The 51478-nt window shown below is 74.8% G+C and carries 51 protein-coding genes; 21 read left to right on the top strand and 30 right to left on the bottom strand.

The window, feature by feature from the left end; all coding sequences use genetic code 11:
* The 3 genes from ACW0Q9_RS04855 to ACW0Q9_RS04845 all read left to right on the top strand — a co-directional run.
* Positions 1–601 (top strand): DUF3152 domain-containing protein (locus ACW0Q9_RS04855; protein WP_456178700.1); only part of this gene is annotated, 601 nt, incomplete at its 5' end.
* A gap of 58 nt (positions 602–659) precedes the next feature.
* Positions 660–2318, top strand: a complete 1659-nt coding sequence (locus ACW0Q9_RS04850; protein WP_456178698.1) for an FAD-dependent oxidoreductase — start codon at positions 660–662, stop codon at positions 2316–2318.
* 114 nt (positions 2319–2432) lie between these two features.
* Positions 2433–3857 (top strand): ATP-binding protein, encoded by a 1425-nt coding sequence (locus ACW0Q9_RS04845; RefSeq protein WP_456178697.1) that lies wholly within the window; start codon positions 2433–2435, stop codon positions 3855–3857.
* Between the two features lie 16 nt (positions 3858–3873).
* On the opposite strand, the gene ACW0Q9_RS04840 is transcribed toward ACW0Q9_RS04845, so the two are convergent.
* Positions 3874–4701, bottom strand: coding sequence for a DUF72 domain-containing protein (locus tag ACW0Q9_RS04840; protein WP_456178705.1), 828 nt, complete (start codon positions 4699–4701; stop codon positions 3874–3876).
* Positions 4702–4837: 136 nt separating this feature from the next.
* Between ACW0Q9_RS04840 and ACW0Q9_RS04835 the strand changes: the two genes are divergently transcribed.
* Positions 4838–5275 carry a VOC family protein gene (locus ACW0Q9_RS04835; RefSeq protein WP_456178695.1) on the top strand — a complete coding sequence of 146 codons (438 nt, stop codon included), beginning with the start codon at positions 4838–4840 and terminating at the stop codon, positions 5273–5275.
* A gap of 42 nt (positions 5276–5317) precedes the next feature.
* Here ACW0Q9_RS04835 and ACW0Q9_RS04830 read toward each other — a convergent pair whose 3' ends face one another.
* The 6 genes from ACW0Q9_RS04830 to ACW0Q9_RS04805 all read right to left on the bottom strand — a co-directional run bounded on the left by ACW0Q9_RS04830 (position 5318) and on the right by ACW0Q9_RS04805 (position 11462).
* On the bottom strand, positions 5318–6310 hold the full coding sequence (locus tag ACW0Q9_RS04830) for a GGDEF domain-containing protein (RefSeq protein ID WP_456178693.1): 993 nt from the start codon (positions 6308–6310) through the stop codon (positions 5318–5320).
* Between the two features lie 246 nt (positions 6311–6556).
* Positions 6557–7060: a DUF421 domain-containing protein gene (locus ACW0Q9_RS04825; RefSeq protein ID WP_456178691.1), complete on the bottom strand. Its 504-nt coding sequence runs from the start codon at positions 7058–7060 to the stop codon at positions 6557–6559.
* 28 nt (positions 7061–7088) lie between these two features.
* On the bottom strand, positions 7089–8105 hold the full coding sequence (locus ACW0Q9_RS04820) for an ATP-dependent DNA ligase (protein ID WP_456178690.1): 1017 nt from the start codon (positions 8103–8105) through the stop codon (positions 7089–7091).
* Between the two features lie 160 nt (positions 8106–8265).
* A complete protein-coding gene (locus ACW0Q9_RS04815) occupies positions 8266–9549 on the bottom strand; it encodes an erythromycin esterase family protein (RefSeq protein WP_456178689.1) in 1284 nt (427 codons plus the stop codon).
* Positions 9550–9606: 57 nt separating this feature from the next.
* Entirely contained in the window at positions 9607–10278 is a 672-nt protein-coding gene (prfH, locus tag ACW0Q9_RS04810; protein ID WP_456178688.1) for a peptide chain release factor H, read from the bottom strand.
* Positions 10275–11462 (bottom strand): RNA ligase RtcB family protein, encoded by a 1188-nt coding sequence (locus tag ACW0Q9_RS04805; RefSeq protein ID WP_456178687.1) that lies wholly within the window; start codon positions 11460–11462, stop codon positions 10275–10277. Before ACW0Q9_RS04805 ends, prfH begins: the two co-directional genes overlap by 4 nt.
* A gap of 220 nt (positions 11463–11682) precedes the next feature.
* On the opposite strand from ACW0Q9_RS04805, the gene ACW0Q9_RS04800 reads away from it, so the two are divergent.
* Positions 11683–13242: a PP2C family protein-serine/threonine phosphatase gene (locus ACW0Q9_RS04800; protein ID WP_456178686.1), complete on the top strand. Its 1560-nt coding sequence runs from the start codon at positions 11683–11685 to the stop codon at positions 13240–13242.
* 7 nt (positions 13243–13249) lie between these two features.
* Here ACW0Q9_RS04800 and ACW0Q9_RS04795 read toward each other — a convergent pair whose 3' ends face one another.
* Positions 13250–13639 carry an ATP-binding protein gene (locus ACW0Q9_RS04795; RefSeq protein WP_456178685.1) on the bottom strand — a complete coding sequence of 130 codons (390 nt, stop codon included), beginning with the start codon at positions 13637–13639 and terminating at the stop codon, positions 13250–13252.
* 39 nt (positions 13640–13678) lie between these two features.
* Positions 13679–14005 carry an STAS domain-containing protein gene (locus tag ACW0Q9_RS04790; protein WP_456178683.1) on the bottom strand — a complete coding sequence of 109 codons (327 nt, stop codon included), beginning with the start codon at positions 14003–14005 and terminating at the stop codon, positions 13679–13681.
* 151 nt (positions 14006–14156) lie between these two features.
* Between ACW0Q9_RS04790 and ACW0Q9_RS04785 the strand changes: the two genes are divergently transcribed.
* On the top strand, positions 14157–14915 hold the full coding sequence (locus ACW0Q9_RS04785; RefSeq protein ID WP_456178682.1) for a peptidylprolyl isomerase: 759 nt from the start codon (positions 14157–14159) through the stop codon (positions 14913–14915).
* Positions 14916–14978: 63 nt separating this feature from the next.
* On the opposite strand, the gene ACW0Q9_RS04780 is transcribed toward ACW0Q9_RS04785, so the two are convergent.
* Complete coding sequence (locus ACW0Q9_RS04780) at positions 14979–15545, bottom strand: snapalysin family zinc-dependent metalloprotease (RefSeq protein WP_456178680.1); 567 nt, start codon at positions 15543–15545, stop codon at positions 14979–14981.
* A 164-nt stretch (positions 15546–15709) separates the two neighbouring features.
* Between ACW0Q9_RS04780 and ACW0Q9_RS04775 the strand changes: the two genes are divergently transcribed.
* Positions 15710–16123 carry a hypothetical protein gene (locus ACW0Q9_RS04775; RefSeq protein ID WP_456178678.1) on the top strand — a complete coding sequence of 138 codons (414 nt, stop codon included), beginning with the start codon at positions 15710–15712 and terminating at the stop codon, positions 16121–16123.
* A gap of 39 nt (positions 16124–16162) precedes the next feature.
* On the top strand, positions 16163–17140 hold the full coding sequence (locus tag ACW0Q9_RS04770; protein WP_456178676.1) for a DUF2804 domain-containing protein: 978 nt from the start codon (positions 16163–16165) through the stop codon (positions 17138–17140).
* A gap of 51 nt (positions 17141–17191) precedes the next feature.
* On the opposite strand, the gene ACW0Q9_RS04765 is transcribed toward ACW0Q9_RS04770, so the two are convergent.
* The 6 genes from ACW0Q9_RS04765 to ACW0Q9_RS04740 all read right to left on the bottom strand — a co-directional run bounded on the left by ACW0Q9_RS04765 (position 17192) and on the right by ACW0Q9_RS04740 (position 26293).
* Complete coding sequence (locus ACW0Q9_RS04765) at positions 17192–18568, bottom strand: glycosyl hydrolase family 18 protein (RefSeq protein ID WP_456178674.1); 1377 nt, start codon at positions 18566–18568, stop codon at positions 17192–17194.
* A gap of 161 nt (positions 18569–18729) precedes the next feature.
* Positions 18730–21108 carry a discoidin domain-containing protein gene (locus tag ACW0Q9_RS04760; protein WP_456178672.1) on the bottom strand — a complete coding sequence of 793 codons (2379 nt, stop codon included), beginning with the start codon at positions 21106–21108 and terminating at the stop codon, positions 18730–18732.
* A 91-nt stretch (positions 21109–21199) separates the two neighbouring features.
* On the bottom strand, positions 21200–22300 hold the full coding sequence (locus tag ACW0Q9_RS04755) for an L-dopachrome tautomerase-related protein (RefSeq protein WP_456178670.1): 1101 nt from the start codon (positions 22298–22300) through the stop codon (positions 21200–21202).
* A gap of 112 nt (positions 22301–22412) precedes the next feature.
* On the bottom strand, positions 22413–24674 hold the full coding sequence (locus tag ACW0Q9_RS04750) for a catalase (protein ID WP_456178668.1): 2262 nt from the start codon (positions 24672–24674) through the stop codon (positions 22413–22415).
* 123 nt (positions 24675–24797) lie between these two features.
* On the bottom strand, positions 24798–25463 hold the full coding sequence (locus ACW0Q9_RS04745; protein ID WP_456178667.1) for a 4'-phosphopantetheinyl transferase family protein: 666 nt from the start codon (positions 25461–25463) through the stop codon (positions 24798–24800).
* Positions 25460–26293: a metallophosphoesterase family protein gene (locus tag ACW0Q9_RS04740; RefSeq protein ID WP_456178666.1), complete on the bottom strand. Its 834-nt coding sequence runs from the start codon at positions 26291–26293 to the stop codon at positions 25460–25462. Before ACW0Q9_RS04740 ends, ACW0Q9_RS04745 begins: the two co-directional genes overlap by 4 nt.
* Before the next feature lie 157 nt (positions 26294–26450).
* Here ACW0Q9_RS04740 and ACW0Q9_RS04735 point away from each other — a divergent pair, with 157 nt between their 5' ends.
* On the top strand, positions 26451–27209 hold the full coding sequence (locus ACW0Q9_RS04735; RefSeq protein WP_456178664.1) for a hypothetical protein: 759 nt from the start codon (positions 26451–26453) through the stop codon (positions 27207–27209).
* A 6-nt stretch (positions 27210–27215) separates the two neighbouring features.
* Here ACW0Q9_RS04735 and pip read toward each other — a convergent pair whose 3' ends face one another.
* The 4 genes from pip to ACW0Q9_RS04715 form a co-directional block, all read right to left on the bottom strand.
* The gene (gene pip / locus ACW0Q9_RS04730) at positions 27216–28172 is read right to left on the bottom strand and encodes a prolyl aminopeptidase (RefSeq protein ID WP_456178663.1); all 957 of its coding nucleotides are present in this window, start codon (positions 28170–28172) and stop codon (positions 27216–27218) included.
* A gap of 43 nt (positions 28173–28215) precedes the next feature.
* Positions 28216–28590 carry a hypothetical protein gene (locus ACW0Q9_RS04725; RefSeq protein WP_456178662.1) on the bottom strand — a complete coding sequence of 125 codons (375 nt, stop codon included), beginning with the start codon at positions 28588–28590 and terminating at the stop codon, positions 28216–28218.
* Between the two features lie 78 nt (positions 28591–28668).
* Complete coding sequence (locus ACW0Q9_RS04720; RefSeq protein ID WP_456178660.1) at positions 28669–29538, bottom strand: alpha/beta fold hydrolase; 870 nt, start codon at positions 29536–29538, stop codon at positions 28669–28671.
* A 52-nt stretch (positions 29539–29590) separates the two neighbouring features.
* On the bottom strand, positions 29591–30802 hold the full coding sequence (locus ACW0Q9_RS04715; protein ID WP_456178658.1) for an MFS transporter: 1212 nt from the start codon (positions 30800–30802) through the stop codon (positions 29591–29593).
* 177 nt (positions 30803–30979) lie between these two features.
* On the opposite strand from ACW0Q9_RS04715, the gene ACW0Q9_RS04710 reads away from it, so the two are divergent.
* A complete protein-coding gene (locus tag ACW0Q9_RS04710) occupies positions 30980–31189 on the top strand; it encodes a hypothetical protein (protein WP_091263536.1) in 210 nt (69 codons plus the stop codon).
* Here ACW0Q9_RS04710 and ACW0Q9_RS04705 read toward each other — a convergent pair whose 3' ends face one another.
* Positions 31190–31636: a hypothetical protein gene (locus ACW0Q9_RS04705; protein WP_456178657.1), complete on the bottom strand. Its 447-nt coding sequence runs from the start codon at positions 31634–31636 to the stop codon at positions 31190–31192.
* A gap of 164 nt (positions 31637–31800) precedes the next feature.
* Between ACW0Q9_RS04705 and ACW0Q9_RS04700 the strand changes: the two genes are divergently transcribed.
* Entirely contained in the window at positions 31801–32163 is a 363-nt protein-coding gene (locus tag ACW0Q9_RS04700) for a DUF6401 family natural product biosynthesis protein (protein WP_456178655.1), read from the top strand.
* A gap of 57 nt (positions 32164–32220) precedes the next feature.
* On the opposite strand, the gene ACW0Q9_RS04695 is transcribed toward ACW0Q9_RS04700, so the two are convergent.
* Positions 32221–33081, bottom strand: a complete 861-nt coding sequence (locus ACW0Q9_RS04695; RefSeq protein WP_456178653.1) for a membrane protein — start codon at positions 33079–33081, stop codon at positions 32221–32223.
* 200 nt (positions 33082–33281) lie between these two features.
* Here ACW0Q9_RS04695 and ACW0Q9_RS04690 point away from each other — a divergent pair, with 200 nt between their 5' ends.
* From ACW0Q9_RS04690 to ACW0Q9_RS04680, 3 genes are all read left to right on the top strand, one after another.
* The gene (locus ACW0Q9_RS04690; RefSeq protein ID WP_456178652.1) at positions 33282–35420 is read left to right on the top strand and encodes a SpoIIE family protein phosphatase; all 2139 of its coding nucleotides are present in this window, start codon (positions 33282–33284) and stop codon (positions 35418–35420) included.
* A gap of 41 nt (positions 35421–35461) precedes the next feature.
* Positions 35462–36223, top strand: coding sequence for an HAD family hydrolase (locus ACW0Q9_RS04685; protein WP_456178651.1), 762 nt, complete (start codon positions 35462–35464; stop codon positions 36221–36223).
* 64 nt (positions 36224–36287) lie between these two features.
* Positions 36288–37583 carry a cation:proton antiporter gene (locus ACW0Q9_RS04680; RefSeq protein ID WP_456178650.1) on the top strand — a complete coding sequence of 432 codons (1296 nt, stop codon included), beginning with the start codon at positions 36288–36290 and terminating at the stop codon, positions 37581–37583.
* Here ACW0Q9_RS04680 and ACW0Q9_RS04675 read toward each other — a convergent pair.
* Both ACW0Q9_RS04675 and ACW0Q9_RS04670 read right to left on the bottom strand, forming a co-directional pair.
* Positions 37533–38552 carry an anti-sigma factor RsbA family regulatory protein gene (locus ACW0Q9_RS04675; protein WP_456178648.1) on the bottom strand — a complete coding sequence of 340 codons (1020 nt, stop codon included), beginning with the start codon at positions 38550–38552 and terminating at the stop codon, positions 37533–37535. The genes ACW0Q9_RS04680 and ACW0Q9_RS04675 overlap by 51 nt on opposite strands.
* 99 nt (positions 38553–38651) lie before the next feature.
* Positions 38652–39599 (bottom strand): NAD(P)/FAD-dependent oxidoreductase, encoded by a 948-nt coding sequence (locus ACW0Q9_RS04670; RefSeq protein ID WP_456178703.1) that lies wholly within the window; start codon positions 39597–39599, stop codon positions 38652–38654.
* Positions 39600–39701: 102 nt separating this feature from the next.
* Here ACW0Q9_RS04670 and ACW0Q9_RS04665 point away from each other — a divergent pair, with 102 nt between their 5' ends.
* Positions 39702–39926, top strand: coding sequence for a DUF3072 domain-containing protein (locus tag ACW0Q9_RS04665; protein ID WP_189196313.1), 225 nt, complete (start codon positions 39702–39704; stop codon positions 39924–39926).
* Between the two features lies 1 nt (position 39927).
* On the opposite strand, the gene ACW0Q9_RS04660 is transcribed toward ACW0Q9_RS04665, so the two are convergent.
* Both ACW0Q9_RS04660 and ACW0Q9_RS04655 read right to left on the bottom strand, forming a co-directional pair.
* Positions 39928–40428 (bottom strand): metallophosphoesterase family protein, encoded by a 501-nt coding sequence (locus ACW0Q9_RS04660; protein WP_456178647.1) that lies wholly within the window; start codon positions 40426–40428, stop codon positions 39928–39930.
* A 62-nt stretch (positions 40429–40490) separates the two neighbouring features.
* Complete coding sequence (locus ACW0Q9_RS04655; protein WP_456178646.1) at positions 40491–42317, bottom strand: glycoside hydrolase family 15 protein; 1827 nt, start codon at positions 42315–42317, stop codon at positions 40491–40493.
* Positions 42318–42426: 109 nt separating this feature from the next.
* Between ACW0Q9_RS04655 and ACW0Q9_RS04650 the strand changes: the two genes are divergently transcribed.
* Positions 42427–43014: a general stress protein gene (locus tag ACW0Q9_RS04650; protein ID WP_456178645.1), complete on the top strand. Its 588-nt coding sequence runs from the start codon at positions 42427–42429 to the stop codon at positions 43012–43014.
* Between the two features lie 52 nt (positions 43015–43066).
* On the opposite strand, the gene ACW0Q9_RS04645 is transcribed toward ACW0Q9_RS04650, so the two are convergent.
* The gene (locus tag ACW0Q9_RS04645; protein WP_456178643.1) at positions 43067–43651 is read right to left on the bottom strand and encodes a DUF1684 domain-containing protein; all 585 of its coding nucleotides are present in this window, start codon (positions 43649–43651) and stop codon (positions 43067–43069) included.
* Between the two features lie 126 nt (positions 43652–43777).
* On the opposite strand from ACW0Q9_RS04645, the gene ACW0Q9_RS04640 reads away from it, so the two are divergent.
* Together ACW0Q9_RS04640 and ACW0Q9_RS04635 are read left to right on the top strand one after the other, a co-directional pair.
* On the top strand, positions 43778–44260 hold the full coding sequence (locus ACW0Q9_RS04640) for a MarR family winged helix-turn-helix transcriptional regulator (protein ID WP_456178642.1): 483 nt from the start codon (positions 43778–43780) through the stop codon (positions 44258–44260).
* Between the two features lie 13 nt (positions 44261–44273).
* On the top strand, positions 44274–45260 hold the full coding sequence (locus ACW0Q9_RS04635) for a pirin family protein (protein ID WP_456178640.1): 987 nt from the start codon (positions 44274–44276) through the stop codon (positions 45258–45260).
* A 68-nt stretch (positions 45261–45328) separates the two neighbouring features.
* On the opposite strand, the gene ACW0Q9_RS04630 is transcribed toward ACW0Q9_RS04635, so the two are convergent.
* A complete protein-coding gene (locus tag ACW0Q9_RS04630; protein WP_255509960.1) occupies positions 45329–45457 on the bottom strand; it encodes a hypothetical protein in 129 nt (42 codons plus the stop codon).
* A gap of 139 nt (positions 45458–45596) precedes the next feature.
* Here ACW0Q9_RS04630 and ACW0Q9_RS04625 point away from each other — a divergent pair, with 139 nt between their 5' ends.
* Positions 45597–47186: a phospholipase D family protein gene (locus tag ACW0Q9_RS04625; protein ID WP_456178702.1), complete on the top strand. Its 1590-nt coding sequence runs from the start codon at positions 45597–45599 to the stop codon at positions 47184–47186.
* Here ACW0Q9_RS04625 and ACW0Q9_RS04620 read toward each other — a convergent pair.
* Complete coding sequence (locus ACW0Q9_RS04620) at positions 47135–47890, bottom strand: hypothetical protein (RefSeq protein WP_456178638.1); 756 nt, start codon at positions 47888–47890, stop codon at positions 47135–47137. The two genes, ACW0Q9_RS04625 and ACW0Q9_RS04620, sit on opposite strands and share 52 nt — an antisense overlap.
* Before the next feature lie 354 nt (positions 47891–48244).
* On the opposite strand from ACW0Q9_RS04620, the gene ACW0Q9_RS04615 reads away from it, so the two are divergent.
* The gene (locus ACW0Q9_RS04615; RefSeq protein WP_456178636.1) at positions 48245–49069 is read left to right on the top strand and encodes a SigB/SigF/SigG family RNA polymerase sigma factor; all 825 of its coding nucleotides are present in this window, start codon (positions 48245–48247) and stop codon (positions 49067–49069) included.
* A 92-nt stretch (positions 49070–49161) separates the two neighbouring features.
* Here ACW0Q9_RS04615 and ACW0Q9_RS04610 read toward each other — a convergent pair whose 3' ends face one another.
* Positions 49162–49893 carry a class I SAM-dependent methyltransferase gene (locus ACW0Q9_RS04610; protein ID WP_456178634.1) on the bottom strand — a complete coding sequence of 244 codons (732 nt, stop codon included), beginning with the start codon at positions 49891–49893 and terminating at the stop codon, positions 49162–49164.
* Positions 49894–49989: 96 nt separating this feature from the next.
* Here ACW0Q9_RS04610 and ACW0Q9_RS04605 point away from each other — a divergent pair.
* Positions 49990–51478: helicase-related protein (locus tag ACW0Q9_RS04605; RefSeq protein ID WP_456178633.1), on the top strand; the 1489-nt coding region annotated here is incomplete at its 3' end.

Below are 51478 nucleotides of genomic sequence, written 5' to 3'. Positions count from 1 at the left end.
CGCGGACGGCGGCGACCGGTGGCTGTTCGCCGCCGCCGGGCCGGCCACCCCGAGGGGTACGGGCCGACTGCTGCGCTACCGGGTCGCGGTGGAGCGCGACATCCGCGGGGTGCCCGCGGCCGACTTCGCCGCGGAGGTCACCCGGACGCTGGCCGACCCGCAGGGCTGGACCGCGGACGGGACGCTCGCCCTGCGCCGGGTCGGGCGGGACGAGTCGGCCGACTTCACCGTCTACCTCGCCACCCCCGGCACCCGTGACGACCTGTGCCGGGACGCGCCGGACGGCTACACCTCGTGCCGGTCCGGTGACCGCGTGGTGCTCAACGTCGCCCGCTGGGTCGAGGGCGTGCCGGGCTACGGGGCGACCCTGGCCACCTACCGTCGGTACATGGTCAACCACGAGGTCGGCCACCGGCTCGGCCACGGGCACGAACGGTGCCCGGGGCGGGGCCGGCCGGCGCCGGTGATGCAGCAGCAGACCCTGGGCCTGCACGGCTGCACACCGAACGCGCTGCCCTACCCGCACGGCCGCCGGTACGCGGGACCGCCCGGGGCGTACGCCGACCCGGTGCCGCCCCGGGAGGGCGGCCGGCGCGGCTGAGCCGGGCGGGGACGGCGCGTGGTGGGGGCCGGCGGGCGATGGTGCTTTAGTAGACGCCATGCCCAACCCCGCGATCCTCACCGTCGACGACGACCCGGCCGTCTCCCGGGCGGTCGCCCGCGACATCCGGCGCCGCTACGGCGACCGCTACCGGGTGGTGCGGGCCGACTCCGCCGAGGCGGCGCTGGAGGCGCTCCGCGAGCTGAAGCTCCGCGGCGAGCAGGTGGCGGTGCTGATCGCCGACTACCGCATGCCGCAGATGAACGGCATCGAGTTCCTCGAGGCCGCCATGGACCTCTTCCCCGCCGCGCGCCGGGTCCTGCTCACCGCCTACGCCGACACCGACGCCGCGATCAACGCGATCAACGTGGTCGACCTCGACCACTACCTGCTCAAGCCCTGGCACCCGCCGGAGGAGAAGCTCTACCCGGTGCTGGACCAGCTGCTGGAGGCGTGGGCGGCCGGCGGGGCCACCGCCACCGCCGAGCTGCGCGTGGTCGGGCACCGCTGGTCGGCGCCGTCGTTCAAGGCGCGCGACTTCCTGGCCCGCAACCTGGTGCCGTTCCGCTGGGTGCTCGCCGACGAGCCGGAGGGCGCCGAACTGCTGGCGGCGGCGGGGGTGACCGCGAACGACGTACCCCTGGTCGTGACGGCCGACGGCAAGTCGCTGGTGCAGCCGACGACGGCCGACCTGGCCGCGCAGGTCGGGCTCGCCACGACGCCGGCCGCGGACTTCTACGACCTGGTGGTGGTCGGGGCCGGTCCGGCCGGGCTCGGCGCCGCCGTCTACGGCGCCTCGGAGGGGCTGCGGACGGTGCTGATCGAGCGGCGGGCCACCGGCGGGCAGGCCGGGCAGAGCAGCCGGATCGAGAACTACCTCGGCTTCCCGGACGGGGTCTCCGGCGCCCAGCTGACCGACCGGGCCCGCCGGCAGGCGCTGCGGTTCGGCGCCGAGCTGCTCAGCGCCCGCGAGGTGGTGTCCCTGGAGGACGCCGGTGGGGCGCGGGTGCTGCGGTTCGCCGACGGCAGCAGCGTCGCCGCGCACACGGTGGTGCTCGCGACGGGCGTCTCCTACCGGATGCTGCCCGCGCCGGGGCTGGCCGAGCTGACCGGCCGGGGCTGCTTCTACGGCTCGGTGGCGAGCGAGGCGCCGAGCTGCTCGGGGCAGGACGTCTACATCGTCGGCGGGGCGAACTCCGCAGGCCAGGCCGCCGTGCACTTCTCCCGGTACGCCCGCCGGGTGCACCTGCTGATCCGCGGGGACGACCTGACCCGCTCGATGTCCAGCTACCTGATCGAGCAGATCGCCCGGATCGACACCATCGAGGTGCACCCGCACACCGAGGTGATGGGCGGCGCCGGCCAGGAGCACCTGGAGGAGGTGACCCTGCGCGACACCCGCACCGGCGAGACCCGGTGCGTGAACACCTCGTGGCTCTTCGTGTTCATCGGCGCGGAGCCGCACACCGACTGGCTCGACGGCGCGGTCGCCCGGGACGGCCGGGGTTTCGTCCTCACCGGGCCGGACCTGACCCGCGGCGGCCGCCGGCCGGCCGGCTGGTCCCTGCCGCGCGACCCGTACCACCTGGAGTCCAGCATGCCCGGCGTCTTCGCCGCCGGTGACGTGCGGGCCGAGTCGGTGAAGCGGGTGGCCTCGGCCGTGGGCGAGGGCGCGATGGCGGTCTCGCTCGTGCACCGCTACCTGGAGGCACAGTGAGCGCGAGGAGTGAGCCGGTTTTGCGAGCCCCGCAGTCGCGAACCAGGGAGGCACAGTGAGCGCGAGGAGTGAGCCGGTTTTGCGAGCCCCGCAGTCGCGAACCAGGGAGGCACAGTGACCACCGATTCCGACCGGCTCACCCCGGACGACCTGCGCCGCCTCTTCCTCTTCGAGTCGCTCAGCCCGGAGCAGCTCGCGCACCTGGCCGAGCACGGCCGGGTGGAGCAGCGCCGCGCCGGCGAGGCGGTCTACGTCGAGGGTGAGCAGGCGAGCTGCTTCTACGTGCTGCTGCACGGCACCGTGACCCTGCACCGCCGGGTCCAGGCCGACGACGTGGAGATCAGCCGGACCAGCCAGCCCGGCGTCTACGGCGGCGCCATGCAGGCCTACGTGGGCGACCTCGCCGAGCAGCGTTACCTGAACAGCCTCTTCGCGGTGACCGACTGCGCGGTCTTCGCCCTGCCCGCCCAGATCATCGCCGACGCGATGCGCAGCTGGTTCCCGATGGCCACCCACCTGCTGGAGGGGCTGTTCATCGGGATGCGCAACACGCAGACCATCGTGGGCGAGCGGGAACGGCTGCTGGCCCTCGGCGCCCTGTCGGCCGGGCTCACCCACGAGCTCAACAATCCGGCGGCCGCCGCCGTGCGGGCCACCTCGGCGCTGCGCGGCCGGGTCGCCAAGATGCGGCACAAGCTCGCCATGATCGCCGACGGCCGGCTCGACGGCCGGCGGCTGCACGATCTCGTCGCGTTGCAGGAGGAGGCCGTGAAGCGGGCCGCCGCCGCGCCCCCGCTCACGCCGCTGGCGGCCAGCGACGCCGAGGACGAGCTGGCCGACTGGCTCGACGACCACGGTGTCCGAGGCGCCTGGGAGCTGGCCCCGACGCTGGTCGCCGGGGGCATCGACAGCGGCTGGCTCGGCCAGGTCGACGCGGCGGTCGGTGCCGACGACCTGGAGTCGGCGATCCACTGGATCACCTACACCATCGACACCGAACTGCTGATGGGCGAGATCGACGACGCGGTCACCCGGGTCTCCGGGCTGGTCGGCGCGGCGAAGCAGTACTCCCAGCTGGACCGGGCGCCCTACCAGACGGTGGACGTGCACGACCTGCTCGACGCCACCCTGGTCATGCTCCAGGCCAAGATCCCGTCGGGGGTTCGGGTGGTGAAGGAGTACGACCAGGCCCTGCCGCCGGTCCCCGCGTACGCGGCCGAGCTGAACCAGGTCTGGACCAACCTCATCGACAACGCGCTGGGCGCGATGGCCGGCAGCGGCACGCTGACCATCCGGACCGGCCGCAAGGAGGACCGGCTGGTCGTGGAGGTCCGCGACACCGGCACCGGGATCCCGCCGGAGATCCGGCCGCGCATCTTCGAGCCGTTCTTCACCACGAAGCCCGTCGGTGAGGGCACCGGCCTCGGGCTGGACATCTCCTACCGGATCGTGGTCAACAAGCACCACGGCGACATCCGGGTCCAGTCCGAGCCGGGCGACACCCGGTTCGTCGTGCTGCTGCCGCTGGCGCCGGCCTGACCGCGGCGCGGTCGCGTCAGAACAGCGTCGTGGGCGCGACCGGCGCCGGCTCGGGCAGCGGCGCGACCTCGGGCAGGCGCGCCCGGACCTGGTCGTGGAAGCGGCGGGCCAGGTCGGGCGCGTCGGCGTTGTCCGGGGTGTGCACGAACACGGTCGGCGAGCGGCCCTCGCGGAGCCAACCGGTCACCACGTCGAGCCATGGCTGCCAGCCCTCGACGGTCCGCGCCGGGTCGTCCCGGCCGAGGTAGCGGACGATCGGCCGGTCGGTGAGCGCGCGGGTCCGCAGCGGGGTGCGCGGCTTCTTCAGCCACGCCTCCCGTTCCGCGTCGCTGGTCGGCGGGGTGCGGAAGAACGCGGTGGTGTCGAAGGGGATCCACTCCGCGCCGACCCGGGCGAGCGTGTCCTCCAGGGCGCGTACCGCGCCGGGGTCGGTGAAGAAGGCGGGGTGGCGGACCTCGACGGCGTACCGGTGGGTGGTGGGCAGCCCGCGCAGGAAGCGGGCCAGCACGGGCACGTCGCCGGGGCCGAACGAGCCCGGCAGCTGGACCCAGAGGGCGTGCGCCCGCGGGCCGAGGGGCTCGACGGCGTCCAGGAAGGCCCGCAGCTCCGGGTCGGCGCCGGTGAGCCGGCGCTCGTGCGTGACGGCCTTCGGCAGCTTGGGCAGGAAGCGGAAGTCGGGGTCGGTCTGGCGGGCCCAGGACGCCACCGTCTCCGGGGTGGGGGTCGCGTAGAAGGTGGTGTTCCCCTCGACCGCGGTGCACCACCCGGCGTAGGCGCGCAGCCGCTCCTGGGCCGGCAGCGGATGCGCCAGGAAGCGCCCCTGCCAGGCGCGGTGCGTCCACATGGCGCAGCCCACGTGCAGCCGCATCGGCCCTCCCCAGCGCTCGACGGCCCGGCGCGGCCACCCGCGCCGCGGCAACCGTATCCGGGCCCGGCCGTCGGGTTCGACCGGGCCGCGACCGGGCAGGAGGGGACCGGAGGTGATCGACGTGGTCGACGGCGGAGGCGTGCCGAGGTTGTGCCAGGTGGTGCTCGACACCACCGACGTGCGGGCGTCGGCGGAGTTCTACCGGTCGCTGCTGGGTCTGGTCTACCGGCCGGGTGACGAGCCGCCGGCAGCGGGCGGGGCGGACGAGCGGGGTCGGGACTGGCTCGTCCTGAGGACTCCGGAGGGTGTCCCGCAACTGGCCTTCCAGCAGGTCGAGCGGCTGCCCGCGGCGACGTGGCCGGCGGGGGAGGTGCCGCAGCAACTGCACCTGGACCTCACCGTGTCGTCGGTCGAGGAGTTGCTGGTGCAGCACGAACGCGTCCTGCGGCTCGGCGGTCGCCTGCTGCGTGACCGGATCGACGACCCCGACGAGCCGCTGCGGGTGTACGCCGACCCGTCCGGCCACCCGTTCTGCGTCTTCGTCGCCTGAGCCGGTCGCCGCGGACCGGCGGCCGCCCCGGCCCCGGTCCGGTCAGCCGCGACCGCTGCCGTCGGCGAGCAGCCGGCCGACCGTCCGGCGGCGTTGCTGCTTCACCAGATAGAGCCGCTGGTCGGCGACGTGCAGCAGCTTGTCCAGGGTGTCGCCGTCGTACGGCGCGGTGGCCGAGCCGACGCTGACGCCGGCCAGCCCGCGCACCGCCGCCTCGATCCGGGCCGCCGCGGCCCGCGCCGACTCCCGGTCCGCGTCGCTCAGCACCACCACGAACTCGTCGCCACCGACCCGGGCGACGGCGTCCTCGGCCCGCAGCACGTCCCGGGTCACCGCCACCACCCGGCGGAGCAGGTCGTCACCGGCGGCGTGCCCGAGGCGGTCGTTCACCAGCTTGAAGTCGTCCAGGTCGAGGCAGAGCAGGGACGGGCCGGGGCGGCAGCCGGCGTGGAACAGGAACGTCGCCAGCTCGGCCAGGCCGCGCCGGTTCAGCGCGCCGGTGAGCGGATCCAGCGACGCCAGGGCGCGCAGCTGGGACCGCTGCCGGGCGAGGGTCCGGGTCTGTGTGGAGCAGACCGAGACCAGGACCAGCATGCCGGCCAGGTAGATGAACACGTGACCGGCGGGGGCCGGTGGCCCGGCGACGGCGACCGCCACGTACGACCCGAGGGTGAGCACCTCCAGCCCCACCATCAGCCGCAGGTGCGGGGTGTAGCCGGCGACGAACACGGCCGTGGTCACGAAGCCCAGCGCCGCGGGCGAGGTGACGCCCCCGTCCCAGTACGCGCCGAGCGCCGCGAACACCAGCGTCACCATGAGGAGGGTGAACGAGACCCGGTAGCCGGAGGCCTTGGTGGTCACCCGGGTCGCGGCCCAGGTGCCCACGACGCCGGCGGCCAGGCCGCAGCCGTACCCCGTGAGCATCAGCGCCCGGTTCGGCGCGGCGAGCGTCAGGAGGCAGTAGCCGACGGCGACCGCGTGGGAGACGGCGTGCAGGGCCGCGCTGATCAGCGTGCGGCGGCGGCGCTCTCTCATCCCGCCGTCCACCGTGCCCCCGACCCTCGGCGGCGCGCGCCGGTGCGGGCACGACGCCGCCCGGCCGGCGCGACCGCGCCGGTCGCCGGTGTGAACGCCACTCGGATGAGGCAGCTCACCACGTCGAAATTCAATGGCGTGCGTCAGCCGGCAGTCAAGAGACGAGTCGTTAACCAGCCGTTCATATTACCGACGGGTACGTCCAGGTCACGCTGGGCTGAGATCGATCTTCCCGGACCGCCCGGCTCAGCGCCGGCCGCGCCGGCCGCCGTCCCGGGGGATGACGCTGAACTGACCCTGGGACTCCATCCGGACCTCTTTGACGTCGGTCAGGTCCTCGACGCCCTGCTGGCGGAGCTGGGCGTACAGCTCCTCGTCGGTGACCAGCTCGCGGCGCATGTTCCGGCGCAGGATGCGGCCGTCGCGGACCAGCAGCAGGGAGCCCGGCTGGATGATCCGGGCGGCGACCGGCCAGCGGTACGCGAGCAGGTCGAGCAGGTACGCCCACCCGATGATCACCGCGACCAGCAGCACCCCGTCCGTGAGCGAGGTGTAGTCGCTCGACATGCCGTTCTGCGCGGCGTCGGCGATCAGCACGATGACCAGCAGGTCGGTGACGCCGGTGCTGCCGCTCTCCCGCTTCAGCAGCACCCGGAGGAGGAAGAACAGCACCAGGTAGATGACGCTGCCCCGCACGGCGATCTCCCACAGCGGCGTGTCGGGAACGAGCAGCTTCTGCCAGTCGCTCACCGGGTGCGCCTACCCGGCCCGTCCGCCGCTACACCGCGCCGCCGGGCGGGTCGCGGCCCAGCGCCGCCGGGCCGTCGGTCAGCACGGGCAGGTCGCCGGCGGCCAGGTCGAGCCGGGGCCGCAGGTGCCGGACGCGGTGCCGCCAGCGCCCGTGCTCGTACGCCGTGTCGGCCGCCACCTCGACGACGAGGTCGTGACGCACCGGCGTGTACGGCAGCGGCGGCGCCGGGTTCAGCTGGCCGGTCCACCCGCCGGGCAGCGGCTCGGGCCAGGGGTGCCCGGACGCGCCGGCCGGCCGGAGCAGCCCGGCCAGTTCGCGGCGCTGCCGCCGGTGCAGTGGGTGGGTACGTCCCAGGTAGCGCAGCCGGCCCCGGTCGTCGCACCGGCCGACGAGGAGCGTGTCCGGGTCGGTGACCGGCCCGGTGACCCCGCCGACGAGCGTCTCCACGGTGCGCTGGGCGCGAAGCTTCTGCCAGCCCCGCCGCCCCGGCTCGTACCGGCCGTCGCACCGCTTGACGACGATCCCCTCGACGCCGGCGTCGGTCCAGGTCCGGAGCCACTCCCGCGCCTCGGCCAGGTCACCGGTCTGCGGGCACAGGACGAGCCCCGCCGGCGCGTCCCGGAGCAGCACCGCCAACCGGTCCCGCCGCTCGGCCAGCGGAAGGTCCAGCAGCGGCTCCCCGTCCGGGCCGCTGAGCAGGTCGAAGGCCACGAAGTGCGCGGGACGGTGGTCCGCCAGCGCGGCCAGCCCCCGCCCGGCCGTCACCCGCCGCTGGAGCAGCGCGAAGTCGGTGCGGCCCTCGGCCCAGACGATCAGCTCGCCGTCGAGCACCGTGCCGGCGGGCAGGAACCGCAGCGTCCCGGTGACGTCGGGGAAGTAGCCGGTGAGGTCCCGGCCGGCACGCGATTGCAGGTGCACCCCGCCCGCGTCGCGGAACGCCAGGGTCCGCCAGCCGTCCCACTTCGGCTCGTACGCCAGGTGCGGCCCGGTGGGCAGCTCCGCCACCGGTGCGGCGAGCATCGGGCTGAGCGGTGGACGCAGCATGCGGTCTCCGTGGCGCGGATCCGGGGCCGGCCGTCGGCCCGGGCGAGGGGCTCGTGAAGCCCTGCGCGGTTACCCGGGCAGCGGCCCGGCGAACGTCCGGCGGGACTACCGCGACGGCACGGCCCGGGACGGTCCGGCCGAAACCATCCGGCGCGGCCGATCAGACACCGGACGGCCAGGCCTCGGGCTCGGCGGGCACCGGCCGGGTGGGCAGCGGCCGGACCGCCCGGGAGGTGTCGAACCAGCAGAAGGCGTCGTAGCGCTCCCCGAGCACGGTGGGCACGTAGTTGCCCGGGCTCTCCCGCGGCGGACGGTAGACCACCCCGATGGCCCGGTGGTCGATCTCGTGGGTGAGCAGGTCGGGCCGCCCGTCACGGGGGAAGACCAGCAGCGCGCGGTCCGGTGCGGCCGCGTGCAGGGCCTCCTCCAGCGAGTGCCGGCGCGCCGGCGGGACCGTCATCGTCTCCATCGGCGCGCCCCAGGCGGCGCCGGCCGTCACCGTGCCGGCATGGGTGCCGAACCCCACCAGCACCACCCGCTCCGGCCCGTACCGCTCCCGGGCCAGCTGGCCCAGGTTGACCTCGCCGGCGTCGGTCATGTCGGTGGCCCGGGCGTCGCCGACGTGCGTGTTGTGCGCCCAGACCACCGCCCGGGCGCCGGGGCCGTAGTGGTCCAGGAGCCGGTCGAGGGTGGCGTCCATGTGCCGGTCGCGGACGTTCCACGACTCCCGGCCGCCCCGCACCATCGCCCGGTAGTAGCGCTCGGCGCCGGCCACCACCTCGGCGTTCTGCCAGGTGCCGAAGCGGCCCGGCCCGTCGGTGGCGGCCCGCTCCCGGAGCCCGGCCAGCAGCGCGACCACCTCGTCCTCGCAGCGGTGCGGGACCAGCCGGGTGGCGCGCGCGTACTCCTGCGGGTCCTCGTCGTACGGCTCGAAGCAGCGGTACGCGGCCAGCGCGGCGGGCACCTGCTCCGGGTCGTGCTCCCGCAGCCAGGTGAGGATCTCGCGGAGCGATTCCCAGAGCGAGTAGACGTCCAGGCCGTGGAAGCCGACCCGCTCGGCCTCGTCCACCCGCGCGTTGCGGTCGCGCAGCCAGCGGGTGAAGTCGGCGACCTCCTCGTTCGCCCACATCCAGGTCGGCCACCGCTCGAACGCGGCGAGGGCCGCGCGCGGGTCGGCGGGGGCGTCGGGGCGGCAGCGGACGCTCCGGTCCACCCGGTCGCAGTCGGGCCAGTCGCCCTCCACGGCGACGAACGAGAAGCCCCGCTCCTCGACGAGCCGGCGGGTGATGGCGGCCCGCCAGGTGTAGAACTCGTGCGTGCCGTGGCTGGCCTCGCCGAGCATCACCACCCGCGCGTCGCCGACCCGTTCCAGCAGCGCGTCCAGGCTGCCGGGGCCGGTCAGCGGCGTCGCCAGGGCGGTCACCTCGTCGTCGTAGCGTCCCATCCCGGCGCGGTACCCGCTGCCGCGCCCGCCATGCGGCGGCGGGGCCGGCGCCGGGCCCTACCGCGCGGCCCGGGGCCGGGTGGCCCGCCCCCGCCGCCGGGGCGTGGCCGCGCCGGACGGCTCCGGGCGTTCGACCCGGGTCGGGTCGCCGCGGACCAGCTCGTCGTGGACCCGCCACCGGTCGGTGGTGAGGGCGCGCCGGGCCGCCTCGTCGGCCTGCTCGATCCGCCGCCGCAGCAGCTCGACGGCGATCCGGCGGTTCAGGCTGAACTGCCGCTCGGTGTCGACCACGACCACGATGCCCGAGGGCCGGTGGGTGGCCCGCACCGCCGTGCTGGCCTTGTTGCGGTGCTGGCCGCCCGGGCCGCCGGTGCGTACGCCCACCACCTCGACGTCCGCCTCCGCGAACGTCGAGGCCGGGACGTCCACCCGGCACGGCCGGGCGGTGACGTACCAGTTCCTGCGCCCGTTGCCGGGCCGGTACGGGCTGGGCGCCTGCCAGCACAGCGTGCCGGTCCAGCTCGCCGCGAACTCCGCGGCGTCGGGGCCGGCGATCCGTACCAGCACCGACCGGTAGGTGTCGGGCCGGTCACCGGGCACGCTCTCGACCCGACGGGTGGTCAGGCCCCGCCCGGCGGCGTCGGCCTCCAGGCGGGGCAGCAGCCGGCCCAGCGCCCAGGCGCACTCCCGCGGGCCCCGCCCGGCGGAGACGAGCAGGTGGACGCTCACGGCCGGCCCCGCCCGCGGCGGTCGTCCCGGCGCCCCGCCCGGGGCGAGGCGCCGAGGTCGGGCGTCTTGTAGGTGACCAGCGGGACGGTGGTGGCCACCGGGGTGGCCAGGTCGTGCGAGACCAGGTCCCCGACCACCTGTTCGATGCGCTTGTAGGCGGTGGGCGCCTCCTCGAAGAGCAACTGGCGGTCGCCACAGACCACGAACGAGCCCAGCGGGGTGCGGCGCAGCTCCTCGACGGTGTGCTTGGTCCGGCCGCGGCGCAGCGCGTCGGCGCGGGACATCTTCCGGCCCGCGCCGTGCGCCACCGAGTGGTTGGCCGCCGGCCCGGCGTGCGCGGCCACCAGGTAGGAGGGGGTGCCCCGGGTGCCGGCGACGAGCACGTCCCGGCCGTCACCGGGGGCCGCGCCCTTGCGGTGCAGGTAGCGCCCGTCGCGGACCTCGACCAGGTTGTGGCACTGGTCGACGATCGGCGCGGTGGGCTCCGCCCCCAGGGCGTGCGCGACCCGGGCGGCCAGCAGCCGCCGGTTGAGCGAGCCCCAGCGCACGGCGGCGTCGTGCGCGGCCAGGTAGGCGGCCGGGTCGGCGGCGGGGCCCGCGCCGTGCGCCTCGGTGTGCGCCCGCAGGATCCGCTCGCCCAGCCCGCGCGAGCCGCTGTGCACGACGAGGACCAGGTCGCCGGCGTCGAGCCCGAGCCGGCTCGCGTGCTCCGGCGCCAGGACGGCGCCGATCCTGGCCAGCTCGACGAAGTGGTTGCCCCGGCCGACCGTCCCGAGGCCGTCGAGGTGCCCGGCGGGGACGTCGCCGGTCACGACGGCCCAGGCCGGGTCGGCGGCGTCCCGCTCGGGGTCCAGCGCCCGGTCCAGGTCCGGGAACCGGGCGGCGAGCCGCTCGGGTACGGCGCGCCGGAGCGCGATGGGGAACACGGCGATGCCGCAGCCGATGTCGGAGCCGACCAGGAACGGGTAGAGCACGGTCGACGCCATGGCGGCGCCGATCGGGGCGCCCTTTCCCGGGTGCAGGTCGGGCATGCCGGCGACGTGCACCATGCCGGGCAGGGCGGCGACCCGGCGGCACTGGTCGAGGGCGTCGGACTCGATCCAGCTGCCGGCGGAGGCGAAGACGGCGACGGTGGCCGGAGTGGACGGCGGCAGGGACTCCCGCCGGGAGGGGTGCGTGGACAAGGACGCTCGTTTCTCGCGAAGGAGGCAAGGGCGGACGGCAGGGCGGCGCGGTCGGTGCGGCGCGGGCCCGGGGAGCTGCTGGTGCGGTCCGTCAGAACGTCATGGGCACCACCCTCCCGGAGTCCACGGTGGGCGGCAACCGACTTTCCGCCGGCCCGCCCCGAGGAGCCGGCCACCGGCGGATCCGCCGTGGCGTACCGGAGGTGGCTAGGCTGCCGGCATGGCAGACGAGGCCGTGCCGCCCACGCCCACCGAGGTGGCGTCCCCGTCGACCGCCGACCCGGTGGTGGCGGCGGTCCGGCAGGTGCTGGCGGCGATCCCGGCGGGCTGCACCTGGCTGCTGCCGGTGCGGGCGCCGGACGGCGCGGTCGTCGACTTCCTGGTGGCCGCCGCCAGCGCGGAGGGGCGGGACGTCCACGGCCGGGGCGCCGGGCGCGTCGGGCACCGGCTCAGCACGTTGTATCCCGGCATGGTCGAAGGCCCGCTGTGGCAGGCGTACCACGAGGTGCTGGCCAGCGGGGAACCCGCCCACCTGCCCGACTTCCGGTACGCCGGCCACGGCGCGGGCGTCGTCGCCGACTCCGTCTTCGACGTGAGCGTGTACCGGGTGCTGGGCGGCCTGCTGGTCTGGTGGCAGCGACTGGACGAGCACCGGCGCCGGCTGGCGCGTACCGAACTGCTGGGCAGCCTCGGCTGGGCGGAGTACGACCTGGTCACCGGCGGCAGCGACTGGTCCCCGGGGATGTACCGCATCTTCGAGCGGGATCCGGTGCTGGGGCCGATGTCCCGGGCCGAGCAGTCCGCCGCGCTCCTCCCCGACGACCAGGGCCTGCGCGAGGCCGCCTGGCAGACGCTGGACAGCGGCGCGGCGTCGGACGTCACGGTGCGGTTCCGCGCGGGCGGGACGGTCAAGTACCTGCGGATCCTGTCGGACGTGGCCCGGGACGAGAGCGGCGCGCCGGTGAAGGTCTACGCGGTGGTCCAGGACGTGACCGCCCGGGAGGACTCCCGCAGCGCCATCCAGCAGCTCAGCGACCAGCTGCGGACCCGGGAGACGACCGCGCTGGCCGAGCACCGCCTGGCCGCCCAGCTCCAGAACCTGATCCAACCGGTGCCGCGCGAGCCGGTGTCCCTGGCCGGCTTGGAGGTGCTGGTGGGCTACCAGCCGGCGGAGAGCGCGCTGCGGGTCGGCGGCGACTGGTACCACGCCGAGACGCTGCCGGACGGGTCGGTGGCCCTGGCGGTCGGCGACGTCGCCGGGCACGGGCTGGAGGCGGCCAGCGGGATGGCCCACCTGCGCTTCGGGCTGGTCGCGTGGCTCTCGATCGGGCTCCGCGATCCGGCGGCGCTGCTCGGGCACATGAACCGGCTCTGCGGCCAGTTGGCCATCACCGGCACCGCCGTGATCGCGACCTTCGACCCGGCGACCCGGCACCTGACCTGGGCGCGGGCCGGGCACCCGGTGCCGTTGCTGTCCCGGGCGGGGGTGACCACCGACCTCGGCCGGCCCGCCGGGATGCTGCTGGGCGCCGATCCCGCCACCCGCTACCCGGTGGTCACCACCGAGCTGGCCGGCGACGACGTGCTGCTGTTCTACACCGACGGGCTGGTGGAGCGCCGCTCCGGGCACCCGGAGGACCAGTTGGCGGCGGTGCGGTCGGCCCTGTCGGGGCTGTCCGGCCAGCCGGGGGCGCGACCCCTGGCCCGGCTGCGTGAGGCGCTGCACCGGCCCAGCCCGGACGACGACACCTGCACGCTGGCCGTCCGCGTGCTGCCCTGAGCCGTCCTCAGAGGTCGAACCGGACCCGCACCACCGTCCCGGCCGGGCCCGGCCGGACGTCGACCTCGTCGCAGAACGCCGTCACGATGGCCAGCCCGCGGCCCCGGACGGCCTCGGCCGCCGGCATCCGGCCGACCGCCGGGCGCGGCCCGCCCTGGTCCGCGACGTCGCAGCACAGCTGCCCGGCCTCGACCCACACCCGGACCGAGCCGCCCCTCTCGGTGTGCTGGAGCGTGTTGGTGGTCAGCTCGCTGACCACCAGCGCGAGCAGTTCCACCCGGGCGGCGGCCAGCCCGCCGGCCAGGGCGCGGGCCGAGACGAACGCCCGAACCGCGGCCAGGTCCGCCGCGCGCAGGTACGGCATGGTGTCGGCCGGATCGCCGGAATGGTCAGTCACGGGTCCGCTCCCGGGCGGCAGGCGGGTCCGGCACCGCGGTCATGAGCCGGCTCCGTCCCCGGGGTGCCGCAGCAGGTCGCCGACACCGGTCAGCTCCAGCAGGGCGGCCACCGCCCCGGTGGCGTTGACCACGTAGAGCCGGCCGTCCGCCGCGCGCGCCCGGTGGTGCGCCGCCACCAGCGCGTGGATGCCGGTGGAGTCGAGGAACTCGACCGCCGCCAGGTCGACCACCACCACCGGAGCGCCGTCCACCGCGGCCGACAGGGCACCGGTCAGCCGCTCCCGGGCGGCGAGATCGCACTCGCCGGCCAGCCGGACCACCGTCCGCCCCGGCTCGCACGAGGTTCTCGCCTGAAAGGACGCCATGGGCAGCCCACGCTTTCTCACCTGGAGCACCGGCCTGGTCGCGCCATCATGTCACCTGCCCGGGCGCCGGCGGGACATCGGCCATCGACATCCGGTTACCGCATCCATAGACTCCGGTCTTTCTGGTACCACGAGTCCAGGGAGGACCCACGTGTCGAGCGAAACCCGACCGCACGTCGCACCGCCGCTGCTGGCCCGCCTCGCCGGGGTGGCGATGGTCTCCGCCGTGCTGGTCGCCGCCGGGGGCGCCGCCGCCACCGCGGCGCCCGCCGCCGATCCGGCGCCCACGAAGGGGCCGTGCGCGTACACGCCGACGCCGGACGAGCCGGCGGCCCGGCCGGTGCCGCTGCCGCCCGACCCCCGCCACACGCCCGACCGGGGCACGGTCCGGGTCACGCTGCGGACCAACCAGGGACCGATCGGGCTGACCCTCGACCGCGAGCAGGCCCCGTGCACCGTGCAGAGCTTCCTGCACCTGGCCCGGCACAGGTTCTACGACCGGACCCACTGCCACCGGCTCACCGCGTACCCGACGCTGAAGGTGCTCCAGTGCGGTGACCCGTCCGGCACCGGCGCGGGCGGGCCGGGCTACCGCTACGCCGACGAGCTTCCCACCGACCTGCCCCCGGCGCCGACCGACCCGACCGGGGTCCGCCGCCTCTACGCGCGGGGCACGCTGGCCATGGCCAACGCCGGCCCGGACACCAACGGCAGCCAGTTCTTCCTGGTCCAGTCCGACTCGGCGCTGCGTCCCAACTACACGGTCTTCGGCACGATCGACGAGGCCGGGCTGGCCACGCTCGACCGGATCGCGGCCGGCGGGATCGCCGCCACGCCGGAGGACCCGGCGCCGGTCGACGGGGCGCCGGCCCTGCCGGTGGAGATCTGCAAGGCCACCCGCGGCCGCTGACGCGCGCCCCGACCGGGCCGGCGTCTCCGCCGGCCCGGCCGGGGGCCTCGTCGTTCCCGCCGGTCAGCGCTGGGCGCCCGCCGCGACGGGGGCCGGCCAGCTGCCGGTGAAGACCTGCGGCGTCGTCGCGCCGCGGGCGGCGAAGCCGAACAGCGAGTCGACCCGGGCGGCCTCGGTGGTGCTCGGGTACGGGTTGGTGCAACTGGTGCCGGCGCTGCCGCCGGACATCAGGATGGCGCAGTTGCCGTTGTAGTTGTCGGGCAGGCCGAGGATGTGCCCGATCTCGTGGGTCATGATGCGCAGCGGCGAGTACTGCTGCGCCTGGTAGTAGTCGATGACGACGCGGCCGTTGCCGAGGCTCGTGCGCTGGGCGTACGAGCCGCCGCCGTAGGTGTAGTAGATCATCAGGTTCGAGCCGCACTGGGCCATGTTGATGTTGTTCGTGCGGTTGTTCCAGATCGAGGCGGCCTGGACGGCGTAGCTGGCGAACGGCCCGGCCTGGCTGGTGTTGTAGCAGACGTTGCGGACGGCGGCGGCGGCCGGGGCCGCGTCGACGGTGACGGCGCCCAGCGCCGCCAGCGCCGCGGTGGCGACGGTGGCGAGGAACCGGGTGACCTTGGGCAGACGCATCGCTCACTCTCCTTGTGGGACGGGGTCGAGCGGGGACCGGCCAAACTTATGTATTTAGATATGTCGATATCAAGCGCTGACGCGGTTCATCCTGCTCGGCATATCCGACGGCGACCCGGGGTAGAAGAACATCTCTGCACACCGACCGCAGGAAGGAGGCGGTCATGCCGTTCCCCAACGGACCGGACGGTCGACGGACGGCCACCCACGCGCCGACCGGCGTCCCGCCCACGTACGTGCGTTACCTGCGCGAGCGGCTGCTGGAGGCCGAGGCCGGCCTGACCGCGATGACCGAGAGGTACGAACGGACCAAGGCCGGGTTCGACCGCTGCTACGCCCGCCGGGGCATCACGCCCGACACCGACATCGTCGGCTACATCAACGCCAAGGCCATGAACCCGCAGCTCAAGTTCTGGTACGCCAAGGTGGAGCACTTCCAGCGCGAGCTGGCCGCCTACGGCGCCGCGCTGACCGGGCTGGCGGCGGCCGACCGGCTGCTGGCCGCGGACGGCCCGCGGGTGCCCGCGGACCGGCAGCGGGCCCGCACCGGCCGGCCGAACATGAGCCGGGCCGGCTGACGGGGGCACGGGTCCGGCCGGAGCCGGTAGCCTGCCTCGATGACGCACGAGCGGGAGATCACCGAGCCGGTCGACCTGTGCCGGCCGGACGGGCGGTTGAACCCGGCGGCGGTGGGCTGGAGCCGCCGGCCGCTGCACCGGGCGAACCTGCGCGGCTGGGGCCGGGCCAAGCGCTGGGAGCACTGGGGCATCGTCACCCCGACGCACATCGTCGGCCTGGTCGCGTCGTCGCTGGACTACGCGGGTGTGCACAGCCTCTACCTGCTCGACCGCCGTACCGGTGTCGACCGGACCACCGAGGCGGTGGTCCCGTTCGCCCGCGGCGCGGTGCTCCCGCCGGTCAGCGGCGCGGGCGCGGTGCGGGCCCGCGGCGGCGGTCTGGTCGTCGAGGTCGACCAGCGCACCGACGGCAGCACCATCCGGGCCACCGCGCCGGGCGTCGAGGTCGACCTGGTGGCGCCGCTGCGGCCGGGGCACGAGTCGCTGGGCGTGGTGGTGCCGTGGAGCACCCGCCGGTTCCAGTACACGGTCAAGGACGTCGGCCGGCCGGTGCGGGGCACGCTGCGGGTCGACGGCACCACGTACCCGGTGGACACGGAGTCGTTCGCCGTGCTGGACCACGGTCGCGGCAAGTGGCGGTACGCGGTGCGCTGGAACTGGGCGGCCGGCAGCGGGCCGGGCCGGGCCATCCAGCTCGGTGGACAGTGGACCGACGGCACGGGTTCGACCGAGAACGCGGTCTTCGTCGACGGGCGGCTGCACAAGATCGGCGCCGACCTGGCCTGGAGCTACGACCGGGCCGACTGGCTACGGCCGTGGCGGATCACCGGCGACCGGGTGGACGTGACGTTCCACCCGTTCCACGAGCGCGTGGCGCGCACCAACCTCGGCGTGCTGGCCGGCGAGACCCACCAGTGCTTCGGGCGCTTCTCCGGGTGGGCCGCCACCGACGACGGCGAGCGGGTGGACCTCGACGGCCTGGTCGGCTGGGCGGAGGAGGCCCGCAACCGCTGGTGACGGCGAGTCCCCGCCGCGCCGGGCCGGCGCGGCGGGGAGCACGGCCGGCGGTCAGGCCGGCAGCCGCCAGACCTGGTTGGCGCCGCCGAAGCAGTCCCAGATCTGCAGCCGGGTGCCGTTGGCGGAGCTGTTGTCGGTGGCGTCCAGGCACTTGTTCGACTGCGGGTTGCGCAGCGTGCCGTTGGACTGGGCCTGCCAGACCTGGGCGCCGGTGCCGTTGCAGTCCCAGAGCTGCACCTTGGCCCCGTTGGCGGTGGAGCCACTCGTGATGTCGGCGCACTTGCCGAGCGCCCGGAGGGTGCCGTCGCCGGCCACCGTCCAGCTCTGCGCGGCGGTGCCGTTGCAGGTGTACAGCTGGACCGCGGTGCCGTTGGCGGTGCTGGCCGCGGCGACGTCGACGCACTTGCCGCCGATGCCGGTGATCGGGCCGGTCCGGCCGCTCGGCGGCGGCGTGCCCCCGCCCATGACGGTGTCGTAGATCGCGGTGACCAGCGAGGTCGAGCCGGTGGTGTCCTGCGACAGCTCCCAGTTCATCATCCCGCCGGCGTTGGCCAGCGCCCACTGGGTCTTCCGCTTCACCGTCGGTACGCCGTTGTAGCACTGCTGCGTGCCGTTGACCGTGGTGCAGTCGCGGTTGGCGTTGGCCGGGTCCATGCCGACCAGGGCGGAATAGGTGTAGTAGCCGGGCCGGCTGTAGAACGGCACGCCGAGCACCGCCTTGGCGGCGGGCAGGCCGCGCGACTTCCACAGGTTGACGCTGTTGATCGACCAGTCGTAGTTGGCGTGCGGGCTGCCGCCGTCGTACGCCATGATGTTGAGCCAGTCGACGTAGCCGAACACCGCCGGCGGGACGCCGTCGACGTTCCAGCCCTCGGAGACCACGGCGGCGGTGAGCAGCTTGCCCCGGCTGTGCAGGGCACTGCTGAGCTGCTGCATCAGCAGCGAGTAGTTGTTGGCCGAGGCGCCCGGGTCGGGATACTCCCAGTCGATGTCGACGCCGTCGAGGTTGTACTGGTTGACGAAGTTGACCACGTTGGTGACGAACGCGCCGCGGGCGCCGGAGTTGGCGGCGAGCGCCTCGAACGCGGAGTCGTTGCCGTCGTTCCAGCCGCCGATCGCGATCGACACCTTGACGTTGTTGGCGTGCCCGAGCGACACCAGCGAGGAGAGCTTGCTCGGGTTCTCCACCGGACGCAGGCTGCCGTCGCTGTTGGGCAGCACGAACGCGTAGTTGATGTGGGTGAGCTTGCCGTACTGGACGGAGTTGACGCTGCCGCTCCAGGACGGCAGGTAGCCGACGCTCTTGAAGTTGTTCGGCAGGACGACGGCCTCGGCGGCGGCCGGGGTGAGGGCGAGCGTCGCGGTGGCCGTGGCCAGCGCGAGCAGGCCGGCGGCCACGGAGGAACGGCGGTGGCGTGGTGCGGACATCGAGGGCCTTCCCGTTGACGGTCGGGGTGCCGGACTGCCCGGCCGGCGCCGGTGAGGTCGGCAGCCGGCCGGGCGTACGGGTGGTGCGGGGACGGTCTTCCTCGAGGTAGGCCAAATATTAAAGAGCATTAACTAAGCCGTCAACGATGTCTTTCGATGAGTCATCCGGAGTGGACCGACAGCTGGGCGAGCTGGCCGGCCGGCCAACCGGTGTTGCCAGTGAAGCGGACCTGCACGTACCGGGCCGGGGTGGCCGGAAACGTCAGCGTCACCTGGTTGCCGGTCGCCGGGTCGAACACCCGGCCGGCGGCGGCGACCAGGGTGCTCCAGCTTCCGCCGTCGGTGCTGCCCAGCACCGAGAGGGTCTGGGTCCGCGCCGGCCAGGCCGCTGACGGTGGGAGCCGGAGCACGACCCGTCCGACCGGCGTGGCCGCGCCGAGGTCCACCTGGACCCACTGCGGGAAGGCGTTGTTGGCGCTCTCCCAGTAGGTGTCGGGGTTGCCGTCGACCACGTTCCCGCTGCCGTAGCTCTGGGTGTGGCTGCTCTCGCTCGTCGGCCGGCCCCGCGCCAGGTCGGTCTGCGCCGCCGGGTCGGTGGTCACCGTGACCGCGTTCGAGGGCGCCGAGACGGCGCCGGTGGTGTCCCGGGCCACGACCGTGAAGGTGTACGTGGTGGCGGGGCTGAGCCCGGTGACCGTGGCCGAGGTGCCGGTGACCGAGGCGACCGTGCCGCCACCCTGGCGGACCTGGTAACCGGCCACCCCGTCGGCGTCCGTGGCCGGGCTCCAGGCCAGCGAGACGCTGGTGGCGGTCCGCCCGGTCACCGCCAGGCCGCCCGGCGCGGTCGGCGGGGTGGTCGTGCCGGTGGCCGCGTACACCTCGACCTGCGCCAGTTGGGCGGCGGGCCAGGCGTTGTTGCCGGCGACGGTGACCCGGACGTGGCGGGCCGTGGTGGTCGGCACGGCGACGGTGGCGGTGTTGCCGGACGCCGGGTCGAACCGCACGCCGCCCGGAGCGGCCAGGGTGGTGAAGGTGGCGCCGTCGGCACTGGCCTGCACCGACAGCGTCTGGGTCCGCGCCTCCCAGCCCGCCGGCACGGCGAGGACCAGGCGGGCCACCGGGTGGGCGGCGCCGAGGTCCACCTGCCACCACTGGGGAAAGGCGTTGTTGCCGGACTCCCAGTAGCTGCCCCGGTCGGCGTCGACGGCGTTGGCGGCGACGAACGGCCCGTTCTGGCTGCTCGCCGACGCGGGCCGGCCGGCGGCCAGGTTGCCGCCCGGCGGCTGCCCGCCCCCGGCGACCGGCGGGGTCGGCCGCACCGCGGTCAGCGCCAGTTGGCCCTTGAGCATCCGGCCCCCGTCGGCGGTGATCCGCAGGTAGTAGTCGGCCGAACAGAACGTGCCGTCCTCGTCGAGCGCCCGGATGCCGGCGCCGGCCGGGGTGGTCGCCGCCGTCTCGCTGGTCTTGGCGATCTGGTTGCCCTCGTTGAACTCGTCGAACATCGACACGTAGAGGCCCTGCGCGCCGAGCCGCACCATGTTGTAGAGGTGCCGCCAGTAGAAGTCGCCGTGCCGGCGGTGACCGGCGGACAGGTCGCCGGGCATCACGCAGGGCTGGTAGTCGATGCCGTGCGCCACGCAGTCGGCCAGGTCCGGGACGTTGACGTTGGTGTGGAACCAGTCCAGCCCGTCGAGGGTGCCGGTGCGCCCGACCATCCACGGCGAGAGCATGTGGAAGGCGTGGTAGACGTCGGCGAAGCCGGGCCGGGAGTCGTTGACGCCCTGCCGCCAGTAGGTGGGCACCCCGCCGATGACGTAGCAGCCCTGCGCCCGCAGCCACTGCACGACGTCCAGGCAGGCGGCCGGGGTGAACGGGCGGCCGTCGTCGTTGAACCCGAACCCCCAGACGCAGACGACGGGCTTCCCGTTCTGCCGGGCGTACGCCGGTGAGGCGGTGTGCGCCGACATCCGGGTGGTCCAGTCCTCCTTGAGCTGCGACTGCATCGCGGTCCAGCCGGTGACGTCGTACATGACGTAGAACTTGCGGCCGAACCGCTCGGCGGCCGAGCGGACCTTCGCCGCCATGGCGTCGCGGGTCGGGCCCTCGTCGCCGAACGGGTTGAACCGTTGCAGCGCGGCGGTGTCGCAGCCGTACTCCTGCATCCAGCGGAAGTGGGTGTCCACGGTCTGCTGGTCGTAGGACGAGAAGAGCGTGGCGGGCTGGCCGTTGCCCAGGTTCGGGTAGGCGGTGGGGTAGCCGCGGGCGTACTCCCGCATGTCGGGCCAGGACACGATCGTGGTGTTGGCCGGCGAGGGCGACTGGAACCGGTCCCGGCTCCAGTGCCACCAGCCGCCGATCGGCGCGCCGTCACCCGGGCAGCTGAACCAGCCCTGGTAGCCGACGGAGACCCTGCCGACCACGTCGCCGGGGGGACTGGCCGCGGCGGCGGCCCGGGTGAGGGTGGGCACCAGGTCGGGGAGCGCGGCGAGCGCGGACCCCGCCGCCACGGACCGGATGAGGGTACGGCGGGTGAGCGCCATGAGGACCGCTCCTTCGGGGAAGGAAGAAATTGACGGTCATCATGGCAGCGCTGGACGCTCGATCGCAATACTTAAACAAGTCGATGAAATATCAGCGCAGTCGCACCGGGCCGGCGTCGATGCGGGTGCGGAACAGGGCGTACGGCCGGCGTCGCAGATCCCTGCCGCCCTGGTACTTCGCCTGCCGGTGCAGCTGGTTGGCGGTGACGTAGAGGTAGCCGTCGGCGGCGACGGACATCGTGTCGGGCCAGAGCAGCCGCGGATCGTGCACCACGGTCTCGAACCCGCCGTCCGCCCGGCGGCGCAACACGGCGTTGTGCTCGTACGAGGTCAGGTAGAACGCGCCGGAGTCGTCCGTCTCCAGGCCGTCGGAGCCGCCGCCCTTGTCGCCCTCGTCCACCACCGTGGCCGCGACCTGCTCCTCGCGGAGCGTCCGGTCGGCGAGGGCGTCGGTCGCCACGCTGTACCAGCGGCGGGACGCGAGCGGGCAGTAGTGCAGCCGCGTGCCGTCGGCGGAGATGGCGATGCCGTCCGAGCCCATCCCGACCGGCTTCGGCGGCCCGTCGGCCGGGCGCTCCAGCAACGGCCGCCCCTCCACCACCGGCCGGAAGGAGCCCGGCGGCTCCGCCTTCGTGGACGGGTGGTCGTGCAGCCGCCGCCACGACGCGCCGGTGGCCAGGTCCACCACGATGATGCCGTTCGGCCCGGAGTCGGAGGAGTCGGTGATGTAGGCGATGCCGCCGTCACCGCGGCGCAGGTCGAAGCGGACGTCGTTCAGGTACGTCGTGGGCAGCGCCACGTCGGCCGGGAAGGTGATCACCTGACCGACCGTGTCGGTGTCCAGGTCGACCCGGACCAGCTTCGGCCCGCCCGGCTGCGTCGGCCGGAACATCGGGCTGCCGGTGTCCAGCACCCAGAGGCGGTCGGCCGGGTCGACCACGATGCTCTGCACCGAGACGAAGGCGTCCGGGTCGTCGTCGCCGGACGGGCTGTTCCGGGCCTCGTCGGGGAAGGGCACCTCCCGGCCGTCGCGCAACTCGACGACGGTGGCCGGCACCTCGTCCCCCCAGTGCGGGAAGTTCACGAAGACCCGGCCGGTGTGCGACACGCTGACCCCGGTCGGCATCGGGCCGGTGAAGGTGTGCACGAGTTCGAGGTCGCCGACCGGCTCGTCGCCCATGGGCCCGTTCATCCGCCGCTCCTGACTGTGAGGCCCCCGTCCTTCCCGCCGCGACCGGGCGCAAACGTCGCGGCGACACGCCGAAGGGGCGGCCCCGGACCGGGGCCGCCCCTTCGGCACGGGCTCAGGCGACCGAGGCGGGGAACCGCTCCCACACCCGGTGCGCCGCCATCAGCTGCTGCACCGCGGCGAAGACCTCGGCACCGGAGTCGCCGGTGACCACGCCCGGCGTGCCGGCCACCCCGGCCTGGCGCAGCACCTCGGCCCCGGCGCCCCAGGCGCCGATCGCCTTGGCGTGCCGCCAGGCCTCCTCGACCAGCAGCAGCACCCGGGGGTCCACGGTGGCGGAGCCGGCCGCGCCGGCCTTGGCGTCCCGGGCGGGCAGCGCGTCCGGCGCCGGTGCGGGGGCCCCGGCCAGCAGGACCGCGTCGAACTCCACCGACCGGCCGGTGGCGAAGGTGCGCTGCACCGGCAGGCCGCCGACCGTGCCGCCGTGCGCGGCGACCAGCAGCGGCACCATGCCCGCGGCGAACACCGCGCGGCGGACCTGGCCGACCCCGTCCGGGTCGCTGTCCGCGTCGACCACGATGCCGACCATCCGGCCGTCGCCCGGCCACTCCCGGCCGACCTGCGACAGCGCCGGGCTGGGCTGCACCTCGGCCAGCGGCACCGTGGGCTTCGGCGCCGGCAGGCCCAGGCCGGTGGCGACCTGCTCGCAGAGCACCGGGTCGATGTTGGCCAGGCACTGGAGCTGGCGCTCCTTGATCGCCTGGTGGTAGCACTTGCCCAGCTCGAAGGTGTACGCCCGGATGATGTGCTCCTTCTCGACCGGCGACATGCTCAGCCAGAACAGCCGGACCTGGCTGAAGTGGTCGTCGAACGAGGCCGGGGCCGCCCGTACCTTCGGGGCCTCCGCGACCGTGACCGGCGTGTCGACGAACGCGTTCTCGGCGTCGCCCGCCGGGAAGGGGTTGCCGCCGTCCAGCGAGTTCGGCCGGTAGGGCGCCACGCCCGCGTGCACCGCGTGCTGGTGGAAGCCGTCCCGCAGCATGTCGTTGACCTCGGCGTGCGGCCGGTTGATCGGGATCTGGGTGAAGTTCGGCCCACCCAGCCGGGTGAGCTGCGTGTCGACGTACGAGAAGAGCCGGCCCTGCAGCAGCGGGTCGTTGGTGACGTCGATGCCCGGCGGCAGGTGCCCGAGGTGGAAGGCGACCTGCTCGGTCTCGGCGAAGAAGTTCCTCGGCGTCCGGTTGAGGGTGAGCCGGCCGACCGGCTGCACCGGGGCCAGCTCCTCCGGCACGATCTTCGTCGGGTCGAGCAGGTCGATCCCGGCGAAGGTCTCCTCGGGGGTGTCCGGGAAGACCTGGATGCCCAGCTCCCACTCCGGGAACGCGCCGGCCTCGATGGCGTCGTAGAGGTCCCGGCGGTGGAAGTCCGGGTCGATGCCGCCGATCAGCTGCGCCTCCTCCCAGGTCAGGGAGTGCACGCCCAGCTTCGGCTTCCAGTGGAACTTGACCAGCACCGTCGCCCCGGCCTCGTCGACAAGCCGGAACGTGTGGACGCCGAAGCCCTCCATGGTGCGGTAGGAGCGGGGGATGCCGCGGTCGGACATGTTCCACATGGTGTGGTGCTGCGCCTCGGTGTGCAGCGAGACGAAGTCCCAGAAGGTGTCGTGGGCGCTCTGCGCCTGCGGGATCTCCCGGTCCGGGTGCGGCTTGCCGGCGTGGATGATGTCCGGGAACTTGATCGCGTCCTGGATGAAGAACACCGGCATGTTGTTGGCGACCAGGTCGAAGGTGCCCTCGTCGGTGTAGAACTTGGTGGCGAAGCCGCGGGTGTCGCGGACCGTGTCCGCCGACCCGCGCGAGCCGAGCACGGTGGAGAACCGCACGAAGACCGGCGTCTCCCGACCCTTCTTCAGGAAGCCCGCCCGGGTGACCTCCTCGGCCGTGCCGTAGCCGACGAAGACGCCGTGCGCCCCGGCACCGCGCGCGTGCACCACCCGCTCCGGGATGCGCTCGTGGTCGAAGTGGGTGATCTTCTCGCGCAGGTGGTGGTCCTGCAGCAGGACCGGGCCGCGGGGGCCGGCCTTGAGCGAGTGGTCGGTGTCGCGCAGCCGGGCGCCGTTGGCGGTGGTGAGGAAGGCTCCCTGCTGCCCCTTCGCGACCTTCGGCACGCCGGTCTCCGCGCCGGTCGGGGTACGCGTGTCCGGGGCTCCCTGCTCCTCCTTCGGTGGCAGCGGACCGTGCGGCGTCGTCGGCTCCTCGAGGGACGGTGGGGCGCTGCCCGGCGCGCCGGGCACGTCCGGGGTCAGGACGTCGGTGACCTTTTCCGCGGCGGCCTCCACGACATCCTTGACGACCTTGGCGGGCTTGCTGGAATCCATCAGGACCTGTCCTCCATGCGGCGAAACGACCAGGTCCTCAGGGCCCTACCCTGACCCGGACCGGGCAAACCGGATCACTCGGACGGGTGGGAGCGTTCACGCGCCGCCGGCGGCCGCGACGGATCAGGGGCGCCGGGGCACGGCCACGGCGGTGACCACGAGCCCGTCGGCGACCAGCCAGCGGCCGTGCAGCACGGCCAGCGGCGGGCCGCCGTCGGTGCGGGTGGCGTCGACCAGCACCCGGGCCGTGAAGCTCCCGGCGGCCGGGTCGACGGACAGTTCGGCGTCCTCGAAGCCGAGCCAGCGCCCGGTCAGCGGATACCACGCCTTGTAGACCGACTCCTTGGCGCTGAACAGCAGCCGGTCCCAGTGCACGGCCGGGTGGGCGGCGCGCAGCCGGGCCAGCGCCTCCCGCTCGCCGGCCCTGGTGACCACCTCAGTCACGCCGTCGGGCAGCGGCTCGTGCGGCTCGGCGTCGATGCCGAGGCCGGCCAGTGCGGTGTCCCGGGCGACCGCGGCGGCCCGGTAGCCGGCGCAGTGGGTGATGCTGCCGACCACGCCCGCCGGCCACCGGGGCTCCCGCTTCGGGCCGGGACGGATCGGCGCCGGAGCGTACCCGAGGCGGGCCAGTGCCTCCCGGGCGCAGCGGCGGGCGGTGACGAACTCGCGGCGGCGAACCTCCACGGCCCGGGCCAGCAGGTCCTCCTCGCCGGGGTACGGGGGCTCGCCCGGGATGTCGGAGAACGCCTCGACGGGGACCGCCGCCGGGGGGAGCAGGGCCTCGATCACGCGGCACCGCCGAGGATGCGCCGCACCGGCCGCGGCTGGCCGCCCCGCCGGCCCCACTCGCGCGGGTAGCCCAGCGACACCTCCTCGAAGCGCACCCCGTCGTAGTGGGTGGTGCGGGGGATGTGCAGGTGCCCGTATACCGCCACCGCGGCGCGGTACCGCAGGTGCCAGTCGGCGGTGCGGTCGGTGCCGCACCACTGGGCGAACTCCGGGTACCAGAGCACGTCGGTGGGCTGGCGGACCAGCGGCCAGTGATTGATCAGCACGGTCGGCAGCGCCGGATCGACGGTGGCCAGCCGCCGCTCGGTCCCGGCGATCCGCTCCCAGCACCAGGACTCCCGGTCCGGGTGCGGGTCGGGGTGCAGCAGCATCTCGTCCGTGCACACCACCCCGGACGCGTACGCCGCCCGCAACGACTCCTCCTTCGAGTTGGTGCCGGGGGCGCGGAACGAGTAGTCGTAGAGCAGGAACAGCGGCGCCACCGTGACCGGCCCGTCCGCGCCGTGCCACACGGGATAGTCGTCCTCGGGGGTGAGCACGCCCAGGTCGCGGCACATCGCGACAAGCGCCTCGTAGCGGGCCCGGCCGCGCAGGGTCACCGGGTCGGCCGGGTGGGTCCACAGCTCGTGGTTGCCGGGCACCCAGACGACCCGGGCGAACCGGTCGCGGAGCTGCCGCAGCGTCCGCTCGATGTCCGCGAACACCTCGCCGACGTCGCCCGCCACGATCAACCAGTCGTCCGGCGACTCGGGCCGCAGGCCGTCCACGACCGTGCGGTTCTCGGCGTACGACACATGGAGGTCACTGACCGCCAACAGCGCACCCGTCACCCGGCCGATCTTGCCAGCGCCGTCGCCGGATGGACAGCCGCGACTTGAGTGGTGTCGGGGGTCCGACGCAGAATGGCCGGCATCGGTGTCGCGACCCCGGCGGCGGTGCAGGGCCGCACGGGCTGAAACGTCGACTCTTCACGGAAGGGACGACGGCATGCACCCGATGCTGCGTCGGCTCGACGACCTCGCCGCCCACCTCGCCACCCGGCCGGACACCGTGGCGCTGCTCGGCCTCGGCTCCGCCGGCGTCGACCGGGACCGGCTCGACGACCACTCCGACCTGGATTTCTTCCTCGTGGTCGCCGACGGCGCGGTGGCCCGCTACGTCGACTCGATCGACTGGCTGGCCGCGCCCTGCCCGGTCGCGTACAGCTTCGCCAACGAGCGGAACGGCCGCAAGGCGCGCTACGCCGACGGGATCTTCGTCGAGTACGCGGTCTTCACCGTGGCCGAGCTGGCCCGGTTGCCGTTCACCGGCGCCCGCGTGGTCTGGCAGCGCCCCGACGCGCCGGCCGGGCTGGCCGGTGGCGGTGCCCCACCCCGCCCCGCCACGCCGTACGACACGGTCGAGTTCCACCTCAACGAGGCGCTCACCAACCTCTACGTCGGCCTGCACCGGGAGCTGCGCGGGGAACGGCTTACCGCGGCGCGGTTCATCCAGTCGTACGCGGTGGACCGGGTGCTCGCCCTCGTGCGGCTCACCGCGCCGTCGGAGGCGCACCGGCGGGACCCGTTCGACCCGAGCCGCCGGGTGGAGCAGGCGTACCCGCCGGAGGTCCTGCCGCTGGCCGCCATGGTCCCCGGCTACCGGCACAACCGGGCGGCCGCCCGGGCCACGCTCGACTGGCTGGCGGCCCGGTTCCCGCTCGACCCGGCCATCGCCGAACCGATCCGGGCGCTGCTCGCCACCTAGGTCGGCTCAGCCGAGCAGGTCGGCGAAGTGGTCGGTGGCGCGGAGCAGTTCGCGGGCGATGCCCGGCTCGGCGGCCGAGTGGCCGGCGTCGGGCACGATCCGCAGCTCGGCCTCCGGCCAGCGCCGGGCCAGGTCGTACGCGGACACCGGCGGGCAGCACAGGTCGTAGCGGCCGTTGATGATGACGGCGGGCAGGTGCCGGATCCGGTCCACGCCGTCGAGCAGTTGCGTCTCGCCGAGGAAGCCGCCGTGCACGGCGTAGTGGGAGAGGATCCGGGCGATCGGCAGCGCCTGCTCCTCGGCGGTGAAGTGGGCGAGCACCCCGGGGTCGGGGCGCAGCGAGGAGTTGACCGCCTCCCAGCGCCCCCAGGTGACCGCGCAGGCCCGGGCCTCCGCCTCGTCGGGCCCGTGCAGTCGCCGGTGGTACGCCGCCAGCACGTCGTCCCGCTCCGCGACCGGGATCGGGGCGACGAAGCGGTCCCACTCGTCCGGCTGGAGGTGGCGCAGGCCGCCCTGGTAGAACCAGTCCCGCTCGCTGCGCCGCAGCAGCAGCACCCCGCGCAGGATCAGGCCGGTGACCCGGTCCGGGTGGGTCTGGGCGTACGCCAGGCCGAGGGTCACCCCCCACGATCCGCCGAACACCAGCCAGGAGTCGATCCCGAGCCGCTCGCGGATCGTCTCCAGGTCGGCCACCAGGTGCCCGGTGGTGTTGGCCCGCAGCTCACCGAACGGGGTGCTGCGCCCCGCGCCGCGCTGGTCGAACAGCACGGCGCGGTAGCGCCGCGGGTCGAAGAACCGCCGCGCCGCCGGCACCAGGCCGCCCCCGGGCCCGCCGTGCAGGAAGACCACGGGTACGCCGTCCGGCCGCCCCACCTCCTCCACGTAGAGCTGGTGGCCGTCGCCGACGGCGATCCGGTGGGTGGCGTACGGCTCGACGGGCGGGTGGAGGAGTGGCTCGGTCATGCCGGACCATCCTGCCCGCCCGCCGCGGGTCGTGGGGGGAGGGTCAGCAGGCGATGCCGCTGCCGAGGTTGTCCAGCAGGGCGTCGGCGACCCAGCCGGACACCCCGGTCGTGGTGTCCCTCAGGTAGGTCCAGGTGTAGGTGGTGTGCCCGTTCGCGCTGACCCGGTCGCCGTTGGTGAAGCAGTGGAAGTCGACGCTGTGGCTGAGCTGGCCGTAGCCGAGCGAGCCGCAGGTGGTGTGCGGGCCGGAGCGGATGTTGACGTTGCTGGCGTTGAAGAGCGTGCCGAACTTCGTGTCGATGTTGGAGTGGGCGTGGCTGCAGGTCGCGCTGGCCGGCGCCGCCGCGCTCACCACCGCGACGCCGGTGCAGCCGACCGTCAGTGTGACCGCCGCCGCGATCGAGGAAGCCTTCCGCATGTCGATCAACCCCCGAACCTGGGACCGCACGTGAAATGATCCGAATATTTGCATCATTCGACGTCCGGGGCAAGGGTGTCACCGGGCCAGCAGCGCACGCAGCTCCTTCACCACCTCGGCCGGGGCCTCCTCGGCCATGAAGTGGCCGTACGACACCGGCACGTGCCGCAGGTCCGGCGCCCAGGCCCGCCAGCGCGCCGCCGCGTCGAAGCCGAGCACGGCGCCCCAGTCCTGCTGGAGCACGGTCACCGGCATCCGCAGCACGGTGCCCGCCGCCCGGTCCGCCTCGTCGTGCGCGAGGTCGACGCCGGCCGAGGCCCGGTAGTCCGCCACGATCGAGGGGACCGCCGCCCGGCAGGCCCGCAGGTACGCGGCCCGCACGTCGGCGGGGATCGCGTCCGGGTCGCCGGCCCAGAGGTCGAGGAAGTGGCCGAAGAACTCGTCCGGCGCGGCGCCGATCAGCCGTTCGGGCAGGCCGGGCGGCTGGGCCATCAGGTAGAGGTGGAAGCCGACCGCGGCGGTGACCCCGTGCATCACCTCCCAGGTGTCGAGGGTGGGCAGCACGTCCAGCGCGGCCAGGTGGGTGACCCGCTCCGGGTGGTCCAGGCCGGCGCGGATCGCCACCAGGGCGCCCCGGTCGTGCCCGGCCAGGGCGAACCGCTCGTGCCCGAGCGCCCGGGCCAGCGCCACCACGTCGGCGGCCATCGTCCGCTTGGCGTACGCGGTGCCGTCGGTGTCGGCGGGCTTGTCGCTGTCGCCGTAGCCGCGCAGGTCGGGGCAGATCACCGTGTGGTCGGCGGCCAGGTCGGCGGCGACGTGCCGCCACATCAGGTGGGTCTGCGGGAAGCCGTGCAGCAGCACGACGGGGCTGCCGCTGCCGCCTACCGCGGCGTGCAGGGCGACGCCGTCGGCGACGGTGACGCGGCGCTGCGCGAATCCGTTGATCATTGTTGGTCCTCTCCGGGTGTGATCGGTACCCGTCGAGCCTGCCCGGGGCCGGTCAGTGGCCGATCAGCGTCCGATGAGTGCCCTGGTCGGGCCGCCGGTGCGCCCTCCCGCGGCTGCCTAGAGTGGGCGGGGTGACCAGCTCGCCGCGCGTACCCGCCGTGACCTTCGGGGTGCTCGGGCCGCTGGTGGCGGCCGGTGAGCGGGGGCCGGTGGCGCTGAAGGGCGCCCGGCAGCGCGCGGTGCTGGCCCGCCTGCTGGTCGCCCGCGGCCGGATGGTGCCGGTCGACCGGCTCGTCGGCGACCTGTGGGCGGAGCCGCCGGAGGGCGCGGTCGGCGCGGTCCGGACCTTCGTGGCCGACCTGCGCCGGGCCCTGGAGCCCGACCGGCCGCCGCGGCAGCCGGCCCGGCTGCTGGTCACCGCCCCCACGAAGAGGCTGCCCCAGTAGCCGGAGACGCAGAGCCCGGCGACCGCGGCGGAGAGCCCGCGCCCCTCGGTGAGCAGCAGGAACGCCCAGAGCCCGGTGGACACCTCGATCGCCACGTAGACGGCGAAGGCGGCCCCGCCGAGCCAGACGGCCGGCAGCCGCAGCGTCGTGCCGATCGAGGCCCGCCGTGCCGCCGGCGCCGTGCCGGCGGGCTCGCCGGGCACCACCTGCGGGGCGACCGGGTCGGGCGGCAGGGTCGCGCCGGCCGGCGGGCCGCCGCGCCAGAGCCGGACGGTGAGCGCGAACGCGGCGGCGAGGGCGAGCTGGGCGACGGCCACCAGGGCGTAGCCCCACCGCCAGCTCAGGCCGGCGCCGAGCACCGCGGTCATGATCAGCGGCCCGATCGCCACGCCGAGCCCGAAGAACGCGTGCATCCAGTTCATGTGCCGCGGGCCGAAGGCGGCGGCCGCGTACGCGTTGAGCCCGGCGTCGATCGCCCCCGAGCCGAGCCCGAGCACCAGCGCGAAGCCGACCATGACGGCGAGCGCGGGGCTGGACGCGTACCCGGTCAGGGCGACGCCGGCCAGCAGCGTGCTGCCGGCCAGCAGCCAGCCGACGCCGAGCCGGGCCAGGGTGAACCCGGCGAGCACGCTGGAGGTCAGGTAGGCCACCGTGCCGGCCGTGAGAACCACCCCGACCGCCTCGGTCGGCACGTCCAGGTCCAGCCGGATCGAGGGCCAACCGACCCCGATCAGGCCGTCGGGCAGCCCGAGGCTGACGAAGGCGAGGTACGCCAGGAGCAGCAGGGCGGGGCGGGGCGGAGCGGGGGCGCGGGACACGAGGCCCCATCCTGCCCACTCCGCATCCGGCGGCGCGGACCGGGCGGCCCACCGGTGAGCTGGCGCTCAACCGAAACGACAAAAAGGAAGATACGGACGGTCGGGAAAACGGACAGCCCATCCAGAATCGGCCGAACGGCTGACGGCGATGCCCCTGCCCCGCGTAAGACTTTCGGGATGCAACAGGGCTCCGGTTTCCTCTCCCAGCGTCAGCGCCGCCTGGCGTGGCTCGGCTTCCTGCTCGCCGCGATCCAGGCGCCCGTCGCCGCCAAGCTTGTCGACGACAGCTCCTGGCTGTTCAGCCTCGTGGTGGCGCTCATGGTGGCGACCGTGATCATCGCCGACGACGGCGTCCGCCGCACGGCGCAGGCCCGCTCCTCCGACTGATCAGCCCTCGCCGGGGCGCGCCTCGTGCCCCGGCCGCCCCGGGCTGCGGCGGCGCTCCTTCATCTCCGCCTCGTAGAGGTGCCGCCGACCGCCGACCAGCTCGTCGCGGGCCCGCCGGTCCAGCTCCCGGAAGAGCGCGTAGTACCCGTCGTCGAAATCCTCGACGATCTGGAAGGTCCAGCGTCCCGCGATGACGTTGCGGCCGAGCAGGTCCTCCTCGATCCGCCCGGCCAGCTCCGGGTGCCCGGCTGAGCGGAACAGCGCCACGGCGTCGTCGAGCATCAGGTCGGCGTGCCCGATCAGCTGGTGCAGCGAGTAGAGGTGCCCGCGCGCCCGCTCGACGCACTCCAGCGCCTCGCTGAGCTTGCCCAGGGCCTCGACCGTGGCGTCACTCACGCCGGGCGGCCGGCGGTGCGCCTGGTCCGGTCCGTCCACCTGCTGTCCCATTCCGTTCCTCCACGGGGTCGGCTGCGCGGTCTGCGCGGTTTCCCTTCTGCCCCGCGACGCGCCGCTCAATCCCGGCGGGCGAGGCCGGCCGTCACCCGGACGACCCGGGCATCGGCCGGTCGGCCGAGGTCGCCCCGCTCCCGCCGGGGCTAGCCTCGGTCACCATGCGCGTGCCGAACAACCGGGTGGCGACCCGTTCCGCGGCGGTGGCCGCGAGGTCCAGCCTCACCACGCTCACCACAGCCGTCGGCACCGCCGGCCTCGCCGCAGCCGCCGCCAACCCCGGCCTGCTCGCCGCGGTCGACCAGCACGCCGCGGCCGTCCGCGACAGCCTGGACGGCGACCGCCGCCCGCTGACCGTGGCGGCGCTCGCCGGATACGCCGAGGGAGTGCGCGACGCGGCGCGGGAGCACGGCTGGCAGCCGCCCGTCGAGCCGATCGACTGGTCGGAGCCGGACTGGCTGCTCACCCGCCTGCTCGCGGTCTGCCTGCTGACCCGCGCGCTGGACCCCCGCGACCTGGCCTGAGACACGGCGGAGGGTGCCCGCGATCGCCCGCGGACACCCTCGTCGCCCCGTTCCCGCTCAGCCCGGCCGGCGGAACTGCTGGGTCTCCTCACCCACGTTTCCCGACCGGTACGTGCCCTGCGCGCCGGACATCGACGACTGCGGCATGGCCGGGCTGGGCTGGGCGCCCCGGTCGGCCATCTGCCGCTCGTAGTCGCTACGGCCGGCGCCCTGCGCCTGGCGCTGCTCCTTGAACGCCCGGGACTCCTCGGCGGCCCGGTTCAGCCACCCCTCCCAGCGGTTCTGCATCGGCTTGATCAGACCACCGCCGACGCCGACCACCAGGATGCCGGCGATCGTGCCCAGGAAGGCGATGAGCACCGGCGTGGTGACCGTGGTGGCGATGCCCACCTGGTTCAGCGCCGCGATGACGCCGAGCGCCAGGATGAAGACCGCCGTCAGGTCGGCCAGCACCCGGCCGTACGAGAGCCCGCCGAGCGCTCCCGAGACCAGGTCCCGCACCGCGTTGGCGATGGCGGCGGCGATGACCACGATGACGATCGCCACGAAGGCCCGCGGCAGCCACGAGACGACCCCCCGGATCAGGTCACTGATCGCGTTGGGTCCCCACACCCCGAAGGCGAACTGCAGGGTGAACAGCAGGACCGCGTAGTAGGCCAACTTGGCCAGGATGTCGCTGGCGTCGTATCTGGTGCGTTCGAGCGCGCGTTTGATGCCGCCACGTTCGACGGCGCGGTCGAACCCCACCCGTTCCAGTGCCGCGTCCACGATTTTGAGGACGGCTCGGGCGATGAGCCAGCCCACCACGAGGATCGCGATGAACGCGATGGCCCTCGGGATGAAGAGCAGCACCGACCTCCAGAAATCGGTCAGGGCGTCACCGATGTCGGCCTGCCCGACCGCGAGGGTTTTCGGCATGTTGTCCCTCCTGTCGCGTGAACTGCGCCGCCCGCATACCCGGTCGTGTCGGCGGCACGCCGAGCCAACCCGGGGCAATTTCCCGACATGCCCGGCAAAACCGGCCCTGACCTGCCGTAACGCCCGCCCGCGAAGCGCTCGGCCGCCGACGCGCACGCGTGCTCGAAACCCGACCGCCAGGCTCCGGTTAGGCTGCGGTCATGCCAGGCACCGTCGGGCGGGTCCCCACGCCATCAGCCCCCACCCCGGGAGCGCCCGCCGGATCGGGCGCCACCGGGTCCGGTGCGGCCGCCGTCCTGGCCCACCCGTGGGCGGACACGCCGCTGGGCGCACCGGAGGGCTGGGACCCGGCCGTACGCGCCGTGGTGGACCTGGTGCTGGCCTCGCCGGTGCCGATGGCGCTGCTCTACGGCGAGGACCTGGTCCTGCTCTACAACGACGGGTACGCGGAGCTGATCGGCGAGCGGCACCCGGCGGCGCTCGGCCGGCCGGCGGCCGAGGTGTTCGCCGACCTCTGGCACGACCCCGGCGCCGGTGAGGTGGTCAGCCGGGTCTACCGGCGGGGCGAGCCCTACCTGGAGCGGGAGGCGGTGCTGCCGATCGACCGGCACGGCGCCGGTCCCGCCGAGCCGGCCGTGTTCACCCGCGGCTACTCCCCGGTCCGCGACTCCGCCGGCCGGATCATCGGCGTGCTCACCGTGGCCGCCCAGACCACCCAGGTCACCCAGCAGTTGCAGAGCCTGAGCGACTTCGCGGCCGCGCTCTCCGGCACCCTCACCCTGGACGACGTCGCCCGGGTCACGCTGCGCTACTGCCTGCGCTCCTTCGACGCCGACCGGGTCTCGTTCCTGGTCGACGAGGGCTCCGCCTGGCGGATGGTCCGCCGGGTCCGGGGTGAGCTGCTGGACGAGGCCGACGAGCGGCTGCCCCCGCTGTGGCGGCGGCAGCCCGGCGACTCGTCCGTCCCGGTCGTGGTCACCGCGCGCAGCGGGGTGTCGTCCTTCGTCACCGACGGCCAGCCGCTGCGGGACACCGCGGCGGACCGGCACGACGAGAAGGTCCGGGCGCTCGCGGCGCTGCCGCTGCGCTCGACGGTCATCCGCGGCGCGCTGACCGTCGGCTACCAGGCCGCGCACCCGTGGTCGCCCGCGGAACGGGCGCTGCTCGCCGCCTCGGCGGAGCTGGTGGGCCAGGCCGCCGAGCGGGCCCGCCGCTTCGAGACCCAGCACGGCACCGCCCAGCTGCTGCAACGCAGCATGCTCCCGGAGCAGCTGCCCGACCTGCCACGGCTGCGGATCGCCGCCCGCTACGACCCCGGCGTCGACGGCAACGCCGCCGGCGGCGACTTCTACGACGCGTTCGTGCTGCCCACCGGCGCGCTCGGCGTGGTGCTCGGCGACGTGGCCGGGCACGACGTGCAGGCCGCCGCCCGGATGGGTCAGGTCCGCGCCGCGCTGCGCGCGCTGGCCCTCTCCGACCCCCGGCCGGACGCGGTGCTCGGCGGCCTGGACCGGCTGGTCGCCAGCCTGGGCACCGAGGGTGGCACCAACGAGCTCTTCGTGACCGTGGTGTTCGGCGTGGTCGAGGCCGACCGGGAGCGGGTCACCCTGGCCAGCGCCGGCCATCCCGCCCCGCTGATCCGGCGCTGCCTGACCGACGGCGAGCCGGTCGCCGAGTACGTCGAGGTGCCGCCGGCGCCGCCGTTGGGCCTGGGCTGCCGCCCGCGGACCGTCACCGTGCCGTTCCGCCCCGGCGACACCCTGCTGCTGTTCAGTGACGGGGTGGTGGAGCGGCGCTGGCAGGACCTCACCGCCGGGCTGGCCGGGCTGGGCACGGCGGTGACCGCCGCGGGCAGCGGCGACCCGCGGGCGCTCTGCGCGGTGGCGACCGCCGCCGTGCCGGGCGCCACCGAGGACGACGTGGCCGTGCTGGCGGTGGAGCACGCGGTCAAGCCGAGCCGGTCGGCCAGCATGGAGGTGCCGGCCGAGCCGACCGCGCCGAGCCGGGTCCGGCACTGGATGACCGCCCAGCTCACCGACTGGCAGGTGCCCGAGGGGGTGGTCGGCGCGGCGGTGCTCTGCACCAGCGAGCTGACCACCAACGCCCTGCTGCACGCCGGCACCGCCGCCCGCGTCGAGATCGACCTGACCGCGGAGCGGCTGCTCGTCTCGGTCGCCGACTCCGGCACCCGCGGGCAGGTGACCCGGGCGCGGACCGACACGCTGAGCAGCCGCGGGCGCGGGCTGGGGCTGATCGAGGAGTTGAGCGACGCCTGGGGCACCGACCCCACGGTGCGCGGCTCGACGGTCTGGTTCGAAATCCTCATCCCCGCCGGGTGAGTCGCGCGTCGGCGTCGGCCCGGGCGGGTAGAAGGGGAGCCATGCCTGACGACAACCGCTGCGGCGTCCTCTTCGACGTGGACGGCACCCTGGTCGACACCACCTACCTGCACACCGTGAGCTGGTGGGAGGCGCTCCGCCAGGGTGACCACCGGGTGCCGATGGCGCGGATCCACCGGGCCATCGGGATGGGTTCGGACAAGCTGCTCGACCACCTGCTCGGCGCCGAGCGGGACCGGGACGCGGACGGCAAGCTGCGCGCCACCCACGACGCCCTGTACGCCGAGTACTGGGAGCGGCTGGTGCCGCTGCCCCGGGCGGTGGACCTGCTGCGCGCCTGCGCGTCCCGCGGGCTGCGGGTGGTGCTGGCCACCTCGGCGGCCGAGCACGAGGTGGCCGCCCTGCGGGCCGCCCTCGGCGCGGACGACGTGGTCGACACGGTCACCTCCTCGGCGGACGCGGAGGAGAGCAAGCCGGCGCCGGACATCCTGGAGGCCGCGCTGGCCCAGTCGGGGCTGGCCGCCGAGCGGGTGGTGTTCGTCGGCGACTCGGTCTGGGACGTCGCCGCCGCCGGCAAGCTGGACGTCCCCTGCATCGGCCTCACCTGCGGCGGCACCAGCCGCGGCGAGCTGGCCGGCTCGGGCGCGGTGGCGGTCTACGACGACCCGGCCGCCCTGCTGGACGGGCTGGCCGACAGCGCGATCGCCGCCCTCACCGATCCGACCCGCTCGGTCCGCGCCCCGCGCCGGGCCGGCGACACGGTGACCGGTCCCACCGGGGAGAAGACGGACACGGAGGCATAGCCCACCCCGCTACGGGGCACTGGTGACCACCTGCCCGCACGGTGCGCGGCGGAAGGGTGGTGCCGTGGAACCGGTCGATGTCGCGTTCGCCCTGCTGGGCGTCGGTGCGCTGCTGGCGGGGGTCCTGCCCCGGGTGCTGGAACGCCGGCCGCTGTCGATGCCGATCGCGTTCCTCGGCCTAGGCATGCTGGTGTTCCTGCTGCCCACCGGGCTGCCGACCCCGGATCCGCTGCGCTGGCCGGAGCTGACCACCCACCTCACCGAGGTCGGCGTGATCGTCGCGCTGATGGGCGCCGGCCTCAAGATCGACCGGCCGCTGAGCTGGGCGCGCTGGTCGTCGACGTGGCGCCTGCTCGCCATCGCCATGCCGCTGTGCATCGCCGCGGTGGCGCTGCTCGGCTGGTGGTGGGCCGGCCTCGTCCCGGCCGCGGCGCTGCTGCTGGGCGCGGCGCTCGCCCCGACCGACCCGGTGCTCGCCTCCGACGTGCAGGTGGGCGAGCCGACCGACGTGGAGGACTCGGAGGACGAGGTGCGCTTCGCGCTCACCTCCGAGGCGGGACTGAACGACGGGCTGGCCTTCCCCTTCGTGTACGCGGCCATCGCGATCGCCACCACCAGCCTCGCCCCGGCGGACTGGCTGGCCCGCTGGCTCGCCGTCGACGTGCTCTACAAGCTCGCCGTCGGGGTGGGCGGCGGGCTGCTCATCGGCTGGCTGCTCGGCAAGCTCTTCTTCCGGGCCCCGAGCCAGCTGCGGCTGGCCCGGCACGCCGAGGGCTTCCTCGCCCTCGCCGCGACCTTCCTGGCGTACGGGCTGGTCGAGGTCGCCGGCGGGTACGGCTTCCTGGCCGTCTTCGTGGCCGCCCGGGCGATCCGGGCCGCGGAGCGCACCCACGAGTTCCACTCCGTGCTGCACGACTTCGCCGAACAGGTCGAGCGGCTGCTCACCGTGCTGTTGCTGCTGCTCTTCGGCGGCGCGGTGATGGGCGGCCTGCTCGCCCCGCTGACCTGGCCGGCGGCCCTGGTCGGGCTGGCCCTGGTGCTGGTGATCCGGCCGCTGGCCGGCTGGCTGTCGCTGCGCGGCGCGCCGGGACGCCGGGCCGAGCACTGGGTGATCGCGCTGTTCGGCATCCGCGGCGTCGGCTCGTTCTACTACCTGGCGTACGCCACCAGCAAGACGGAGTTCCCGCAGGCCGAGCTGGTCTGGGCCACGGTCGGCCTGGTGGTGATCGTCTCGGTGGTGGTGCACGGCGTCGCGGCCACCCCGGTCATGCAACTGCTGGACCGGGCGGGCGAGCGGACCCGGGACCCCTCAGAGCGGGGCCGGACGGACGAACCCGCCCTGGGCGGCGTCGGCGGCTGACCGGGGCGCCGGCACCCGGGCGGCCGGCAGCTCCAGACGCAGCCGCACGGTGGTCACCCCGTCGGCGACGTGCACGTCGACCAGGTCGCAGAGCCGGTGCACCAGGAGCAGCCCCCGGCCGCGGACGCTCGCCACCGGCGGGGGGATCCGGCCGGCCAGCGGATCGGCCAGCTCACCCGGGCCGCTCACCTCGCAGACCAGCTCACCCGGGGCGGCCCAGCACCGCGCGACGGCCGGCCCGGTGCCGTGGGTGAGCGCGTTGGAGGCCAGCTCGGTGACGGCGATCCGCAGGTCGTCGACCCGCTCGGCGGCGAGCCCCGCGGCCTGGGCGACGGCGGCGACCGCCGCGCGCAGCGCCCCGAGCCGGTCCGGCCGGACGGGCTCGGTGAGCGCGCCGCCCGGCGGCGGGGGCAGCGGGCGGGCCAGCCGGCGCAGCAGCGCGCGAGGTGGCCGGTAGCCGGCACTGGGCCGGGCCACTCCCCCGCTGACCAGCCAGGGATGGGTCCGGGCGACGTCGGCCAGCGCCCCGGCCGGCAGCCGGGACCGGTCGAACAGGCAGCGCGCGGTGAGCGGCTGGTCGGCGAGACCCAGATTGATCAGCACCTCGTGCTCGACGCAGTGCCGGTACGCGGCCGGCCGCCGGCCGGGCCAGAGCGACTCGCCGACCACCCGGACCCGGCGGCCGGGAAACCGGTGCACGAGGTCGCGCAGCGTGGCCGCGATGATGGTCGCCGGGTTGCGCCCGATCACCGCCATGTCGGCCAGTTCGACACCGTCGAGCGGATCGAGCAGCGGCCGGACCAGGGGCAGCCGGTGGGTGGGCACGGCGACCAGCACCGGCTCGCCGGCGGCCCGCCCCGCCTCGACGAAGTCGCCGATCGCGGCGAGGTAGTCCTGGTCGTGGGCGTAGAGCAGGGCGTCGTGGCGCAGCCCACCGTCCGGGAACGGCGACCGGTCGAGACCGGTCACGCCGTCTCCCGGCCGACCGCCGGCGCCGTTCACTGCGCGTACACCTCCCGGACGAACGATACCCGTCGGTGACGGGCCGCCTGCGCGCAGTGGGACCGGTCAGCCACGGTCCGCGAGCAGCCGGGCGGCCAGGGCCCGGCCCAGGTCCCGGCCGGAGCGCCAGGCGCCCTGCACCCGGGGCCGCCCGAACGCGTCGCCGGCCAGGCCGATCCCGTCGTCGTCCAGGTGGTAGGCGCCGTCGCCGCCGGCCGCCGGCTTCGCGTACGTCCAGCGGTGCACGTGGGTCAGCTCGGCCGGCTCGGGCAGGCCGAACAGGTCGCGGACGGCCTGCTCGATCGCCGGGCCGGCGCCGGTGGGCTGGAGCAGGTGCCCGGCGGCGAACTCGGGGGTGGTGTGCGCGACCAGCACCGGGGCGCCGTCGCCGCGCCGGTCGCCGTCGTCGCAGACCAGGCTCAGCACCGGGTGCCCGTTGACGAACGCGCCCCGGAAGTCCGGCCAGCGGCGCGCGGGGAAGCGCAGCACCCCGGCCAGCGCCGGGGACCACCGCTGGGCCGCCACCGCCCCGGTGGCCGCCGCCAGCGCCGGGTCGAGCAGCAGGGCGGCCTGCGGGCCCGGCATGGCCAGCACCACCGCCCCGGCCGCCCGCCCGTCCACCCGCGGGCCCGGCTCGACCGTCATGACCAGCCGGTCGTGCGTCACCGGCAGGTCCCGGGCCAGGTGCTCGACCAGCGAGCGGAGTCCGCGCGGGGCCGCCCAGCGCACCGGGCCGGCAACCTCCTCGCGCCCCCCGGGGCCGTACGCGACCAGCGTGTCGGTCCACTCCCGGGCCAGGCCGGCGGCGCGCCACTCCTCGACCACGGCGGCGAAGTCGGGGTCGTCGACGGTGAAGTAGGCGGCGCCCAGGTCGGCGGGGCGGCCCGCGAAGCGCTTGCTGGCCATCCGCCCGCCGGTCACCCGGGCCCGTTCCCGCACCTCCACCGGGATGCCGGCCCGGGCCAGCTCGGCGGCGCAGGCCACCCCGGCGATGCCCGCGCCGACCACCACCACACCCGCCCGGCCCGCAGTCACGCCGATGATCGTAGGCGGCGGCCGGCATGAAGACCCGGGGACGGGGGTAGTGGTACACCTGTTCGAGGAGAGGTGATCATCATGGCCGACCGCAGCAACGGCAGCAAGGACCCCGTCAACCCGGACGCCGCCGTCAAGGACCCGGAGGACTGGGTCACCGGCGACGAGCCGCCGACCGCGGCGCAGGAGTCGTACCTGCACACCCTGGCCCGGGAGGCCGGCGAGGAGGTGCCGGAGGGGCTGACCAAGGCCGAGGCGTCCCGCCGGATCGACGAGCTCCAGGCGGAGACCGGTCGCGGCCGGTGAGTCAGCGCGGGGGCAGGCGGTGCAGCTCGACCCGGTCGAGCCGCCCCGCCGCCACCCGCGCGGTCAGGTAGGTCGCGTGCGGCTGGGCCCGCCGGTCGGTGGGTGAGCCGGGGTTGAGCAGCCGCAGGCCGCCCGGGGCCACGCTGTCCCACGGGATGTGGGAGTGCCCGAAGACCAGCAGGTCGCAGTCGGCGAAGGCGGCGGCGCAGCGCTCCTCCCGGCGGGTCTTCGGCCCGGTCTCGTGCACCACGGCCACCCGCAGCCCGGCCAGCTCGACCCGGGCCACCTCCGGCAGCCGGGCGCGCAGCGGCGGCCCGTCGTTGTTGCCGTACACCCCGACCAGCCGGCGGGACCGGGCCGACAGGGCGTCCAGCAGCGACACGTCCACCCAGTCGCCGGCGTGCAGCACCACGTCGGCGGCCTCGACCGCCGCCCAGAGTGGCGCCGGCAGGTCCCGCGCCCGCTTCGGCACGTGCGTGTCGGCCATGATGACCAGTTCCATCCCCCGATCCTGCCCGCCGCCGGGCCCGCTGTCGCGGTGGCGCCCGCACCGGGCCGGGGCGCTCAGGCGCCCTGTTCCTCCATGAAGTCGGTCGGCGCGGCCGGCTGGCCGCCGTGCCGCCCGGCGGCCGCGGTGATCCGGCCCGCGGCGTTGATCAGGCCGATGTGCGAGAAGGCCTGCGGGAAGTTGCCCAGTTGCTCACCGGTGGTCTCGTCGATCTGCTCGGCGAGGAGGCCGAGGTCGTTCGCCTGCGCGGCGAGCCGCCCGAACAGCTGCCGCGCCCGGTCCAGCTCGCCGGCCTCGGCCAGGCCCGCGGCCAGCCAGAACGAGCAGATCAGGAAGCCCGCCGGGTCGGCGTCCCAGCGCCGCAGCAGGCCGTTGCGGGACAGCCGGCGCTCGATCACGTCGATCGTCGCGCGCATCCGCGGCTCGGTGGCGGGCAGGAACCCGACCAGCGGCATGATCAGCACGGAGGCGTCCAGGTCGTCGGAGTCGAAGGCGCCGGTGTACGCCCCGATCCGGTCGTTCCAGCCCCGGCGGAGCACCACCGCGCGCACCTCGTCGCGGGCGGCCGCCCAGCGCGCCACGTCGGCGGGTTCGCCGATCCGGGCTCCGAACCGCACGGCCCGGTCCAGCGCGGTCCAGCACTGCACCTTGGACGACACGTAGTGCCGCTCGACGTCGCGCGCCTCCCACATCCCGGCGTCGGGCCTGCGCCAGTCCCCCACCGCCTGGTCGGCGAGGGCGTGCAGCAGCTGCCGCACCTCGGCGGACATCGGGTCGAGGTAGTACCGCATGAGCCACGCGGCGTCGAGCACCTCGCCCAGCACGTCGGACTGCCGCTGCTGCCACGCGTCGTTGCCGACCAGGACCGGCCGGCTGCCGGCGTATCCGGCCAGGTGGTCGAGGCGGTGCTCGGTGAGGTCCCGCTCGCCCTCGACGCCGTACATGATCGGTACCGGCTCGTCGCCGATCCGGCCCATGGCCCGGGCGATGTAGCTGAACTGCCGGTCCGCCTCGTCCGGGCAGGCGGCCAGCCAGAGCGCCTGGAGGGTGAGGCTGCAGTCGCGGAGCCAGACGAATCGGTAGTCGTAGTTGCGGTCCCCGCCCAGCTCCTCGGGGACCGACGTGGTGGCCGCCGCGACCACCGCCCCGCTGGGCCCGTAGGTCATGCCCTGCACCACCATGGCGCTGCGGCGAACCAGGTCGCGGTAGTCGCCGTGGTAGTCGTGCAGGTCGGCCCAGGACCGCCAGCCGGCGACGGCGTCGGCTAGCACCCGGTCGGCGTCGGGCAGCGCCGGAGCGCCCCCCTGGTAGGTCGGGGCGTACCCGAGGGTGAAGTGGTGGGTGCTGCCAGCGCGGGCGGTGAACCGGCCGGACGCGGCGCCCTCGCCGCAGGTCAACGGCACGTTGGCGCGCAGCTCCAGGCGATATGCGCCGGCCGTCGCGCGGATCACCCCGTCGGTCTCGGTGAGGTAGGCGTTGACCCGGCCGTACTCGAAGCGGGGTGCGTAGTCGACCCGCATCGGCACCTCGCCGGTGAGGCCCTCGACCACCCGGGCGAGCACCCGCGGTGACCGGCGCCCGATCTGGTGCCCGCGGGCGCCGGGCTCCAGCGCCAGGGCGTCGGTGACGGCCGCCGTCCCGGTCGCGGTGGTGAAGACGGTACGCAGCACGAGCGTGTCGTCCAGGTAGGACCGGGTGCTGGTGAACTCGCCCACGGGCCGGATGCTCCAGTGCCCGGCCGCGTCGTCGAGCAGCCGCCCGAACACCGACGGGGCGTCGAAGCGGGGCGGGCACCACCAGTTGACCGAGCCGGCGGTGTCCACGAGCGCCGCGCTGTGCCCGTCGGCGAGGAAACCGTGCTCGCTGATCCGTCCGGTCCGCACCCGGATGGCTACCCGGAGCGGCGGCCGGCATGCGCGGCCATCGGTCCGGGCGGGCGCGTTACCGCCTGACGGCGGTGGGAACGCGGCGGGTTGACGAAGGAGGATGCTCATGACCAGTCCCTCGAGTCCGACCGCGGCCTGGCGGCCCGGGATGCCGGGCAGCGACAACCTCCCGTCCGGCCCGAGCGGTCGTCCGTTGCCGCCGAGCGAGGACGGACACGGGCCGCAGACCGGCCCACCGACCGTCACGATCGGGTCGTACCCGGACTATCCGTCCGCACAGCGGGTGGTGGACTATCTGGCCGACAACCGGTTCCCGGTGGAACGGACCGCGATCGTGGGGACCAACCTCACGCTTGTCGAAACCGTGATGGGCCGGTTGACCACCGGCCGGGCCGCCCTGGTGGGCGCGGGCACCGGCGCCTGGTTCGGCCTGTTCATCGGGTTGCTCTTCGGCATCTTCACCGCGGGCAACTGGCTCGCGGTGATCCTGGTGGGCCTGGTGATCGGCGCCATCTGGGGCGCCGTGTTCGGGGCGGTGGCCCACGCCATGACCGGGGGCCAGCGGGACTTCACGTCGGCCAGTTCGCTGCGGGCCAGCCAGTACGCGGTCACCGTGGACGCGGACGTGGCGGACCAGGCCCGGCAGCTGCTCGGCCGGATGCACCTGACCCCGACCGGCGCCACCGCCCGCTGACCGGTCGATCCCCGACGCCCCGGCACGCCCGTCGCGCCGGGGCGTCACCGGTTCAGTGGTAGGACCGCTCGCCGGCGCGGATCGGGACGTCGACGCGGTTCTCCGGCGGGGCCAGTGGGCAGGCCCACCGGTCGTCGTAGGCGCAGCTCGGGTTGTAGAGGTAGTTGGCGTCGAGCCGCACCCGGTTGCCGGGCAGCACCGTCAGGCCGCGGCCGAAGGTCCCCTTCACCGTGTCGGTCAGGTAGCGCCCGCCCCCGTACGCCTCGGTGCCGCAGGTGGCGTCGCGCAGCGGGACGAACAGCCCGCCCCCGTACGCCTCGATCCACCACAGGGTGAGCGGCCCCCAGGGCGTCTCGGCGACCGCCACGCGCCGGTAGCGCACCACTCCGTCGGGGCCGCCGGTGTCGATGGTCTCGGTGCCCGAGGCGGGGCGCAGCGGCGCCTCGACGACGGCGGCCGGGTCGGGCGGGAACCAGCGCAGCCCGGTGAAGCCCGGGCGGTCGGCGGGCGGCAGCGGGCTGCTGGGGTGGCTGCGGAACAGCTCGTCCCGGGCGGCCCGGAAGCCGGCCAGGTCGAGGTCGGAGAGGTAGAGCCGGGCCACCCGTTCCCGCCAGTCCTGCACGTCGAGATCGTCCACCCCCCGACCCTAGCCCGGACGCTCGGTTCAGATTTCAAAGTGACCGCCGTCAAGCACTGTTGTTGCGCGGCTCACCACCGCACCGGAGGGGTTGTTTAAATTTTAAGTAGTGCTACTCTCGTAGTCATGACGGAGAGCCTGGACGCCGAGCGGCTGGCCTGCTGGCGGGCCTACATCGAGGCGAGCCAGCGGTTGTTCACGCGGCTCGAGGACGATCTGCGCGCCGACAGCGAGCTGAGCTTCGCCGACTACCACGTGCTGGTGCTGCTCTCCGAGGCGCCCGGGCAGCGGCTGCGGATGGGCGAGCTGGCCGGCCGGCTGGTGTTCTCGCCGAGCCGGCTGACCTACCAGATCTCCTCGATGCAGAAGCGCGGCCTGGTCGCCCGGGAATCCTGCCCGGATGACCGGCGCGGCAGCGAGGCGGTGCTCACCGCCGCCGGGCTGCTGACGCTGCGCGAGGCCGCACCGCACCACCTGCGCTCCGTGCGCGCCCACCTGATCGACGACCTCGACGACGCCGAGGTCGCCTGCCTCACCCGGGTCTTCGAGCGGCTCGGCCGGCGCCTGACCGCCGACCGCGACGCGTCGTCCACCCCGGCCGACAAGTAGAAGGAGCCCCGAGATGCCCGCGATCACCGTCGACGACGTCCTCGTCCTGCCCCGCCTGCCGGAGCTCGCCGAGTCCACCAGCTTCCGCCCGGTCCGCCGGGTGACCACCGCGCCGAGCGGCTACGAGGGTGAGGGCTTCCCGGTCCGCCGGGCCTTCGCCGGGGTCCCGCTGACCGAGCTGGACCCGTTCATCCACCTCGACCAGATGGGCGAGGTCGACTACGCGCCGGGCGAGCCGAAGGGCACCCCGTGGCACCCGCACCGGGGCTTCGAGACGGTGACCTACATGATCGACGGGATCATGGACCACCAGGACTCGCAGGGCGGCGGCGGCACCATCACCGACGGCGACACCCAGTGGATGACGGCGGGCCGTGGCCTGCTGCACATCGAGGCGCCGCCGGAGCACCTGGTGATGAGCGGCGGCCTCTTCCACGGCCTCCAGCTCTGGGTCAACCTGCCCCGGGTGGCGAAGATGAACCCGCCGCGCTACCAGGACATCCGCGGCCGGGAGTCGGCGCTGCTGACCACGCCCGACGGCGGCGCGCTGATCCGGGTGATCGCCGGCGAGATCGCCGGCCATCAGGGGCCGGGATCGACCCACACGCCGATCACCATCGCGCACGTGACGCTCCAGCCCGGCGCCGAGCTGAGCCTGCCCTGGCGGCCGGACTTCAACGCGCTGGTCTACGTCCTGGCCGGCCGGGGCACCGTGGGCACCGACCGGCGGCCGATCCACCTCGGCCAGCTCGCGGTGCACGGCCCGGGCGACGCGCTGCGGGTCACCGCGGACGCGCGGCAGGACGCCAACACCCCGGCGCTGGAGCTCTACATCATGGGCGGCCAGCCGATCCGCGAGCCGGTGGCGCACTACGGCCCGTTCGTGATGAACACCCGGGCCGAGCTGATCCAGGCGGTCGAGGACTACCAGGCCGGCCGGCTCGGGGTCATCCCGGCCGAGCGTGTGCCGCACAGCGGCGGCGAGGGCGACCGCCCCTGACCGCCCGAGCCGACGGGCGTCCCGGTTCTCCGGGGCGCCCGTCGCCGGCTCTCGGTGGACGGCGCGTCTCAGGAGACGGCGAAGATGCCGGCCACCCCGAGGATCACCATCAACAGGACCGCCACCAGCGCACCCCGTTCCCCCTCCACCGCCTGCTCGCGGTATTCGGTCACGGTGTTCGTCGTCTCGGCGGGCATGCTGTGGCCTCCTCGGTTTCGCGATCCAGGGGTCCGGTGCACCCCCACGCGAGCACCCCACCGACCTGGGGCGGTCGGCGTGCGGGGCCGTGCCGGGGGTCCTACCGTGAGGACGTTGTCGACCTCGGGAGGCTGGAACGTGACGATGCGGCACTGGTTCCTCTCCGCACAGGAACGCGCCAACCCAGGGTCTGAGTTACCCGTCTGGACGAGCGGAAACCTCGTTGAGCCGTTAATTCACGGCGGCGCGTACTTCGACCGGCTGGTCAGTGAGGTGGAGCACCTCCGGGCCGGCGACCACCTCTTCTTCACCGACTGGCGCGGCGACCCGGACGAGCGGATGCGGCCGGACGGCCCCACCGTGGTGCAGCTGTTCGCCCAGGCCGCCCAGCGCGGGGTCGTCGTCAAGGGCCTGATCTGGCGCTCCCACCTCGACGCGCTCTCCTACAGCGAGGAGGAGAACCGCGACCTCAGCGAGGCGATCTGCGCCGCCGGCGGGGAGGTGCTGCTCGACCAGCGGGTCCGCCGCGGCGGCTCGCACCACCAGAAGCTGGTGGTGCTGCGCCACCCCGGCGCGCCGGAGCGGGACATCGCGTTCGCCGGCGGGATCGACCTCTGCCACAGCCGGCGCGACGACGCGACGCACGGCGGCGACCCCCAGGCGGTCGCCATGTCCCCCCGGTACGGCCCGCGCCCGCCCTGGCACGACGTCCAGCTCGCGCTCCGGGGCCCGGTGGTCGGCGCGCTGGACACCACCTTCCGGGAGCGGTGGACCGACCCGATGCCGCTGGACTCGGAGAACCCGATGGCCTACCTGCGGGACCGGCTGCGCGGCTCGGACCTGAGCCCGGACCCGCTGCCCGACCAGCCCGCCGACCCGCCGCCCCGCGGGCCGCACCACGTCCAGGTGCTGCGCACCTACCCCGCGGTACGCCCGCGCTACTCGTTCGCCCCGGACGGCGAGCGGACGGTGGCCCGCGGCTACACCAAGGCGGTCCGCCGGGCCCGGCGGCTGATCTACCTGGAGGACCAGTACCTCTGGTCGACCGAGGTGGCCGACCTCTTCGCCCGGGCCCTGCGCGAGCAGCCGGAGCTGCACCTGGTGGCCGTCGTGCCCCGGCACCCGGACGTGGACGGCCGGCTGGCGCTGCCGCCGAACATGGTCGGCCGCGCGCAGGCCCTCGAACTCTGCCACCGGGCCGCCCCCGACCGGGTGCACGTGTTCGACGTGCAGAACCACGAGGGCACCCCGGTCTACGTGCACGCGAAGGTCTGCGTGGTGGACGACGTCTGGGCCAGCGTGGGCAGCGACAACTTCAACCGCCGCTCGTGGACCCACGACAGCGAGCTGTCCTGTGCCGTGCTGGACGAGACCCGGGACGAGCGGGCCCCGGCCGACCCGGCGGGGCTGGGCGACGGCGCCCGGGTGTTCGCCCGGGACCTGCGGCTGCGGCTCTGGCGGGAGCACCTGGACCGGGACCCGGACGGCGGTGCGGACGACGACCTGCTGGATCCCGCGGACGCGGTCGCGGCGATCACCTCGGCGGCGGAGGCGCTGGAGCGGTGGCACGAGTCCGGGCGCTCCGGGCCCCGCCCGCCGGGGCGGCTGCGACCGCACCGGCCGGAACGGCTGTCCTGGCACACCCGGCTCTGGGCGCTGCCCGCCTACCGGCTGGTCTACGACCCGGACGGCAGGCCGCTGCGGGCCCGGCGCGCCGGCACCTGGTGAGCCGCCGCGACCGGGTCGCCGGCCGGCAGCGGCTCGTCGAGCGCGTTCGGCCGGGCCGGGTACGCGAACGACACCCGGGGCGAGTAGAAGCCCCAGCAGACCTGTAGCGGGTTGGCCGGCCGGAGCGCGTACACCGGATGCTCCGGGGCGAGGAACTCCACCGACTCGACCTCGAAAGGCGACACCGGCTCGGCCACGTACGGGTAGTCCGCGACGATCAGCTCGCCGTCACGGGCGGTGAGGTAGCGGTGGTGGCCGTTGTGCGCCTCGGTGCCGGTGTGCCCGACCCGGGCCGTGACCTGGATGAGCGGCCGCCCGTCGGTCCAGGTCTCGGCGACGAGCCGCCCGCCCCGGACGTCGAGCAGGGTCTCCCCCGCCGTGGCGGGAGCGCCACGGGCGGACGCGTACTGCCGGACCCGCGGGCTGGAGGCGAGGTAGTGGGTCCACCAGCCGCCGGGCGTCTCGCCGTCGGGCGGCTGCATGTCCGCGAGTGAGACACCGAGGAAGCTCAGCGAGTACGCGCCGAAGCCGGACGTCTGGGTCTCGTCGTCCACCACGTACTGGCAGAGGAAGACCTGGTGGTCGGGATGCGGGGAGAGGCCGGCCGGAACGAGTGCCGCGACCGCGTCGGGGTCCGCCGGGAGCCAGCTGAACAGCAGGGTCCGGGCGTTGACGACGAGTTGCGGAGCGGCGGGATCCAGCACGAGGCCTCCGTAGACGTGTACACGTGACGCTACGGGCGGTCCCGTCGGCGGGACAAGGACGGAAAGGCGACAGTCTGCGCCGAGTGTCGGGTTTCACGTTGACCGGTCGGCCCCTCGGCCCGTCCGTCCGGTCGGCCGGGCCCAACCGTCTCGTCCGGCGAGCCCGGGCGGCCATCCGAGAGGTTCTGCCCCGGTTCGGGCACTTAATGCCGCACCACGGCTTAAGTACATCGTACTTTCGGCTAGATTTCCTCCGGCCGATCAGGTTAAGGTGGCTTCCGAACGGCCTAACTGAAGCTAAACCGAAGCGTCACGTCTTTTTGTTTCGCGGACGAGGTGCAGGGAGGACCACCCATGACCGCGCACACGATCAGCGAGCCGGCGACGACAGCGCCGTCCACCTCCGAGAAGCTCGACCCGCGGGCGCTCACCGACAGCGCCGCCGAGCTGCTCAACGCGATGGCGGCGCTGCCCGCCAACCATCCGTCGCGCCCGGCGCTGCGCGACCGGGCGATCGAGGCCTGGCTGCCGCTCGCCAACCATCTCGCCCACCGCTACAGCGGCCGCGGCGAGCCCACCGACGACCTGGCGCAGACCGCCGCCGTCGGCCTGATCAAGGCGATCGACAAGTTCGACCCGTCCCGCGGCGTCGACTTCGCCGGCTACGCCATCCCGACCATCATCGGCGAGCTGAAGCGCCACTTCCGCGACCGCACCTGGGACATCCGGGTGCCGCGGCGCCTCCAGGAGCTGCGGCTGGCCATCTCCGACGCCAACAGCTCGCTGCTGCAGACCCTCGGCCGCTCGCCGACGGTCGCCGACATCGCCGGCCACCTCAACCTCACCGAGGAAGAGGTCCTGGAGGGCCTGGAGGGCGCGCGCGCCTACAACGCGGTGTCGCTGTCCACCCCGACCGGCGACGGCGACCGGGCCACCGAGCTGGGCGACATGCTCGGTGGCGAGGACGGCGAGTTCGAGCTGGCCGAGCTGCGGGTCGCCCTCGGGCCGGCGCTGGCCACGCTCGACGAGCGCGAGCAGAAGATCCTCACGCTGCGCTTCTACGGCAACCTGACCCAGTCGCAGATCGCGGAGCAGATCGGCGTCTCGCAGATGCACGTGTCCCGGCTGCTGGCCCGGGCGCTCACGAAGCTGCGCGGGCAGCTCGACGGAACGTACTAGGGGGTGGCGACGGTGGCCGGGTCGGCGGGCCCGGCCACCGTTGACGTCCACTCAGGCCCGGTCGGCGGTGCGCCGGCCGGGCCGTTCCGCGCTCAGCGCAGCACCAGCAGGTCCAGGGTGTCGACCACCGGGGCGTGCGGGGTCCGCCGCGCCGCCGCGCGCAGCCGGCCCACCCCGCGGTCGTAGTCCGCGTCGTCGAGCAGCACCAGCGGGGTGTGCGCGGCGCGCCGCAGCCCGTCGGCCGCGGCCCGCAGCGAAGGGGCGGTGACCTGCGGCACCGGCTCCAGCGCGACCGGAGCGAACCCGGCCGCCTCGAACGCCGCGCAGACCTCGGCGACCGAGGGATAGCCATCCAGCACCCGCAGCGCTTCCGGGAACCAGCGGAACAGGGTGACCCCGCCGCCCCGGCCGGCGAAGACCGACCGGATCAGCACCGGCGCGCCGGGCCGCAGCACCCGGCGCAGCTCGGCGGCGACCGCCGGCAGGTCGGGCAGGTGGTGGACCACCGTGGAGAGCCACGCGCCGTCCAGGCCGGCCGCCGCGAGGGGCAGCGCCTCCGCCCGACCGGCCACCATGCCCGGGTACGCCGAGCGGGCCCGCATGGCCGCCGCCGGCTCGACCGCCACCACGTCCGCCCCGTACCAGCCCCGGAAGGCGGCCGCCCAGGTGCCGGTGCCCGCCCCCAGGTCGAGCAGCCGGTCGCCGGGACCGACGGGCAGATGCCGGGACACCGCGGCGCGCCAGCCGGCCAGGCCGTCGGGCGGCAGGTGCCGGTTCGCCGCGAAGGCGGCGGCCGTGGGTTCGTCGTACGCCATCATCGCCATGACCGTCACTCCACGCGAGGAAACGGTCACGGTCAATGTGAGAAGTCGAACAGGACCCCGCGCGGACCGCCCCGGCGGGGGTGCGAGAGTGGGTCCGTGCTCTCCGACGTCTCCCTGGACCTGCCGGTCCGGCCGGTGCTGCCCGCGCTGGTCGAGGCGCTGGGGGCGGCCGGCGCGGCGGTCCTGGTGGCACCGCCGGGCACCGGCAAGACCACCCTGGCGCCGCTCGCGGTGGCCGCCGAGGTCCCCGGCCGGGTGGTGATCGCCCAGCCCCGCCGGGTGGCCGCCCGGGCCGCCGCGCACCGGATGGCCGCCCTGCTCGGCGAGCGGGTCGGCGAGCGGATCGGGTACGCCGTGCGCGGCGAGCGCCGGGTCGGCCCGCGTACCCGGGTCGAGGTGGTCACCACCGGCCTGCTGGTCCGCCGCCTGCACCACGACCCGGAGTTGCCCGGGGTCGGCGCGGTGCTGCTCGACGAGTGCCACGAGCGGCAGCTCGACGCCGACCTGGCACTGGCGTTCACCGTCGAGGCCCGCGGCACACTCCGGCCGGACCTGTGGCTGCTGGCCATGTCGGCCACCCCACGGGCGGACCGGTTCGCCGCGCTGCTCGGCGGGGGCGACCCCGCACCGGTGGTCCGGGCGGAGGCCGCCCTGCACCCGGTGGACCGGGTCTGGGCGCCGCCGCCCCGCCCGGTCGCCGCGCCCGGAGCGGGCCGGGTCGACCCGGCGCTGCTGGACCACGTGGCGGCGACGGTGCGCCGGGCGCTGCACGAGCGGGACGGCGACGTGCTGGTCTTCCTGCCCGGCGCCGGCGAGATCGCCGCCGTGGCCGGCCGCCTGGCCGATCTGCGCGACGCGGTCGCCGTGCTGCCGCTGCACGGCCGGCTCCCCGGCTCGGCGCAGGACGCGGCACTGCGACCGGTCGACCGGCGCCGGGTGGTGCTGGCCACCGCCGTGGCGGAGAGCAGCCTGACCGTGCCCGGCGTCCGCGTCGTGGTGGACGCCGGGCTGAGCCGGGTGGCCCGCACCGACCTGGCCCGCGGGCTGGGCGCCCTGGTCACCGTGCCGGTGTCCCGGGCGGCGGCCACCCAGCGGGCCGGCCGCGCCGGGCGGGAGGCGCCCGGCGCGGTCTACCGGTGCTGGTCGGAGGCGACGCACGCCCGGCTCGCCCCGCAGCCCGAGCCGGAGATCGCCACCGCCGACCTGACCGGGTTCGCGCTGGAGCTGGCCGCCTGGGGCACCCCGGACGGCACCGGGCTGGCGTTGCCCGACCCCCCGCCGCCGGCCGCGCTGGCCGTCGCCCGGGAGACACTGACGACGCTCGGCGCGATCGACGCGGACGGCCGGATCACCGCCCGGGGCCGGGCCATCGCGGCCGCCGGGGCGCATCCCCGGCTGGCCCGGGCGCTGCTCGACGGCGCGGAGCGGGTCGGCGCCGACCGGGCCGCCGAGGTGGTGGCGCTGCTCGCCGAGGAGACGCTGGGCGGCAACGGGGACGACCTCACGGCGCTCTGGCGCCGCCTGCGCACCACCACCGACCCGGCGGCAACCGCCCGCTGGCGCGCCGAGGTACGCCGCCTCCGCG

This window comes from Micromonospora sp. I033 (assembly GCF_053890995.1).
This window is presented reverse-complemented; position numbering and strand designations above follow the sequence as displayed.

What these genes read in the sequence shown, in the direction of transcription:
- ACW0Q9_RS04720 (WP_456178660.1), bottom strand. Translation starts at nt 29,538, where the DNA reads ATGATCAACGGATTCGCGCAGCGCCGCGTCACCGTCGCCGACGGCGTC.
- ACW0Q9_RS04760 (WP_456178672.1), bottom strand. Translation starts at nt 21,108, where the DNA reads ATGGCGCTCACCCGCCGTACCCTCATCCGGTCCGTGGCGGCGGGGTCC.
- ACW0Q9_RS04610 (WP_456178634.1), bottom strand. Translation starts at nt 49,893, where the DNA reads ATGGCGATGATGGCGTACGACGAACCCACGGCCGCCGCCTTCGCGGCG.
- ACW0Q9_RS04710 (WP_091263536.1), top strand. Translation starts at nt 30,980, where the DNA reads ATGCAACAGGGCTCCGGTTTCCTCTCCCAGCGTCAGCGCCGCCTGGCG.
- ACW0Q9_RS04850 (WP_456178698.1), top strand. Translation starts at nt 660, where the DNA reads ATGCCCAACCCCGCGATCCTCACCGTCGACGACGACCCGGCCGTCTCC.
- ACW0Q9_RS04830 (WP_456178693.1), bottom strand. Translation starts at nt 6,310, where the DNA reads ATGAGAGAGCGCCGCCGCCGCACGCTGATCAGCGCGGCCCTGCACGCC.
- ACW0Q9_RS04635 (WP_456178640.1), top strand. Translation starts at nt 44,274, where the DNA reads ATGCCCGCGATCACCGTCGACGACGTCCTCGTCCTGCCCCGCCTGCCG.
- ACW0Q9_RS04640 (WP_456178642.1), top strand. Translation starts at nt 43,778, where the DNA reads ATGACGGAGAGCCTGGACGCCGAGCGGCTGGCCTGCTGGCGGGCCTAC.
- ACW0Q9_RS04780 (WP_456178680.1), bottom strand. Translation starts at nt 15,545, where the DNA reads ATGCGTCTGCCCAAGGTCACCCGGTTCCTCGCCACCGTCGCCACCGCG.
- ACW0Q9_RS04840 (WP_456178705.1), bottom strand. Translation starts at nt 4,701, where the DNA reads ATGTGGACGCACCGCGCCTGGCAGGGGCGCTTCCTGGCGCATCCGCTG.
- ACW0Q9_RS04725 (WP_456178662.1), bottom strand. Translation starts at nt 28,590, where the DNA reads ATGCGGAAGGCTTCCTCGATCGCGGCGGCGGTCACACTGACGGTCGGC.
- ACW0Q9_RS04815 (WP_456178689.1), bottom strand. Translation starts at nt 9,549, where the DNA reads ATGGGACGCTACGACGACGAGGTGACCGCCCTGGCGACGCCGCTGACC.
- ACW0Q9_RS04705 (WP_456178657.1), bottom strand. Translation starts at nt 31,636, where the DNA reads ATGGGACAGCAGGTGGACGGACCGGACCAGGCGCACCGCCGGCCGCCC.
- ACW0Q9_RS04755 (WP_456178670.1), bottom strand. Translation starts at nt 22,300, where the DNA reads ATGAACGGGCCCATGGGCGACGAGCCGGTCGGCGACCTCGAACTCGTG.
- ACW0Q9_RS04700 (WP_456178655.1), top strand. Translation starts at nt 31,801, where the DNA reads ATGCGCGTGCCGAACAACCGGGTGGCGACCCGTTCCGCGGCGGTGGCC.
- ACW0Q9_RS04770 (WP_456178676.1), top strand. Translation starts at nt 16,163, where the DNA reads ATGACGCACGAGCGGGAGATCACCGAGCCGGTCGACCTGTGCCGGCCG.
- ACW0Q9_RS04615 (WP_456178636.1), top strand. Translation starts at nt 48,245, where the DNA reads ATGACCGCGCACACGATCAGCGAGCCGGCGACGACAGCGCCGTCCACC.
- ACW0Q9_RS04650 (WP_456178645.1), top strand. Translation starts at nt 42,427, where the DNA reads ATGACCAGTCCCTCGAGTCCGACCGCGGCCTGGCGGCCCGGGATGCCG.
- ACW0Q9_RS04660 (WP_456178647.1), bottom strand. Translation starts at nt 40,428, where the DNA reads ATGGAACTGGTCATCATGGCCGACACGCACGTGCCGAAGCGGGCGCGG.
- ACW0Q9_RS04800 (WP_456178686.1), top strand. Translation starts at nt 11,683, where the DNA reads ATGGCAGACGAGGCCGTGCCGCCCACGCCCACCGAGGTGGCGTCCCCG.
- ACW0Q9_RS04790 (WP_456178683.1), bottom strand. Translation starts at nt 14,005, where the DNA reads ATGGCGTCCTTTCAGGCGAGAACCTCGTGCGAGCCGGGGCGGACGGTG.
- ACW0Q9_RS04685 (WP_456178651.1), top strand. Translation starts at nt 35,462, where the DNA reads ATGCCTGACGACAACCGCTGCGGCGTCCTCTTCGACGTGGACGGCACC.
- ACW0Q9_RS04820 (WP_456178690.1), bottom strand. Translation starts at nt 8,105, where the DNA reads ATGCTGCGTCCACCGCTCAGCCCGATGCTCGCCGCACCGGTGGCGGAG.
- ACW0Q9_RS04750 (WP_456178668.1), bottom strand. Translation starts at nt 24,674, where the DNA reads ATGGATTCCAGCAAGCCCGCCAAGGTCGTCAAGGATGTCGTGGAGGCC.
- pip (WP_456178663.1), bottom strand. Translation starts at nt 28,172, where the DNA reads ATGACCGAGCCACTCCTCCACCCGCCCGTCGAGCCGTACGCCACCCAC.
- ACW0Q9_RS04695 (WP_456178653.1), bottom strand. Translation starts at nt 33,081, where the DNA reads ATGCCGAAAACCCTCGCGGTCGGGCAGGCCGACATCGGTGACGCCCTG.
- ACW0Q9_RS04690 (WP_456178652.1), top strand. Translation starts at nt 33,282, where the DNA reads ATGCCAGGCACCGTCGGGCGGGTCCCCACGCCATCAGCCCCCACCCCG.
- ACW0Q9_RS04735 (WP_456178664.1), top strand. Translation starts at nt 26,451, where the DNA reads ATGCACCCGATGCTGCGTCGGCTCGACGACCTCGCCGCCCACCTCGCC.
- ACW0Q9_RS04775 (WP_456178678.1), top strand. Translation starts at nt 15,710, where the DNA reads ATGCCGTTCCCCAACGGACCGGACGGTCGACGGACGGCCACCCACGCG.
- ACW0Q9_RS04665 (WP_189196313.1), top strand. Translation starts at nt 39,702, where the DNA reads ATGGCCGACCGCAGCAACGGCAGCAAGGACCCCGTCAACCCGGACGCC.
- ACW0Q9_RS04630 (WP_255509960.1), bottom strand. Translation starts at nt 45,457, where the DNA reads ATGCCCGCCGAGACGACGAACACCGTGACCGAATACCGCGAGCAGGCG.
- ACW0Q9_RS04765 (WP_456178674.1), bottom strand. Translation starts at nt 18,568, where the DNA reads ATGTCCGCACCACGCCACCGCCGTTCCTCCGTGGCCGCCGGCCTGCTC.